Below are 53,205 nucleotides of genomic sequence, written 5' to 3'. Positions count from 1 at the left end.
GTGTTACGGCGGTTATAGCGTCAGGGAAACGCCCGGAAACATTCCGAACCCGGAAGCTAAGGCTGACTGCGCCGATGGTACTGCAGGGGGGACCCTGTGGGAGAGTAGGACACCGCCGGACTTCTTTCTGTAAAAGGGGCCTCATCGAAAGATGAGGCCCCTTTTTTTATGCCCGAAAGCCGGCTCCGGGTGTGTGTTTCGGCGCCCCAGATGTCTGATAAGCTAAACGTGTTACGGCGGTTATAGCGTCAGGGAAACGCCCGGAAACATTCCGAACCCGGAAGCTAAGGCTGACTGCGCCGATGGTACTGCAGGGGGGACCCTGTGGGAGAGTAGGACACCGCCGGACACATACTTCGAAAGAGCCCCATCCATTGGATGGGGCTCTTTTTGTTTCCCCACCGGGTACGCTGGTACCTATGGCTGATTCATCATTTGACGTAGTGAGCAAGTTCGACCCGATGGAGGTCGAGAACGCGGTCAACCAGGCGCGCAAGGAACTCGAGCAGCGCTATGACTTTAAGGGCGTTGGTGCCTCGGTCGAGCTCTCGGGCGAATCGATCATGATGAAGGCGAGCACCGAAGAGCGTCTCGCCGCAGTGCTCGATGTCCTGCAGTCGAAGTTCATTCGCCGCGGGCTCTCGCTGAAGACCCTCGACACGGCCGACCCCTACCCGAGCGGCAAAGAGTACCGTCAGGAGGCGAAGCTCAAGGAAGGCATCGACCAGGCCACCGCGAAGAAGCTGAACAAGCTCATCCGCGACGAGGGTCCCAAGTCGGTCAAGAGCCAGATCCAAGGCGACGAGCTTCGCGTGAGCTCGAAGGATCGCGACGACCTCCAGGCCACCATCGCACTGCTGAAGGGCGCCGACATAGACGTCGACCTGCAGTTCGTGAACTACCGCTAGGCATCTGCGGCGGGAACGTGAGAGGGGGCTGGGCCCGAGTGAATGCTCGAGCCCAGCCCCCTCTCACGTTCCGGAATCGCTAGTCGGCTGCGCGAGGCAGCACGACGATGCCGCGAAACTCAGGATCCCCCCAACGCGCGATGCGCTCGATACCGGCGTGCGTGATCGGTTGCGCGCTCACGTCGAGCCACGTCTCGCCCTGCGCTGACTCGACCCAGGGGTCTGAAACCAGGAGGGCGTCGTCTCCGATGACGTCGTGTGCGAGCACCCAGTGCGGAGTCGGGTCGGCAATCAGCGGCTCGAGGTCGATCAGCATGAATACCGAGTTCCCCGCGGCGACGAGCTCGTGGATCTCGCTGACCTCCGGCCACCGGCGCTCGATCTGTAGCCCGAGCTCCTCAGCCTGCCGCAGGGACTCTGCCTGCAGTTCAACGCGGAGCTTGCTTTCGAAGCTGTCCGCAGCCCCGAAGTCCTCGATGAGCACTGGCCCCTCGGCGCTGAGGACCACCCTTGGCTCGCCGAGGGGAAGGTCAGCATCGCTGATGGCCCCGGCGGTGGCGACCGCAAGCCCGATCGGTTCGCACGCGGGCATGTTCGTGGCTCGTCGCCAGAACTCGATTTCCCAGGCACGATTGCCGGCTTGGTCACTCAAGCTGAATCTTCCGAGTCCGACCGATTCGAGGGCCATAAGCGCGGTCACTGCCCCGCAAGTCACATCGGTCGTCTGCCCATAGTACGGAGCCAGTCGCCTGGGTCCGGTTCCGGGGCTCCACCGGGACCAGGAGCGCACGCCCTCGGCGGCGGCCGCGCGAGTGCTCGCGACCGACGGCACAGGGTCGGCATCGCGCTGAAACCCGAGGGCCACGAGCGTTGCCGCGTCGCGCGCGCTGAGCGGTGCAAGCATGGGATGCTCCTCGAACTTCACGAGCACCGGGGACGGACGCGCCTCGGATGGGGCGGGAGCATCGAGCGCGGCGGCCTCGACCGTTGCGCTGAAGGCGGCGCCGTCGGCATCAGCGCCGGGCGCGATGATGACGTCAATGATCTTTCGCGAGGGCGAGTACAGGCGTCCCGCTGTGAGCGCCGCCGCGACGGGGGCTCCCGCAGCGTCCCGCAGCACCGTTACCCGCGGCGCCCAGAGTGCACGGGGCAGCTCCCATCGGGTCCGGCGCGCCGCCGCAGCCTCAAAGCCGGCCGGCAGTGCAGTACCGTCGGTAGACTCCGCGACAAACGCGCTGTGCTGGACGGGCGAGGGGGAATCGGCGGGGATCATTCGGTGGCTCCTTGCGCGTTTGGGGTACCCGGTGTATCAGTTGTCGCTGGAGCAGCCGCAAGGCCCGTTGGGGCGGCTGCCGTGGGGCGGTGCACGCTGTCCTCGCGGGCGGCCTCGACCAGCATGCGCGTGTAGGGGTGAGCGGGTTCTCGCATAACCTGTTCAGCGGTGCCCCGCTCGACGATCTCGCCCCCGCGGAGCACCACCATACGGTTCGCGATCCGCGCGACCACTGCCAGGTCATGCGTAATGAAGAGCATGGCCAGCCCGAGCTCATCCCGCAGCCGGGCAAGCAGCTCCAACACCTGTGCCTGTACTGACACGTCAAGCGCTGAGACGCTCTCATCGCAGATCAAGACGCGCGGCTGGGGGGCCAGCGCTCGCGCGATCGCGACGCGTTGACGCTGTCCGCCAGACAGCTGCGACGGTCGGCGCGCGGCGAACGAAGGGTCGAGGTCGACGAGGCGCAGCAGCTCAGGCACCTCGTCGGCGCTGCGCCCGCTCGCGGCGAGGGCTTCGGTGAGCGCCTGCCCGACTGTGAAGACGGGGTTCAGGGTCGAGTAGGGATCCTGGAACACGATCTGCATCTGCTGCGGGGTACGCCCCCGGCGACCGGGCGGGAGAGTGAGACCGTCGAGGGTCACGGAGCCTGCGTCGGGGTGCTCGAGGCCGGCGATGCAGCGGGCGAGGGTCGACTTCCCGGAGCCGGACTCACCGACGATCGCGACAATCTCACCTGCACGCACGTCGACGCTGGCGTCGTGAAGCGCGGTCGCGCGTCCGAAACGTTTCGTCATTCCTGTGGCGCTGAGCAGTGCTGCGCCCGGGTGGGCGAGCGGGGGTGACGCGTCGTCGAGCGAGGGATTCGCCTCGATCAGCGCGCGCGTGTATGGATGACTGGGCGCGCCCAGCACGCGCTCGACAGTGCCCTGCTCGACAATCTGCCCCTTCCGCATGACGAGCACTTCGTCCGCGCGTCCGCCGATGATGCCGAGGTCGTGGCTGATGAGCAGCACGCTCATCTCATGTTTCTGCTGCAGCTCACGCAGGAGGTCGAGCACCCCGCCCTGCGTACTCGCATCGAGCGCGGTGGTGGGCTCGTCCGCGATGAGGAGCCGGGGCTCTGCCGCAAGGGCAGCCGCGATCGCGACGCGCTGACGCATCCCGCCCGAGAGCTCGGAGGGGAAACGGCGGGTGACGCTCGCCGGGAGGCGCACTTCGTCGAGCCGGCGAGCAATCTCGGCATCCACCTCGCCGCGCGAGAGTGGCGGCTCGCCGGTGGCGCGGTGCCGCGCGACGATCGTCGCGCCAATTTGGCGTCCGCAGCGGATGACGGGGCTGAGGCTGGTGAAGGGATCCTGCAAGAGGAGGACCGCGCGACGTCCGCGCACCCGAGACCAGACGGCGGGGTCCTGTTCGGCGAGGTCTGTGGACTCGCCGTCGATGACTGCCGTCCCGGCAGCGGTGACCCCTCGAGGGAGGAGCCCGGTGATCGCTCGAGCCGTCATCGATTTCCCCGATCCGGACTCGCCGATGATCGCGAGCGTTCGGCCGGGTGGGATGACGAGATCGAGCGGCTCGACGAGAGCACCTGCCGCGGAGGACACGGTGAGGCCGTGCACGACAACGCCGAGTGGTGTGGGGGAGAGGCGGCTCATTGGATGCCCTTCTCGCGCAGGCGCTCACCGAGGTGGTCGCCGAGCAGGTTAATCGACATGGAGACGAGGACGATGAGGATCGCGGGCGCGAGCAGCATAGCTGGGTTGTCTCCCATGACGCCGCGGCCGTCGGAGATCTGGCGACCCCAATCAGCCGTGCCCGGCTCGACGCCGATGCCGAGGAACGAGAGGGATGAGAGGGTGACGAGGGCGATCGCGAGGTTCAGCATCAGGTTCGTCAGGATGAGTGGCCACACGTTCGGCAGGATGTGCCGGAACATGATGCGGCTGGGGGGCAGCGACAGCATCTGCGCGGCCTCGACGTACGGCCGCGGGGTCTGCTCGGTCGCACCCGCGCGAACGATGCGAATGTCGGAGGGACAAAAGAGAATGACGAGCAAGGCGACCGTCACCCAGTATCCGGCACCGAAGATGCCGGCCACGACGATCGCGAGCAGCATCACGGGAAGGGAGAGCAACACGTCAACGATGCGACCGATCACTCCGTCGACGACGCCCCGGAGGTAGCCGGAAAGCGTGCCGAAGACGATGGCGAGCAGCATCGAGCCGGTCGCGATCACTACGGGGCCGGCGATCGCCGAACCCGTTCCCGCGAGGGTGAGCAGCAGCACATCGCGACCCAGCTCGTCGGTTCCGAGTAGGTGGCCAGGGCTGCCGGGCGGCAGCAGTGCGTCGAGGATGCTTTGGGCAGAGGCCGGCCCGACAAGCAAGGGCGAGACGAGCGCGGTGAGCGCGACGAGAGTGAGCAGGATCGCCGCGGCGATCACTGCCCAGTCCCGCTGGCGAGGGCCGGCTATACGATCGCGGGCGACGGTGGCGATGCGGGTGGTCTTCGTGCTCACTGTCCCAGCTCCCTGGCTCGTACACGCGGGTCGAACAGCAGATAGCTCAGATCTACCAGGATCGTGATGATGGCGATCGCCGCAGCGATGAGCAGGGTGACTGCCTGCACGACGGGGAGGTCCTTGAAGAGCACTGACTCCTGCAACAGCGAGCCGAGCCCGGGCAACGCGAAAACGGTTTCGACAATGATGGTGCCGCCAATGATGAAGGTCAAGATGAGTCCGGCGCCCGTGACGATCGGGATTGCCGCGCCCCGAAGTGCAACGCCCTGGACCTCCCGCTCCGAGAGCCCGCGAGCCCGTGCGAACGTGATGGCGTCGCTCTCGAGTTCGCGTAGCACAGCGGCCCGCGTCATTCGCATCAGGATGGCGCCGATGCCGGCCGCGAGCGACACCGCGGGAAGTACCAAGTGCCAGAGCGTGTCGAGCGGGCCTTTTCCGCCGCCAAAGGCGGGGAACAGCGGGAGGAGGTAGGCGAAGAGGAAGAGCAGGAGGATCGCGAGCGCGAAAGTGGGCGCAGAGAGGCCGAGCAACGCGAGCGCGCTTGCGAAACGATCAGTGCTCGTCCCCGCACGGGACGCGCTGAGGACGCCGAGAGGAATCGCGGTGATCGCGGCGATCAGGAACGCGAGCGTCGCGAGCGCAACGGTCAACCCCAGACGGGAAGCGATCACGGTCGATACGGGTTGCTGCAGGCGGATCGATTCGCCGAAGTCGCCGCGCAGTGCGCTCCCGAGCCAGTCAAAATAGCGTGTCAGGAAGGGGTCATCGAGCCGGTATTGGGCGCGCACCGCGGCGATCGTGTCTGGCGTCGCCGGGCGGTTGCCAATGAGATTCTTTACGAGATCCCCCGGCGCGAGGTACATCAGTGAGTAGGTCAGCAGCGAGATCGCCAGCAGGATGAGCAGGACGCTGCCCAGCCGGATCGCGATGATGCGTGTGAGCGCCTGAGCGGGGCTGCGCCCGATCCGGTTCCCCCCGGGATCGGGGGCACCCGGAGGAGACTCTGCGACGAGGCTCGAATCGGCTTGGGTCATCGGCGAACTCCTCAACTGAGATCGGGCGGGGGAGGGGCTGGGCGAGCATGTGCGGTGGGGCATGTGTACTCGCCCCACCGCGCATGTGCACTACTTCGCGGCGTACAACTCCGCACCCCACGAACCAATGAAGGTGTACGGGCTGAACGTCTTCACGCCGACCGCGTTACTGAAGTAGGTGAGCGACTGGCCCCACCACAGCGGCGCATTGATGACCTGATCGGCGTTCTCCTGCTCAACCTGGAGCAGGAGGTTTACCCGCTCCTCGGCGCTCGCCGCAGCGTTGGACTGCGCCAACAGGTCGAGGACCTTCGGGTCGTCGTACATGTTCGGGTTGGCCTCGCCAAGCAGGTACGAGCTGATCTCAGCCGGATCGCCCGTTGTGGAGAAGTACCACATGTAGCTCAGGCCGTGCTCGCCGTCGCCGATGGTGGCGAGCCACTCCTCGAGGGGCACCTCGCGTACCTTGACGTCGATGCCGAGCGGCCCCAGGTTCTCGGCGAGCGACTGTGCGGCCGTGCCCAGCTGCGGACCCGAGTTGGGGTAGGTGAGTTCGAGCGCGAACCCTTCGGGAACCGAGGACTCCGACAGGAACTGCTCGGCCTGCTTCAGGTCGAATTGGGGAGGCTGTACGTCCGCGAGCAGCTTGCGGGCGGCGTCGCCGTCGTGCACGGCGGCAAGCGATTCCGGCGTCATGATGGCGTTCGCCGGCTCGCCGTATCCGCGCAGCAGCTTCTCGACGATCGCGTCGCGGTCCACTGCGCTTGAGATCGCCTTTCGCACGTTCACATCGTCAAACGGAGCGACCGTCTGGTCGAAGAGCAATCCGACGTACGACAGATCGTTGACCGACTCGACGCGCCCGTCGGAGATCTTCTGCCACTGCTCGGCCTGCTTGAGCGGGACGCTGAAGGCGATATCGATGTCCCCCTTCTGGGTCGCGAGCAGGCGAGTGTTCTCGTCGGGAATGAACGAGATCTCGATCTGCTTCGCCTTTGGCACCCCACCCCACCAGGTATCGACTCGCTCGAGTGTGACGTGCGAGTCGGGCTGGAAGTCGGTGACCTTGTACGGGCCAGTGCCGAGGATCAGAGACTGGCTGGTGCCGATGCTGCCCTCGTGCTCTTCCCAGAATGCCTGCTGTGTGATGACTGCGGCCCCTGCGCTCGACATGGTCTTGAGGAAGGCGGGATCCGGCGCAAGCGTCGTCACCGTGACCTGGTGTTCGCCGGTCTTCGCCACGGTGTCGAGATTGCTCAGGTAGTAGTTGATGCCGGGCGACGCCTCGGCGCTGCGTGCCTGTTCGAGGCTGAACACGATGTCGTCCGCGGTGACGGGCTCACCGTTTTGGAACTTTGCGTCCTGGCGAACCTCGAAGACGTACGTGGTCGTGTCGGGAGTCTCCCAGCTTTCTGCGAGGGCCGGGACGACTTTGCCCTCGGGGTCGATGCCGACGAGTCCTTCTTGCACGGCGCTCGCGAGATAGTAATTCAGGATCCCGCTTTCCGTCCCGATGTACAGGTTGGCGAGCGAGCCAGGGAACGCGACGGTGACGTTTTCGATCTCAGCGCCGCTGTCAGCGGGTGGCTCGGTGGACGGGGCCGCGCCCGAGCCGCCGGCGCACGCTGACAGCGCCAGGGCGGCAGCGGCGGCGAGGGCGACGGCGAATCCGCGGCGGCGCGGTGTGCCGAGGGAAAAACTCATCGGTTGCTCCTTTGCAATTGGGCCGAGCAGTGAGTGCGTGGCCACTGGGCCTACGCTAGTGCGGAATCGCCCCACCCCGCCTCCACTGTTTACTCATGTTTCGGATAATGCCGAGTGATGCAATGCGCCCCGATCTGGCCCGAAAACCCCGGCGAGCGGTCCCGCCGGTAGGATGGTCGGGTACGTCCAGATCGAAGGAGGGGCTGAGATGCCCGCTGTACTCATTACTGGCGCCCAGTGGGGCGACGAGGGCAAGGGCCGGGCAACCGACCTGCTCGGAAGCCGCGTTGATTACGTGGTCAAGTTCAACGGCGGGAACAACGCCGGCCACACGGTGGTGGTTGGCGACGAAAAGTATGCCCTCCATCTGTTGCCGTCCGGCATTCTTACCCCCGGCGTCATCCCCGTCATCTCGAACGGTGTCGTCATCGACCCCGAGGTGCTGCAGGGTGAGCTGCAGGCGCTCAGCGCTCGCGGCGTCGACGTCTCGCGCCTGAAGGTGAGCGCCAACGCGCACGTCATCACTGCCTACCACCGCACCCTCGACAAGGTGACCGAGCGTTTCCTGGGCAAGCGTCAGATCGGCACCACCGGCCGCGGCATCGGCCCGGCGTACGCCGACAAGATCAACCGCGTGGGCATCCGCATCCAGGATCTCTTCGACGAGGGGATCCTGCGTCAGAAGGTGGAGGCGTCGCTGGAGTTCAAGAACCAGGTGCTCGTCAAGATTTACAACCGCCGCGCGATCAGCGTCGACGAGGTTGTGGAAGAACTGCTCTCGTACCGCGACATGCTCGAGCCGATGGTGTGCGACACCGGGCTGCTGCTGCACGAGGCGATGCAAGCGGACAAGACCATTCTGTTCGAGGCCGGTCAGGCGACCATGCTCGACATCGATCACGGCACCTACCCGTTCGTCACCTCCTCGAACGCGACTTCCGGCGGCGCGAGCACCGGATCCGGGCTGCCGCCCGCCGCGATCGACCGCGTGATTTCGGTCATCAAGGCGTACACGACACGTGTCGGTTCGGGCCCGTTCCCGACCGAGCTGTTTGACGCCTCGGGCGACTACCTGCGCAACCAGGGCTTCGAGTTCGGAACGACCACGGGGCGTCCGCGCCGGTGCGGTTGGTACGACGCACCCATCGCGCGCTACTCGGCGCGCATCAACGGCGTCACGGACTTTGTGCTGACGAAGCTCGACGTGCTTTCAGGACTCGAGACGATCCCGGTCTGCGTCGCGTACGACGTGAACGGCGTGCGTCACGATGAGATGCCCGTGAACCAGAGCGACTTCCACCACGCGAAGCCGATCTACGAAGAGTTCCCCGGCTGGTCCGAGGACATCTCGGGCTGCCGCGAGTTCTCGGACCTGCCGAAGAACGCTCAGGATTACATCCACGCCCTCGAGGCAATGAGCGGCTCGCGGATCTCCGCCATCGGCGTCGGTCCCGAGCGCGAGCAGGTTGTCGTCCTGCACGATCTCCTCGGATGAGCGATCAGCTGATCCCGGGGTCGGCCGCGGCCGGCCCCGCTCCGGAAGAGCAGCTTGCTCGCCTGCGTTCGAGCATCGACAACATCGATGCCGCCCTCATCCACATGCTCGCGGAGCGATTCCGCTGCACGCAGGACGTGGGCGTGCTGAAGGCAACGCACGACATGCCGGCGTCTGACCCGGGGCGCGAGGCGCGCCAGATCGAGCGCCTGCGCGAGCTGGCGCAGGGCGCGCACCTCGACCCCGAGTTCGCCGAGAAGTGGTTCAACTTCGTCGTCGCCGAGGTGATCCAGCACCACACCCGCATCGCGGGTGAGCGGGACGCCTAAGGGCTAGTCCTCGTCGAGGACTTCCTCTTCCAAGTTCCATACTGGGTCGCCGAATTCGCCCCCGGCGAGCACCTGTACGAGCTGGTGGGCCTCGAAGTCGTCCTCGTCGAGGATGACGCGGGCCGCTGAGATGAGCTCGTCGCGCGTCGTGTGCTCCTCCGAGCCCTCGCGCGCGTCCACGAGCGCTGATCGATAGCGATCGAGGGCGCCCTCGAGCTGATCCTGCGTAAAGTGGTGCTGATCCATCGAGGCCTCCGATCGTGTGCGTGTATCCGGTGCCATCAGGGTAACCCGGAAGCGTCGCGGGCGGGAGAAGTCGCGAATCCCTCGTGTTTCCTCCACCATGGGTGACATGCGCATCATTCTCCGTTCGGCTCGTTCGTATCCGTTCGTTGCCGCCACGCTGCTCGTGGCCTCGGCCGGGCTGATCCTGCTGGCCACTCCGGCTCGCGGGGCCGCCGAGTGGCTGGTTGGCGGGTACGCCCTCGTGATCGCCGGCTGGCAGGCGGTGGGCATGGTCCGGCAGCTCCTTCGCGGGCACGCCGGGCTCGACGTGCTCGCCGTGATCGCGATCGTCGCGGCGGTGCTGGTGGGGGAGTCCTGGGCGGCGCTCGTGGTCGTACTCATGCTCACCGGAGGTGAGGCGCTCGAGGACTACGCAGAGAATCGTTCGACCCGCGAGCTCACCGCGCTGCTGAACCGCGCCCCGCAGCGCGCGATTCGGCTGGAGGCGGGGGAGCGACGCGAAATCGGCGTCGACGAGATCGCGGTGGGCGACGAGATCCTGGTGCTCCCCGGTGCAGTCGTGCCGGTTGACGGGATCCTGCTGAGCGAGGCTGCCACCTTCGATGAATCGTCACTGACCGGCGAGAGCCTTCCCGTTGATCGCGCGGCCGGAGAGAAGCTGCTGAGTGGCATTGTGAGCGGGTCGAGTGCGGTCGAGATGCGTGCGATCGCTGTTGCGGCGGACAGTCAATATCAGCAGATCGTGAACCTCGTGCGGGAGGCGGCGGGGAGCAAAGCGCAGGTCGTGCGGCTCGCCGACCGATACGCGGTACCGTTCACCGCCGTGGCGCTGCTGATCGCGGGGGCCGCATGGGCCCTCAGCGGCGACCCGGTCCGCTTCGCGGAGGTGCTGGTCGTGGCGACGCCGTGTCCGCTGCTGATCGCGGCGCCTGTCGCCTTCCTGGGCGGGATGAGCAGGGCCGCCCGCGAGGGCATCATCGTGAAGGGCGGCGGGACGCTCGAACAGTTGGCGCGCGTGCGGGCCGTGGCCTTTGATAAGACCGGCACCATCACGACGGGCCGGCCGAGCCTGCGACGGATTGAACCCACCGACGGGTTCACCGAGAACGAGGTGCTCCAGCTCGCGGCATCGGCGGAGGTGTACTCGTCTCATGTGCTTGCGGCCTCGGTCATCGACGAGGCGAGGGCCCGCGGCCTCGCGCTCGCACCCGCGGGTGAGTCGGCTGAGATTGCGACGAATGGCGTGCGCGCCGTTCTCGGAGATCGCACCGTTCGTGTGGGGAAGCCTGGCTGGGTCGCCGAATCGGTGCAGGAATTCTCGCGCGCCGAGATCGCCTCGGGGGAGCTCGCGATCTACGTCGGCGTCGACGACCGGCTCGCCGGCGTCATCGTCATGCGCGATCGGGTCCGTCCTGAGGCTGCTGCAACGCTGGACGCGCTTCGGGGTGCGGGAGTCGAGCGCATCTTGATGGTGACGGGAGACGTTGAGGCCACCGCGCGGCCGATCGCCGACAGCCTTGGCATCGAGGAGTTGCATGCCGAGTGTCTTCCCGCCGACAAAGTGCGGATCATCGCGGGGGTGCCGGTGCGCCCGCTGCTGATGGTCGGGGATGGGCTGAACGACGCTCCCGTGCTGGCGGCAGCGGACATCGGCTATGCGATGGGCGCGCGCGGGGCGACGGCGGCGAGTGAGTCGGCCGATGTGGTCGGGCGGTTTGACACCCTCGCGGGGGTCGGCCGTGCGGTGCAGATCGGGCACGACACCGTGCGGATCGCGTTGCAGAGTATCTGGCTCGGCATCGTGATTAGCGGGGCGCTGATGTTCGTCGCCGCCACCGGCGTGCTGCCAGCGTTGCTGGGCGCCTGGATGCAGGAGGGCGTGGACCTCATCGCCATTCTCGGCGCGCTTCGCGCCCTGGGACCTCGCGCGGAGCGACGGAAATCGGCGGTGGAGAAGCCCCTAGCGGTCGCTGAGCCGAGCCGCGGCTGACCCGGCACGCGCGATCGCGTCGAGCACACGCACGCGTAGCGCGTTGCCGCGGTCGGCGAAGCCGCGCTGCAGCGCTGCATACGCTCGCTTCCCCTCCGGCGTCTCAACGGGGATCGCGGCCAGGCCGTACGAGCTCACATCGTAGGGAGAGGCCCGCATGTCGACCGAGCGGATGTCGCGTGCAAGCTCGAATGCGTCGAGGAGCAGCTCGCCGGGCACGATCGGGCCGAGCTTCACCGCCCACTTGTAGACGTCCATCCCCGCGTGCAGGCAGCCTGATTGCTCCATCTCGGCCTGGTTCTCGCGGGTGGGGCGCAGCTCATTGAGCGGCTCGGCCGCCGGCGTGAAGAAGCGGTACGCGTCGAAGTGGCTGCACGCGATCGGGTTCGACTCGACGACCACGTCGGTGTCGAGCGCCCCGAGGCGCAACGGGAGCGTCCGGTGCCGAATCTCCTCAGGTGTCATGCGATACACCATCGCCCACTCGTGCAGCCCGAAGCAGCCGAACGACGGCGTGCGCTCGAGGGTCTCGGTGAATAGCCGTTCGATGAAGCTGATGAGCTTCCCGCGCGCTTCCCACAGCGCGGCGAGGTCGACCGTCAGGTCCTCGGCAGCGGCCCCGGTGCGGGCGTAGTACTTCCAATCGGCGCGGACAGGATCCTGCGCCGGATCGAACAGGATCGCCGCGCCCTCGAGGGTGACGCCCGCGCCCGGATGCCAGCGATGAAGCTTCGCTGGCGAGACGGGGTAGTAGGTGAAGAGAAAATCCTCGATCGCGTGGGTCTCGCCGCGTTGCCTGCGCGCGCGGTGGGCGCTCGTCAACGCGTCCGCGCGTGCGTGATGTGCCGCCTCGCGGGCGCGCCACTGCGCCGGGATGAGGCGCACCGGGGTCGGCGCGAGCAGAGACGTGATCACTCCGCGAGTGTAGACCGCCTGGCCGGGAGCCGGGAGCCGGGAGCCCGGCTCGAATTGGCGTCGGCGGGCAACTCGATTCCTGGAATCGCTCGAGGATGGCTAGGCTATTCGAGGCTTGGGCGGGGGGCGTCCAGCAACTATGAATCATATTTGGGGTATTTCGGTGGCGTTCTCGAACCAGGCTTTTTCTCGTCGGGGGCGCCTGCGCTCCTGGATCTCGGGCGCGCTCGTCGTGCTGCTGGTGGGGGCGACATTTGGGGCCAGCGGGCTCACGCCGGCGGCAGCACAGCCCGGCTCGTTCCTCCAGATCGACAAAAAGGTGAACGGTCAGGACGCGCACCGCGAACTGCAGCCCGGCCAGAGCGTCAACTACCGGGTCGAGTTCAGTGCCGAGAACTACGACGCGGACGGCCCGGTGCTGCTCACCGACGTACTGCCGGCCGCATTCGCGGGCTGGGCGATCAGCGGAATCGGCGCCAAGCTTCCCGGGCAGCCCGATAGCGTGCTCACCCTCGAAGTTCCCGGCGTCTCGCCCGCGGGCGAGGGCGTCGTCGGCTCTTCCGAAGCAGACCGCACCATCACCCTCGACATCGCTGCCCCCATCGACGGCGGCGGCACAGGCCTGCCGACGGGTGCGCAGGGGTGGATCGAGTACACCCTGACCGTGCCGGCCGACCTCACGGTGGACTGGGCCTTCAACGATCAGGACCTCGTCAACCAGGCAACGATTTCCGGCTTTGGAGCCGACCCCGCCGACCCGCTCAGTGCGAAGGACGACGCCGTCATCTCGGTGCACGTACCGCTGAAGATCGACGTCACCCCGAACAAGACCTGGGAGCCGGGCAGCCAGGCATTCGAGCCCGGCGCCGCCTCGACGATCACGATCGGCGCGACCCAGTCCTCGAACGTCGCCGTCGACTCGCTCGTGCTCCAGGACACCCCCACCGCCCAGGACGGCGCGACCGAGCTCGAAGAGAGCAACCCCTTCCGCTACGTCGACTTCACCGGCTTCGCGGGTGACCCTGCGGCCCCTGCGAATTGGCCCGCGGGCGCGGCAAGCGCCCGAGTTGAGGTGTACGCGTTCGACGGCACCAGCTGGAACTGGACCGAGTACGGCAGCTCGATCGCCAACGCCGACGTTGGCGGCGTCCGCCTGAGCTACGCGGGCGCGATCGAGCCCGACGCGACGGTGACGCAGGCGTTCGGCGCCGCGCAGCGTGAAGAGGATCGGCTCGGCCTGACGGCCGACCTCTCGAAGGGCTACTCCGAGACGAACACCGTATCGGCCACGGTCGAGACCGCCGGGCAGCCGGCCGTGACGAAGGACGCGACCGCGCCATTCGCGGTTACCCCAACCGTCATCGAGGTGCGCGCCGGGAAGACGTTCGTCGACGCGGGTGGCGCTGAGGTTGAACCGTTGAAGACTGTCGCAGGCAACACGGTGCACGCAATCCTGACAGCCAAGAACCAGGACGCGCCGAACAGCGCCACCCTGGACGCGCTCACCATCCGCGAGCCCGCCGCCGGATCGGACGCGGCCTACTTCTCGGAGGAGCTCGCGTTCGCCGGTTTCGACCCGAGCTACAGCGCGCAGGTGTGGCCCGCCGGTGCCACCGGCGGCACGATCACTTGGCAGAGCGCGACGGGACCCGAAACCGTGGTCCTGGTTCCGGGAGCAGCGCTTCCCTCCCCGCCCGCCGGCCTCGACATCTCCGGGTTCGAGATCACCTTCACCGGCGCGATCGCCCCGAGCGCGACGAGCCAGGTGAAGTACGCGATCGACACCAGCGAGGACCTCGCTCTGGACGGCGCCGAAGCGGGCCCGTTCCTCAACAAGATCGAGGTCGAGGGCACTCGTCCGAACATCGACGAGCCCGCCACTGACGGCGCCGAGGCGAACCTCGTCGTCGTCTCGCCGGCCATCAACGTTGCGATCGAGAAGAAGCTCAGCCCGAGCACCGTCTTCCCGGGCGATGATGTCATCGTGCAGCTGCCCGCCAACGCGACTGCCGTGGGCGACAAGACGAAGCCGGTGGAGATCGTCGTTGCAGATCAGCTGCCGGCGGGTGCGGCGGGGACCGGTACCTTCTGGGACGCTTACAACCTCACCGAGGTTGTGGCCCCCATCGATGTCCCGGCTGGTGCGACCCTCACGATCGAGCGGTTCGACTCCGACACCGGCAGCTGGGTCGCGGTCACCACGCTGACCGACCGAAGCGACGTCAGTATCGACCTGTCGGGCGTTGCCGCGACCACCACCGGGATCCGCTTCAACTACACGAACCCGGCAGGCCTCGGTGTCTCCACCGACGTGAAACCGAACCTGCGGTTCGAGGCGCGCAGCGAGCTGCGCTCCGGGGGCACCACGACCCCGAACGGCGCACCGGACTTCACCCCCACGCCGTACCTCAACACGGCGACAGTCGACGCGACAGGCAAGCTGGAGAACCGAGCGGTCGCCGGCGACGCGAGCGACACCGAGACCGGCAGCATTCGTGATGACGAGGCGATGGGTGTCGGTCCAATGTGGGCGGACAAGAACTGGACCGACGACCTCCTGGTCTCGCAGTCCGGCACCTCGAGCTCGACGGTGCAACAGTGGGTGCTGAGCGAGCCCGGCTTCGCCGAGATCACGCTCACCGACCCGGCCCTGCCAAGCGTGAGCGGCGTGGGCACGGTGTATGAGGCGTTCAACCTCACCCGAGTGCAGCCCATCACCTTCTCGAGCAGCCCCCAATTGAAGTGGGACCTCGTTTCGCGGGTTGAGCTGTGGAACGGCTCGGTCTGGTCCGCCCCCACGGGCGCCCCGGCCGACGGCAACTGGATGAATGCCCAGGGCTTTGTCGGGTACACGCTGTCGGGCGCGGAACAGCTCTCGACGCTCGGGGTGCGGCTGACGCTGGCGTCAAACGAGCCTGCCCGAGCGGCCGCCGCAGCGGCGGGTGACGTAGGTGCTCCAGCAGTTGGCGCTGGCGTTTCTGCCTCTGCCGAGGTCCGCAGTTACCAGCTGGATTGGCAGCTTCGGGACCAGGCGCGCAGCGCTGCCCCGACTGACCCCGTGAAGTGGGTCACCTCTGAGACCACGTTCAACTGCCTCGTGCCGCCGGCCTTGGCCCCCGACGCGGGATGTATCGACAACACCTTCGAGATCGCCGGTGAGCGCGGCGGAACCACGCACCGCGGCACCGCGAGCGACACGATCAACGTGATCGATGGCGTCGCGAACGTGTCGCTTCAGAAGGAGGTCGCACCGGCCGCGCTGACCGTCCCCAAGGGCGGCGACCTGCTGCCCGAGGACTACCCGACGACCCGTTTCACGCTGACCACGGAGAACGTCTCTGGCCTCCCGACGCAGGGGGAAAAGGGTGCGATGAAACTGGGCAAGCTTCGCGTCACGGACGTCGCGACCGATATTCTCGGCGCGACCGGGATGGAGCTGAGCCCGTTCGCCGACCGCGACTTCGCGAGCGAGGCGGGCCAAAACCACTTCGATCAGTTCACGCTGACCGGCGTGAGCTTTAGCGCGCTGCCCGCGTACATCGACGTGGCGCAGAGCCAGGTCGAGCTGTGGATCTTCGAGAACGGCGTGCAGCGCAGCGAGGTCTTTTCGATTGCGCAGCTGCAGGGGACCGCTCCAGGCGGGCCCCTGCCGGAGCTGCTCGCGAACACCGTGGGTGTGGCCGTGACCTACCAGGGCACGAGCCCCGAAATTTATGGCAATCGGATCGTTGCCGGCGATGACCTCACCATGCAGCTCGACATGCAGCTCCGCCCGACCCACCGTGCGACGGGTGCCCCCGTCTTGGGGGGACCGGACGGCTCGGCCGTCCAGGTCAGCAACTTCGCGCGCGCCCTGGGCCAGGACCTGGTGGTCGACCCCAGCCGTGAACCAGCGGACACCGACGACGCGGTGGTCGGCCTGACCTCAGCGAAGATCGCGGTGCGCCTTGAGAAGTCGGTTTCCGTGGAAAACACGCTTCCCGGCACGCATGCCGACACCAAGAACCTCTACGAGGCCGACCCGCAGGCGCCCGTCACCGTCGGGTTGACGGCCACGCCAAACGGCTCGACCGCGCCGCTCGATTCACTCGTCATTGAGGACAGCACTGCGGGCTTCTGGGAGATCTTCGAGCTTGTGTCGCTCGGCACCCCGGTCGCGCCGATCGACGCCGATCGGCGCGCGCATGAAGCGTTGGTCGACGGGAACTGGATCGCGTTCGAGGCCGTGACCGACCTCGCCCAGGTGCGTGGCCTGCGCGTCACCTTTGACCGGGTCGACGGCGCGCTCTTCCCGCTGCGGGCCACCTCGTGGACCTCGAGTTGGGGCACTGCAACCCTGCCCTTCACCGTGCAACTGCGGGCCGGACTCGACTCGGACTGGACTGCGGGGATCGTCACTAACACGGCGAGCACCACGGCGACCGGATCCGGCACCGGCACCGCGACCGACGATGCCGAGCAGAGCATCGGCTTCGTGCCCGGCACGAACGCGATCTCGGTGCAAAAGCGCGCGCCGCTCGACTCGACGACGCACATCGTCAGCTCGATGGAGAGCGCCCCGTGGCAGCTCATCTTTAAGAACACTGGCTCAAGCTACCTGCCGATCGAGACCGTGACCGACCAGCTGCCCGCGACGCTGAAGTGGGACGGCGTCCAGCCGACCTTCTCGCAGACGGGCGGCGCCGACCTCAGTATCGATCCGGCGCAGATCGGGGTGGGCCTCGATGGTGGTGCGCTGACCTTCACCTGGCCCGCCGATTCGTTCATGGCGCCGGGCGAAGAGGTCACCATCGACCTCGGCGTCATCCTGCAGCCCGGGCTCAACGCGTCTGAGAAGGCCTCCAACGAGGTGATCGTCGAGACCGGCGTCGTGCTCGCGACCTGCACCCAGCCGACGAACAACGGCCAGGTCGGCACGACTCCGGGGAGCTCGTCCGAGTGCACCAACACCAACTACGTGCACCCACGCGGGGGCACGCTGGTCGGGGCGGTCAAGACCGTGAACGGCGAGCGCGTCGACACGCTTGGCGAGAACCTGATCGGTGAGATGGACGGCCTCGATATCAAGTCGGGCGCGGACTGTGCGGCCTCTCGCTGGTCGGCCGATGGCTACGTCGCGACTCCCTGCGCCGCCTATACGGCGGTCGGCGCCACCGACAGCTGGAAGTTGCAGCACGTCAACGCTGGCACGGCCGATCTTGCGCGGATGACCATCGTCGACATGCTGCCTCGCACGGGGGACAAGCTGCTCGCCGGCAATGCCCAGCGAGCCAGCACGTTCCGCCCGGTGCTCGCCGACCCCAGCTCGATCGCACTCGCAGAGATGCCGGCCGGGGCGACGTACACGGTCGAACTCACGACGAACCCCACGAACTGCATTGGGCAGGATCCTGTCTCGGCGTGGATCGCGGACCCGGAATGCTCGGGAGCAGGGAACACCTGGATCGATCGGGACAGCTACACGGGCGCGGTCGAGGACATCGCCGGGTTCCGTGTCATCGTGACGATGGCGACGGGCGCTCCGCTGAAGCCGGCCGAGTGGGTCAACGTCGAGTTTGAGACCGTGAACCGCGTCATCGAGCACACCGCTGACGGGCTGCAGCCGACCCTGGCCGAGTTCGCCGAGGCGCAGTTCGCCTGGAACCAGAACGGTGTGATCGCCTGGGACACGACCGGTGGCCGGGTGAACCTTCCGAAGGCTCCGCCGCCCGCGGGCGTCACGCTGAAGACCGGGGCGTTGCAGATCACGAAGCAGGTCGAGGCGAACGGTGTCACGCCGATTCCCGAGGCATTCCCGGTGACGCTCGCGTGTACCGTGCCGAGTGGCGTCGCCGACCCGGAGCGCGTCGCGCTCGACATGGGCGCGTTCGCTGAACTCATGGTCCCCGCAGACGGCACCCCGGTGCGTGTCGAAGGGCTGCCCATTGGCGCGGACTGCGTCGTCAGTGAGGACGGTACCGTGGGCGAGCACGGCGAGGTCGGTCGCTCGATCGCGACGACGCCCGGGGTGAACCCCGCGGACGACGGAATGTCAGCCGAGATCACCATCCGCAGCCCCCGCAGCGGCGCCGAGGCGACCCTGGTGAACCTCACGAACACCTACTCGCTCGGCGAGCTGATCGTAGAGAAGAGCTCGCGCAGTAGCAACGAGTTCCCGTTGAGTGGGGAGCAGCTGCGCCAGAGCTTCGACTTTGCTCTGGTCTGCCAGTGGGGTGGCACGAAGAACGAGCTCACGCGCGAGTTCACGCTGCAGGCCGGTGCTCAGCAGGTCATTTCTGATCTGCCCACCGGGGCGCGCTGTGAGCTGACCGAGACCGGCGCGGGTGGCGCAGCGTCGACCAACATTACGGTCGCGGGGCAGTCGACAGCGGGAGTGACGCTCGAGGGCCTCGTGCTGAGCGAGGACGGCGCGCACGTCCTCTTCACGAATAGCTTCGCGGGCGTTCCGCCGAAGGGGCTCCCGGGCACGGGCTCGAACTCCGCAGCGGCGCTGATCGCCGCGGCGCTCGCGCTGCTGGCGATCGGCGGGGCAGCGGTTGTCTTCGCTCGCCGCCGCCGGGAGTCGCCGCTGAACTAGCGCAGCAGACACCACACAGGGCAGGCGCCCGGCACGAAAACCTCGTGCCGGGCGCCTGCCCTTTCTGCAGTCCGCCTGCTCCTTAGGGCGGTGCTGACCCACCGAAGCGCGGCGGCGCGCCCGGGGTGAAGCCGAGGGTGAAGCGGGTCGGGTTGGCCGAATGGCGTTTGGCTCGCGCATAGGTTGGAAAGAGTATGGGCTCTTTCTGCCCGCAGATTTCAATGTCAATCGGGGGATTGCATTTTCATGTCGCGCAACAATTCGAATGACGTTCGCCGTGTCCGGGTTCGGTCCTGGGTGGCGGGAACGCTCGCCTTCGCTCTGGGAGCGGGCGCGCTCGTGGCCGGGGTCGGCGTGCAGATGGCGTCGGCCGCATCGCCCGCGTCTGAGGTGACGGTTACGCAGCAGAGTGCGCCCTACCTGGCTGGTGAAGACGTCACCGTCAACGTGACGATGACGAGCGGTGGCGCCTCGGCGGGCGAGCAGTACAACCTCAGCGCGGCGATCCTGCTGCCCACAAACGTGACCATTCGAAGCACGGGCGGGGCCTTCGGTCCCTACCTGACATTCGGCCCGGGGGAGACCCTGCCGAACCGGGGCCTCGCCTGCGCAGAGGTAGGCCTGCTGCCCGTCGGGGCATCCTGCAAGGTCCCCGACGACGCGCAGTATCTCGTCTTCCAGAATGTGTCGGACCTGCCCGAAGACGCGTCGAACGTTGGAACGCTGACGTTGCGCCCCCGCGCAACGAGCTTCCCCGTCGGGACCGACCAGCTGAACATTCAGGCCGCCGTGTTCTCAAGCAACGCCGAACGCTACGTCCCCAACTTCCCCGGCAGCACCGGCACGGGCACCGGCGCCCACACGTCGGCCACGGGCAGCGACACCCTGAACATCAGGGTCGAGGCGCTGCGCCTCGAGAAGAGCGAGCCGAGCCCGGAGAATGAGCTCCTGCGCGGCGTGCACCTGAACAGCACCACGTACACGCTGCGCGTGCATCACACGGGCGAGGGCAACATCTCGGGCACCGAGGTCGTTGACTTCCTCCCTGCCGGCCTTGAGTACCTGGGCATGGGGGGCATGGACAACACCCGGGGGCCAGCAAACGGCACCCAGCCCGACGACCAGGAATACCCCGGCTCGGGCGGGCTCGAGGGTACTCCGGCCCCGGCAGGATCCGCGCCGAACGCGGGCACCGTTGAGAAGTCGGTCGAGACCGTCGTCCCAACCCCCGAAGAGGTGGCGACGTACAAGCTCGATGCGGGCAAGGTCTACACGAAGGTCGTCTGGGACCTCCAGTCGCTGCTCGCCGCGGGCGACGCGCGCGACGTGAAGGCCCCCATCGCACAGGGATACTCCGCGACCGCCGGCGTTCCCGGCGTGCTCGAGATTCGCTACCGCGCGGGCGTTCCCCTGTTTGAGAACACGCTCGACTTCGGGTACGAGCCGAACGCCTCGGGCGAGCAAGCCGCGAATTTGGACAACAACCGCGGCGCTTCGACGCGTCACGGCTCAGTGCAGACCGACCCGGGGCTGGACGACAACGGCAACGCGCAGGCGCTGACGAACGTCGCGGGTGTCTCTGGCACCTACGCGGGTCCTCTGGCCGAGGGCACCGACCCGAGCTCGGGGGACATCGCCGCGCACACGGTCGATGCCGTCGACGTGCGCGTGCTGAAAAGCGTCAAAGAGGCGTCCTTTACCCAGGGCGAGCTCGCTGTCTACACGCTGAACATCGCGACGAGCGAGTACGCGAGCGCGGAACTCGGAACGGGAGGCAGTGCCCAGATTCTGCCCAACCGTGTCACCGACGACATGGGCGACGGCATTTGCCCGGTCTTCCCCGCAAACGTCCCGATCACCCCGGGCGCGAGCAGCATCGCCGGGGTACCCCGATTGGTCATTGGCGACCCGAACGCGACCCCACGGCCCGACGATATGACGCCGCAGGAGTGGAATGAAGCGCTCGGGCAAATCGCCGACGACTGCTGGTCTGCTGAGGGCCGCGCAGGGGCGGAACTCAGTGGCGCGACCCTGTCCGGCATCGCGTTCGACCCGGCGACGGGGCACTTCGCGCTTGATCTGAGCATCGCGCCGATCGCTGCGGCGAACGGCGCCGGCCACGTGGTCACCTACACGGCATCGCAGAACGCGCTCTACGCGCAGGATGACAGCCGTCCCGGGGCCACCTCGTCAGGCGACACCGTCAGGAACACGGTCGACCTCGAGATGACGACGACCTCGATCCCCGCGCTGAACGGTGTGACTTCCAGCGGCGGGGCCGAAGCCGACGGCACTTGGCGCGCCTGGGACGATTCCGGGGCCTCGCTGAAAGCGAGTCTGAGCAAACTGGACAAGCGGGTGCTGCCCCGGTCTGCGGGCGTGCCGAGCGCGGCCGAGATCGTGAACGTTCCGAATGCGCAGTGGGAGACCGATCAGCCCCTCGCGCCCTTCGCCGCGGGCGATGAGGTTTGGTGGAAGATTACGCTCACCCCGCCCGCCGGCGCCGACGTGCGCGACGCACGCTTGACTGATTTTCTGCCGGTGGGCACCGAGTTCGACCCCGCGCAGACCGGCGGTCGCTTCGACAACATCGCGTACCGGGTGAGCAACCAGTTCTCGGTCGGCGCCTGCCAACCTGTGGGCCGGGCGGCATGGCTGGACGAGTTCGTGCCGAACCCCACCATCACTGACGAGATCTTCACCTGGAACCTCGGCAGCACCGATTGCGTCGCGGGCAACACGACGGATCGATTCTTCCCGCGGAGCGCCACCCTCGACGTCTTCATCAAGACGAAGATCGTCGATGTGGCGGCCTTCGGCCAGGTCGATCTGCCCGAGAACCTCGCGAAGTACCAGCAGCGCAATGACGCAGGGGAGGTCTTTTTCCTCCGCGACCAGGCCGCCGTGCAGCTCGACACCGGCGTTCGCCTGATGAAGGGCATTGACTCGATCAATGCCCCGGCCGCAAGCGCAGGCTTCAACAGCAACAACGATGTCGGTCAGGTGGTTCAGGGCGACGAGGTGCGCTTCCGTCTCGACGTCACGGCGCCGTCGGTGCAGACCGAGAACTACGCGCTATATGACGCGCTGCCCAAGGGTATTCGCGCCCGTGACCTCGCGGGCTTCGTGCCCGCGACGCACGCGATCGATGCGCAGGCGGAAATCTGGGACGGGGTGACGGCGACGTCCACCAGCGCGTTCACCGCGCGCGCGTACGACTGGGCTGACCTGCCCGCCGAGATCAAGAACGGCATCAACGCCGCCTACACGAACCGGACCATCGTGGTGTGGACGCTCGCCGCGGCCGTCCCGGGATCGACGCTGCCCATCGCAGAGAAGCTGCCCGCACCGGCTGTGCCTGGCGTCGAGCGCGGCTTTACGCTGAAATACACGGTCGTGATCCCTGACGGATCACAGACGGCAGACGGCGGCGGCGCAGCGGCACTGCTTGACCAGCGGTACCTGAACACCGCGTCGGTGGCGCAGTTTGACGTCCGCGGCAATGCGGTCGGCGCGAACTCCACGATCGTCGTGCAGCCGGGTGCCGGACAAGGCACCGTCGCGAATGGCGGCGGGTCCGGGTCGTCCGCGCCGGTCTTCTCCCGCGACCTGGTCGCTGGCGAGTTCTCCTCCGGCGCCGACCTGGCCACCGATCCGTCGAGTGTGCGAGTTCCGAACGCGACCATGGACAAGAGCCTGGTCTCGACCGAGATTGCCCCGAGCGGCACCGCGGTCACCGACCCGAACAACGGCGCGACGCGGATCGTGCAGGGCGAATACGCCACGTACGACGTCTCGGTCACGCTGCCGGCGCTCACGACCGTGCGCTCGGGGGTGCTCGCCGACACCGGCAAGCTCCTCGGCACAGGGTCGGGCACCATTACCGGTGCGACCCCCGCAAACACAGTGGCCTATCACGTGGCCTCGGCGACGCTGCACGCGGCCCCGGGGGTTGCCTCGGGCACCGTACCTGCGAATTTTGCCTTCGACAGCAGCACCGGCAGTCTCGCCTTCCCCGAGTTCTACACCGTCGGGGCGACGCCTGAGACGTTCACGGTGCGACTCAAGGTCTGGGTCGACGACATCGACGCGAGTCACGCGACGGGACGACCGAACATTCCCCACAACAAGGGTCTGCAAAACACGGCGAACTTCGACTCGAAAGACGTCGACAACCTCCCGAACCCGCGGCTTAGTGATACGGCCGACGTGGTCTATATCGAGCCGGGCCTCGCCATCGCGAAGACCGCGAACAAGACCTCGGGCCTCCACGCGGGCGATGCGGTGACGTACACGTTGGCAGTTACCAATTCCGGCAGCCGCCCGGTCAGCTACGACAACACCGTCGTAGACACCGTCCCTGCAGGACTCGTGGTGGACACCGATCAGCCGGCGCTCGTGGGAGCAACCTTCAGCAGCGCCGCGGACCTGCAAGCGGGTCTCGGCGGCACCATCACCTGGAGCCACACCGCCTTCACACAGCTGAAGCGGGTGCCCGCCACCGTGAACCTCAGCTACGTCGCGACGATTGAGCCCACCACGGGCGGCGGCTCGGCGTATCTGAACTCCGCGAAGGTGACCGGATACACGCTGCCCGACACCCTCACCGACGCGGCTACGCGCCGCGGTGACCGCGTTGCGAGCGACACGGAGACGGTCCGTGCCGATACCGCCGCCATCGCCAAGGGCGTGCGGGTCGCCGGCGACACGAACTACAACTCGACTTCCGTGTCTGCGCCGATCGGACAGACGGTCCAGTACAAGGTTGATGTGACGCTGCGCCCGGGCATCACCTACTACAACGCGAAGCTCGAGGACACGCTCCCAGCGGGCGTCGAACTGGTCGAAGCGACGATCAGTGGCCCGTCGGGCAGTAGTTCGCCCGCGGGTGACCCGTCGAGCTGGACCCATGCGAAGAGCGGGCAGGTGCACTCGTGGACCTACCAGCCAAACAACGGGGACATCGCGTCGAGCCCGGTCGAGCGCACGCTCACGCTGACGTACGACGTGCTGCTCAAGAACACGGTGGCCGCGGGAGTGAACGCGCTCACCAACACCGCGAAGTTCGGCTGGACCGAGACGACCAACCCGAGCTCTCAGGCGGGAAGCGTTTCCGACAACGCACGCGTCGACATCCTGAACCCCGTCCTCGCGATCGTCAAGAAGGTCGACGGCCAGGACGCGGTGCAGAAGAGCCCGCAGGACGGGTTTGAGTACACGGTGGCCGTAACCAACACGGGGAATACTCCCGCGCACAACGTCACCGTGACCGACACGGTGCCGGTGGGGGTGATCGTCACCGAGTCCTCGCTGACTGCGAGCGGCGGCGTGCTCAGCGGCGCTGGAGCGAACGGTGGCGGCACGATCACCTGGACGCTCGCAGGTCCGCTGCATCAGCAGAGCGGCACGGGCACGCCGAAGTCGCTGAACTTCACCTACTCGGCGACGTTTGCCGAGTCGGAGGCGCTCACCGCTGCCGGCCTCACCAACACCGCGCGCGTGACTCGATTCGAGTCGTTCGGCACGGGCGGCCGCGTGTACACGCCGGCCGGCATCAGCGACACCGCCCAGGTGACGCCGCTGTTCCCGAAGGTCGACCTGACAAAGACCGTCTCCGACGGCTCGCTCGCCTACGTCAATGAGTCCTTCGGCTGGACGCTGAAGCTCGTGAACTCGGGCCAGGGTGCCGCGCAGACGCTCGACGTGACCGACGTGCTGCCGAAGAACTGGTCGTTCGACGCGGACTCTGCCCGGATCAGCGTCGGCGGCGCCGCCGCGGTAGCGCTCGTGAACCCCGTCGTTGGCGCCGAGAGCGGCAAGGCCACGCTGACCTGGAACCTCGGCTCGGCCAGTCCTGCGACCCCGATCCTGCCGGGTGCCGCGGGAGGCGCGACCCTCGCCCAGCGCACCGTCGTGATCACGTTCACCGCGACGCCGTCCGACGCCGCCGCCAGCGACGCGGGCACCGGGATTGACGTGAACGCGCACACCAACACGCTGCGCGCAGTGACCACCGACGGCACTGGGGCGACGAGCAACGCGACTGGGGGCTTCACCGGTGCGAACAGCTCGGCGGACGCCTTCCTGGGCGAGGCGGATCTCACGATCGAAAAGACGGGTGCCGCCGATCCCCTCGTCGCGGGAGAGACGGCCATCGGTTGGTCGATCCTCGTGTCGAACGCTGGACCAGACACGGCGGCGGGGCCCATCACGGTGACCGACACCACGGGGGCGCTGCCCGCGGGCATCACCGTGACCGAGGCGGCCGGCGAAGGCTGGACATGCGAGCTGCCGGTGCGCGGCACCGACGGAGTGACCACCTTCGAGTGTGCGCGTACCGACGCCGCAGAGTCGCTCGCGAGCACGGACTCATTCCCCGTGATCGAGGTCGAGGTAGAGGTGGCCGACAACCAGGCTGCGGTGACCGACATCGTGAACTCGGCGACGGTGGTTCCCGGTCGGACGGTCGACCCGAACCCGAATAACAACACCGACGAGGCCCGGATTTCGACGACTACCTCGGCGGATCTGGAAATCGACAAGACCGTCACCACGCAGGATCCGACCGCGGGCGCGGCCATCACGTGGCAGCTCGCGCCGGTGAATCACGGCCCCTCGGTCTCGGTGCACACGGACGCCGCGCCGATCACGATCACCGACACGATTCCCGCGGGAATCAGCGGTGTGGCCGACCCGTCAACGACCCACTGGGCCGCGACGACCTCGGCAGCTGGAGGGTTCCCGGTCACGGCAGGCGACACTGTGACCTGGACTTACACGGGCACGCAGCTCGCCGTTGGTGCGGCGCCGAATGTGACGCTCTCGGGCACAATTGACGCTGGCTGGACCGGCGGCAACATCGTGAACTCCGCGGAGATCACCCCCGGGGAGACGCCTGATCCCGAACCCGACAACAACACCGACGACGTCACCGTCACCCCGGGCGACAGCACGACGCTCGCGATCGACAAGACGCGCGTGGTGTTCGAGGGCGGCTCCTGGGTGGCTGCCGCCAGCCTTGATCCGGTACCGAGCTTCGAGCCGGGTGCGGACATCAGCTATCGCATCACCGTGGTCAACAACGGCCCGGCCGACGCGCGTGTAGTGAGGGTGGTCGACGAGGTCCCCGCCGGGCTCACGTACAAGACCCACGCGAGCGGGACGGGTACCTGGACCCGTGCTGCGGGCCCCGGCGCCTGGGAGACCTTTGCGCTCGGCGGCACCCAGCAGGTGGGCGCGGTGCACGCGACCTCCTTCGTCGTGACGTTCGCGACGGATCCTGCGATGGACCCGGCCGTGGCGCTCGTGAACTGGGCGGAGGCCTCGGCCGAGAACTCGACCAACACTCCGCGCGACGACGACAGCACGAGCGCGACGCGCGATGCGGATCTGTCGATCGAAAAGTCGCACACCGCCCCAGCTTTGGGGGTGGCGGCGATCGCCGGCGAGTCCGTGAGTTACCAGCTCGTCGTCACGAACCATGGACCGAGTATCTCGGACGCGCCTATCTCGGTCGATGACGTGTTGCCCGCCGGATTCAGCTACGCGGCAGGATCCGCCATGGTGTCAGTCGCGGGCGGCACCGCCGCGGCGGTTGACCCGGCGGTCGAGGGCCAGACCCTCACCTGGGCGAACCTCACCAGCGACGTCGCGCTCGCGCCGAGCGAGACCATCGTGATCTCGTTCACCGCGAACATTGCGGCGACCGTCGGTGAGCAAGCCGGCGTGCTGAACACCGCGACCGTCGACGGACCGAACGACACCGACCCCGGCAACAACTCGGACACGGATCCGGTCGACATTGTGACGCAGGCCGACATGGTCATCACGAAGGACGTTGCCGCGGGCCCCTGGGTTGCCGGCACCGATGTCAGCTACACGATTGCTGTGCAGAACGACGGCCCCTCGGTCGCCGACGCGTCGGTGACGGACCTGCTGCCCGCCGGAGTGAGCTTCGTGTCGATCAGCGGCAGCGCCGGCTGGACCTGCACGGACGCGTCGGACACGGCCCCCGCCAGCTGTGCGTACCCGGCACACCCGGTCGGTGTCGATAGCGCAAGCACCATCACGGTCGTCGGGCACATCGCTTCGAACGTGGTGACCGGCACCGAGCTGACGAACCTCGCCGAGCTCGAGTGGGTCGATAGCCGCGGCGACCACGAGGGATCGGACGACGCCGACATCACGGTAACGACGCTCGCCGACCTCGTGCTGCTCAAGACCGCGATCGACGCCGAGGGAGATGAGACGGGCGCCGCAGTGGCGGGCGAGCAGTCGCGCTACCGCCTGACGGTGACCAACGACGGCCCGAGCGACGCGATCGCGCCCCTCACCGTCACTGACACCCTGCCGGCGGGTATCAGCTTCGTCGGGCTCACGAGCGGGTCCTCCGAATCGTGGAGCGCGGTGGTGGACGAAATCGACGAGGTCACTGGCACGCAGCAAGTCGTGTTCACGCGGGTTCCCGCGGGGACGGGCATTGCTGACGGTGTCACCGCCCCCGCGATCGACTTCGACGTGCTCGTGGACCAGGCCGTCGCCGACGGCAGCGTGCTGACGAACACCGCGACGGTCGCCTCAGGTACTCCCGAGGCGAACGTGGACAACGACACCGACACGGCCGACCTAACGGTGGGCCGCGAGGTTGACGTGTCGATCGCGAAGTCGCACGACTCCGATGCGGTGCGCATCGGCGATGCCCTGCCCTTTGCCCTGCAGGTGACGAATGGCGGCCCCTCGGTTGCGAGCGGCGTGATGGTCACCGACCTGGTGCCCTTCGGGCTTGAGGTCGCGAGTGCCCCCGGCGACGACGTGGGCGAGGACTGGACGTTGGTATCGGTCGACCCGGTCGACCCGGACAATGCCGCCGCCGGCACCCGGGTGGTTGCCAGCTACAGCGGGGTGCTCGTCGCCGGAGAGGCAGCGCCCGCGCTGACGCTCACGACGACGGTGCTCACCGAGGCGTACTCGACCGTGGTCAACACGGCCGATGTCACGGTCGTGGAGCAGGATCGCGACCCCGCGAACAACCACGCCGAAGACCCGGTAACGGTGCCGCCGCTGGCGACGCTCGTTGTTGAGAAGACCGCGGTGGGAACGTTCCAGGTCGGGAAGACCGGCGCGTACCGAATCACGGTCTCGAACGAGGGGCCGACGGAGGATCCGGGGCCGATCACGGTGACCGACGTGCTGCCTGCCGGGCTGACGTTCCAGTCGTCGCCGGACGCCGGGGTGCAGGTGAACGGCAAGACCGTGACCTGGACGATCGGCGGGCTGGCGGTCGGCGAAAGCGTCGACCTGACGCTCATCGTCAACGTGCAGCAGGCAGCCTTCCCGTCGGTGACGAACGTGGTCGAGGTCGCCTCGCCTACGGAGCTGACCCCGGAGAGCGTGACCGTCGACGACGCCACGATCGATGTGGCCGCCGCCGACCCGATGCCCGCCACGGGCTCGGATCAGCTGCTCGTGCTCGGCGGTATCGCGCTGCTCTTGCTCGTCGCCGGCGGCGCCGTGCTCGTCGCGCGGCGGCGCCGTGCACTGAGCGAGTAGTCGCTCGCTGAGGGCCCGGTTCGCTTTGGCGGCCGGGCCCTTTGGCGCCCGTGGCTGTGTTGCCCGCCCCGCCCCAGCCCGCCCGCTGCCATCTCGTGAACGCAAAACGCTGCTTCACCTCACGCGAAGCGACATATTGCGTTCACGAGATGGCAGGCGGGGTGCATCAGGCGGGGTGCAGCAGGGGGAGCGTACGCGGGGCAGGGAGCCTCCCTGCGAGGCGCGCGACGAGGGGCAGGATCCTGCCTGCAATACCTCGTCAGAAGCGGGCGCTACGCCTCGGAGGAGTCGTGCCCGCGCAGCTTGTCGAGGTCGCGGCGTTCGCGCTTCGAGGGCCGCCCGGCCCCGCGGTCGCGGATCGGCAGGATCGCCCGCTCTTCCTTCGGAAGCGGCGGCGGGGTGTGGTCCGCAAAATGCTTCGCGGCCTCGACGGCGCTGCCGCGGCGGGTGGCGAGGCCAGTGACCTCGTAGATCTTGTCGAAGCCGTGCAGGCGGACCTTCACGATGTCTCCGACCGCGACGTGCTGGGCAGCCTTCGCGGTCATGTCGTTTACGCGCACGTGGCCCGCGCGGCAGGCCGTGGTCGCGGCGCTGCGCGTCTTGGTGAGCCGCACCGCCCACACCCAACTGTCTACTCGTACACCGGCCATGCTCGAATGCTATCGCCTGCGCGTGGATGCTTCGGCCGCGAGACCGGGCAGAATGGGCGCATGCCCTCCCCGTACGAGACGATCGGCCAGCCCGTCGAGACGGAGCTCGAGATTTCCAGGTCCCGCTTCCTGACGCGCCTCGTTCGCGTCGGCGACGAGGCGGAGGCGCGCGCCGAGATCGCCGCCGTCCGAGCCGCCCACCCGCGGGCGCGGCACCACTGCAGCGCCTTCGTCCTCGAGCCCGACCAGCGCACGAAGCGCTCGAACGACGACGGCGAGCCGAGCGGAACCGCTGGCGCCCCCATGCTCGACGCGCTCGTCTCAGCGGGGCTGAGCGATGTCGTCGCGGTGGTCACGCGGTACTTCGGCGGGATCCTGCTGGGAGCAGGCGGGCTGACCCGTGCGTACCGCGGAGCCGTTGCCGAGGCCACCGCGCAGGCCGAGCGTGTGGTGCGCGCGCCACGTCGCGAGGTGTGGGTGCGCGCGGGATATGAGGTCGCGCCGCAGTTCGAGGCGGAGGCGCGTCGCCGCGGCTATGCGCTTGCCAGCGCGGAATACGACGATGCCGTCACGCTGCGGCTGCTCGTTCCCGACACGCGGGTGCCCGAGGTGGCCGCGCTCGCCGCCGAGCTCAGCGCGGGGGCGGCCGAGCTGCGGTGCGGCGGCCTCGATTTTGTCGACCTCCCAGCAGGATCCGGGCTGGACGAGTAGCGTCCGGACGCCGTGCCCGCTCACACCCGCCGTGTCGGCTGTGCCCGGTAGTCTGGCCCCATGGAATTCTGGGCCGAAATCGTGGGGCAGGCGGATGCAGTTCGCGCGCTCGAACACGCCTCTTCAGTCGGCGGCGCGAGTGACCTTTCGCACGCCTGGCTGATCACGGGCCCGCCGGGGTCGGGGCGCTCGAACCTCGCGTTCCGCTTCGCGGCGGCGCTCATCGCCCAGCGCCCGGATCTGCGGGAACAGGTGTATGGCCAGGTGGTTGCGCGCACCCATCCCGACCTCGGCGTTGTCACCAGCCAGAAGGTGCAGATCGGCATCGACGAGGTGCGCGGCATCGTGCAATCGGCGCACTACTCGCCCTCGCAGGGGCGGCACCGCGTGATCGTCATCGAGGACGCGGATCGCATGCCCGAGCGCACCTCGAACGTCTTGCTTAAGGCCCTCGAAGAGCCGCCCGAGCGCACGATCTGGATCTTGTGCGCCCCCAGCGAGGCCGACCTGTTGCCGACCATTCGGTCGCGCGTGCGCTCGGTGCGGCTGGTCACGCCCGCTCCCGAGCAGATCGCCGGTCTCTTGCACGAGCGCGACGGGGTGCCCGTTGAGCTTGCGGAGCGCGCCGCGCGCCTTGCGCAGAGCCACATCGGGATGGCGCGCAGGCTCGCGACCGACACCGAGGCGATGGCGCGGCGCGAGCGCACCATCGAGATCGCGCTCGACATTGTCACACTCTCGGACGCCATGCGCGCTGCGGCCACGCTCGCGAAGGTTGCCGCGGACGACGCAGCGGCCCTCGCCGAACAGGTCGACACCCGCGAGCGCGAGGAAGTGTTGCGCGGACTCGGGGTGGCCCCGGGAGCTGCGGTCCCTGCCGCCCTGCGCTCGCAGGTGCGCCAACTCGAGGAACTACAGAAGCGTCGAGCAACGCGCCAGCTCCGCGACGGCATCGACCGGATCCTGACCGATCTGCTCTCGCTGCATCGGGACGTGTTGCTGACCAGCCTGGACGCGGGTCAGCCCCTCGTGAACGCCGAGGTTGCGGGCCGCGTCGCCGAGCGTGCCGAGCGGGTGCCCGTCGCGCTCACACTCGACGTGATCTCCGCCATCGAGCACGCGCGCGAGCGGATAGCGCGCAACGTGACGCCACAGTTTGTGCTGGAGGCGCTCTTCGCCACCCAGATCTCGGGCGCCGTGCGCAGTGCGCGGGAGGGCATCGCATGAGCCGGCACAGGGTCAACGCGGGCACGCGCGTTGCCGCGGTGCTGGGCGCCGTGCTGTTCGCGGCGACGGGCTGCTCGCTGCTGCTTCCGCCGGGAGGCGCGGGCCTGCCGGGGGCCTACCCGGAGACCGAGGCGCCCAGCGTTGACGGCACCCTCGAGAGCTTTCGCTCGCAAACGCTGGACTGGACCGCCTGCGCCGACGGCATGCAGTGCGCGATCGCCACGGCTCCGCTCGATTGGGACAACCTGTCGGGCCCGACCATTGAACTGCAGTTGGTGAAGCACCCGGCAACCGGGGGCACCCCGATCGGCACGCTGTTCACGAACCCCGGGGGCCCCGGCGCCTCCGGCGCGGACTTCGTGGCCGACAGCATCGACTATGTCATCGGCGAGCCGCTGCAAGAGCAGTTCGACGTGATCGGCTGGGACCCGCGGGGTGTCGGCCGTTCCAGCCCCGTGAACTGCCTCGATGACGCCGAAATGGACGAGCTGCTGTTCGGGCTCGGCGACACCACGCTTGAGGTCGGCTCCGACCCGTGGCTGAATGAGGCGATCCAGAGCGGCGCCGCCCTCGGTCTCGCCTGCCTGGCGAACACGGGGCCACTGCTCGGCAACGTCGATACGGGCTCGACCGTGCAGGACCTCGACCTGCTCCGCGCGATCGTGGGAGACGACCAGCTGAACTACCTCGGCTTCTCGTACGGTACCGCGATCGGTGCGCGATATGCCGAGGAGTTCCCCGACCGCGTGGGCCGGCTCGTGTTGGACGGCGCCCTCGACCCCACCGCCTCCGAGTTCGAGGTGGTGCGCGAGCAGACGCTCGGGTTCGAAGCCGCGGCGCGCGCCTACCTCGCCGACTGTCTGACCCGAAGCGAGTGCCCCTTCACCGGAACGGTGGACGACGCGATGGCGAAGATCGGGGCGCAGCTCGACGCGCTGGAGCTTGCCCCGATCGCCGGCGACGACGGGCGCATGGTCGACGCGAGCACCATGCTCACCGCGATCATTACGCCGCTCTACTCGCAACAGGCCTGGCCGGCGCTGGACCGGCTCTTCGAGAGCGTGCGGGCGGGCGACGCGAACGTCGCATTGACGCTCGCCGACAGCTATTACGGGCGCAACCCGGACGGCACCTACGCCGACAACTCGACCGAGGCGTTCATCGCAATCAACTGCAGCGATTACCCCCGAAACGGGGACATCGACCTCATGCACCGGCAAGCGGCGGAACTCAAGGAGGTCGCGCCCACCTTCGGCCGCTTCCAGGGGTACGGCGACACGTCGTGCCTGCTCTGGCCGTCGTCTGCGCCCACGGAGCGAACGCCCATTCACGCGGTCGGCGCCGCCCCCATCATGGTGGTCGGCACCACGGGTGACCCCGCCACGCCGTACCGCTGGGCGGTCGCGCTGGCCGAGCAGCTCGAGAGCGGCGTGCTGGTGACGTTCGAGGGCGAGGGCCACACTGCGTACGCCGGCGGGAACGCCTGCGTTGACGGGGCCGTCGAGACGTATCTGCTGCAGGGCACGGTGCCGGCCGAGGGCTTGCGCTGTCGCTAGTCGGATCCCGGCTGCTGGCGGCCACTCCGCAGCCGCACGATTCGAATCGGCAACCCCTCTCGTGCTAACATTGCTTCTTGTGCACTGAGCCCCGGCCCGGTCCACGCCGCCTTAGCTCAGTCGGTAGAGCGTCTCACTCGTAATGAGAAGGTCACCAGTTCGATTCTGGTAGGCGGCTCCACTTCCACCCCGCGCCTCATGGCGCGGGGTGTTTCTTTTTTCTGCCCCGTTTCGTGCGGCATGGACCGGCCTCGCGGCGCCATTCTGTCGAGCGAGCACAGCCGAAAGCCCGGCGAGGCGCACCGATACGGTCAGGTGCCTCGCCGGGCTTGGGCTCGCTCCGCGAGGCTAAGTGACCGGCGCAGTCACATCCTCGGAAAGGGCGGGCACCGGTCGGCGGAACCCGCGGGTCGACCAGGCGAGCATGATCACGCCGAGCCCGAGCCAGCACAGTCCCACGACGTAGGCCTCGGGGTGCAGCTTGGAGAACAGGTACAGCGTGACGAAGAACCCTGCCGCCGGTACGAGGCTGAGTAACGCGCGGCGGGCGATCGGGGCGCCGGCCCTGCGCGTCTTCCAGATCCAGGTGAAGAACGCGGCGTTCACGAGCGCGAATGCCAGGAACGCACCGAAGTTGATGAGCGCGGTCGCGCGCTGGATATCGAGCAGGGAGCCGATCAGGCCGATGCCGGCGATGATCAGGATGTTGACCCACGGCACCCGGAAGGTATCGCTCAGTCGCCCGAAGATCGAGCGAGGCAGCACGCCGTCCCGGCCCATGACAAAGAGCAGCCGGCTCGACGTCGCCTGGATTGCGAGGCCCGAACCGAAACCGGCGATCAACGCAATGAGGTTGTTGATGTTGGTGAAGGTCTCGCCGCCGGCGAGCACCGAGATGGCGAAGCCTGCCGTGTCGGCGTTCTCGAAGTCGCTGCCAGGGTGCACCATCTGCATGAGGAACGAGACCGCCACAAAGATCGCGCCGCCGATGAGCACGGCGAGGATGATGCCGCGCGGGATGTTCCGGCGGGCGTTCTTGGTCTCCTCGCTCAGCGTGCTGATCGCGTCGAAGCCGAGGAACGAGTAGGCGGCGACGGCCGCGGCCGAGCTCACCGCGACGAGGGAGGTTTGCTCGTTCCAGAAAGCCGAGCTCGGCGTCCCGCCGCCCTCGCGGCCCAGGAACAGGATCATGGCGATGGCTACTGCGGCCACCGAGGCCATCGCCACGATGGTGAGCCAGGTGTTGACCCGGTCGGCGAGCGCGATGCCGAGCAGATTGACAGCGGTGGTGGCGCCGATGTTGATGAGCAGCCAGACCCAGATGGGGATGTTTGGAAACTGGGCGTTCAGGTAGATGGACTGGATGAGCCACGCGACCATCGGCAGGAAGAGGTAGTCCAACAGGATCACCCAGCCGGCAAAGAATCCGGCGGTGCGGCCGAGCAGCTTGCCGACGTAAGTGTAGGCCGAGCCGGCGGTCGGGTACTCGCGGGCCAGGACGGCATAAGAGATTGCTGTGAGCAGCATGGCGACGGTCGCGATCAGGTACGCGGTGGGGGCGGCGCCGTGGCTGGCCTCCGAGACAACGCCGAAGGTGGAGGTCACGATTCCCGGCGCCATATAGGCGAGGCCGAAGAATACGACCCCAAGAAGGCCGAGGCGGGGGAGCAGGGTGGTGGGCCGGGCGGCTGCCGCGGTGAGGGTTGAGGTCATGCTCGGGTCTCCGTTGACTCGGGTGTGGAAGCTTGGGGGAATCCAGGCTCCCAAGTGGATGGGGTGATGCTCCCGCCGTAGAGCGGCAGGGGAATGGTGGGGTCGCCCTCGCGGAACTGGGACCATGGGCGCGAGACGCCGGCCGTGCCGAACTCCCGCACCTCGGCTACTTGACCGAGATCGACGACCGCGGTGAGCACCTCCGCGCTGGCGTCGGGGGAGGACGCGCGCACGGCACCGTTCGGGTCGACCACGAGCGAGCGCCCGCGCCCGGTAGGTGCAGCGGCGTTCAGTGAGGCGATCCAGACCTGGTTCATGACGGCATTGCCGCGCACAATCGCCAGCTCCTGCTCGCGATCGCTCGTGGCCGTCTGGACGAGGTTGAGCACGAGTTCGGCGCCGCCCCAGGCGAGGTGCCGGGTGTGCTCGGGGAACCAAATGTCGTAGCAGATGGAGAGCCCGATCTTGCCGATGCCCGGCAGATCGACGACCTCGAAGCTCGTCCCCACGGACGAGGTCTCATCGGGGCGCCACGGGAAGATCTTGCGGTAGCTCGCGACGCGCTCGCCGTCGGGAGAATACACGAGCGCGGTGTTGTACACGCGGCCGTCCGCGGCGCGTTCGTAGACGGTCCCGGGCACTAGCCAGATTCCGAGCTCTTGCGCGAGGGCGCCCAGGGCGAGAAGCGCCGGGTCCTCGTCGAGATCGCGCGCCAGGTTCTCGATCGGCGGGTGCGGCTTCGGTGAGTCGAGATGCAGCTCGGGGTAGACCCAGAGTGTGGTGGCGGGGTGAGCCACTGTGAGCTCGCGCAGCTGTGCGGCGAGCTCCTCGTGACCACGGGTGGAAGAAGCGGGGTGTTGCACCAGCGCAACACCGACAGATCGGCGCATGGCCTTCCCTTCGTTGGTTAGCTAAATAATGATTAATTAATTAATAAAAGTCAAATGAACGGGGTGTGACCTGCCGCGCCCCGGCCCGCGCATGCCAGAATTGAGGGATGGCCCGTCCGAAGAATCAGGAAGCGCGGCGACAGGAGTTGGTGCGTGTCGCGTCGCGGCTGCTTGTCGAGAACGGCGCAGCCGGGGCCCGGCTGACCGACATTGCTGAGGCCGCCGGGGTCACCCCCGCAGCGGTCACCTACTACTACCCCAGCTTGATCGAGCTCTACGGAGAGACCTACGCGACGGCCACGCAGGAGTACATTGTGAAGCGGCGCCAGCTGGTCGAGCAGGCCCATGGCCCCATCGAGCGACTCGTCGCGTGCCTGCGACTCGGCGTCCCCGAGGCGGGCACAAGCTCGTACGCGGCGACCGTCCTGCTTGAGGAGCTCTCCGCGCTCGAGAGCCGCGAGCCCGACATCTCACGTTCGGGTGCGGTCTTCGAACGCGAGCAACTTGAGCTCTTCGCCGAGCTGCTCGAGGACGGGATCGCGGCGGGTGTGTTCCGGCCGCTCCTCTCGGTCGCGGATACCGCGCGCGCGATCCTGTCGATCGAAGACGGGCTGGCATCGCCCGTGGTCGGAGATCGGATGGAATCGGCGGAGTCTATGCGGGTGCTGCTTGCGACTACGGGCGCGCTGATAGGTGCCGACCTCCTCGGCGGCGCATAGCCGAGGCGTCCGCCGTCTAGGCTGGGCGGGTGACTGAAGCCGCCTCCGCCCCCACCACGGCCAAGCCGCGTGCCCCCCGCGTTGCGCTCTGGGACCACGCCCGCCTGGTGCTGATCCTGCTCGTCGTCGTCGGCCATTCGATCTCGACCATCCGCACCGACAGCGGCTTCGCGTACGGCCTCTACGCCTGGATCTACCTGTTCCACATGCCCGGCATGATCGTGCTCTCGGGCGTCTTCTCGAAGCCGGACACGTCCCCCAAAGTCGTCGCCGGCACGGTGCGGCTCGTAGGCACCTGGTTGCTATTCGAGCTCATCTGGGTCGGCATTCGCGCGCTCGCCGGCGCGACCGCGATCTCCCAGAACTTCCTCGTGGTGCCCGCCTGGACGCTCTGGTTCTTGGTCACCCTCGTCACCATGCGGATCCTGCTGCCCTATATTGCCCGCCTGCGGCACCCGCTCATCTTCTCGATCGTGCTCGCTCTGCTCGCCGGGTTCACCCCCGAGATCGGTACGGCGTTCTCCGTCTCTCGAACCCTCGTCTTCCTCCCGTTCTTCGTCGCTGGGTGGCTCGCCAAGGATCGGGGCTGGCTCGACGGCGAGTGGTTCCACCGCCCGACCGCGGCGCTCAAGGCCGGCGCCTGGGCCGCCCTCGCGGCGGCGGCCGCCGTGTTCGTGGCGTTCCCCAACATGCGCAACGTGTGGCGCATCGACCACTGGATCGTCTGGCGTGACTCGTACGCCCAGCTGCTCGACGGCCCGGTCTGGCGGGTGCTGCTTGAGGGGTCAGCGATCCGATTCGGCCTGCTCGCGGTCGCGGCGATCCTGACCTTCGCCGTGTTGATCGTCGTCCCGCGCCGCGAGGGCAAGCTGACCGTCTGGGGCGCGCGTACGCTCTACGTCTACCTGCTGCACGCGCCGATCATCTACTTCGCGCGCGAGAGCGGGCTGATCGACTGGTTCGGCTCGTTCGGCGTACCCGGAGTGCTCGCGCTCATCGTATGCGCGCTCGCGCTGACCGCGGCGCTGTCGAGCGGACTCGTCGCGAAGGTGTTCCGCCCGGTGATCGAGCCGTCCTTCGGCTGGACGATGGCCCGGGGCTGACTGCCCGCTCGCGCGTGATCTACTGAACACAATGTGCGGCTTGGACGCGCGGGAAGCTGCACATTGCGTTCAGTAGATGGGTGGGCTTATTCGGAGGGCGGAGCCTCGTCCGCGGCGACCAGCAGCTGGTGCTGGGCGAGTTCGCGGTAGAGCGGCACTGTCTCGACGAGCTCGTCGTGCGTGCCCTGGCCGATGACGCGGCCCTCTTCGAGCACGATGATGCGGTCGGAGTCGACGACCGTCGACAGCCGGTGCGCGATTACGAGCAGCGTGCGCCCCGTCGCGACCGAGTCGAGCGCGTCGCGCATCAGGCGCTCGTTCACGCCGTCGAGGCTGGCGGTCGACTCGTCGAGCAGCAGGATCGGCGGGGCCGTCAACAGCGCGCGGGCGATCGCGAGGCGCTGCTTTTCCCCGCCCGACAGCATGATGCCGTGCTCGCCGACCTGGGTATCGAGGCCGGTCGACCCGGCGCGATCGAGGACCGCGTCGAGGTTGACGGCGCGCAGCACCCGCTCGCACTCGGCGTCGGAGGCGTTCGGCGATGCCAGCCGGAGGTTGTCGCGCAGCGTCCCGGCGAGCACCGGGGCGTCCTGCTCGACATACCCGAACTGGGCGCGGAGCTCGCCGCGGTCGAGCGCGCGCAGGTCGACGCCGTGCAACTCGATGGCGCCGGAATCGGGGTCGTAGAAGCGCTCGACGAGCCCCAGGATGGTCGACTTCCCGGCGCCCGATGGCCCGACGAGAGCGACGCGCTGGCCGCGCGGCACCTCGAAGCTGACCCCGTGCAGCACCTGGGTCTCGACGATCGGGACGGGCGCCGCCTCGGCGTCGCGCTGGGCGGCGCGCGAGTTTCGGCCGGTCAGCGGCGTGACCACGCGGGTGGGCGCGGCCGAGCGGTAGGTGAAGTGCACGTCGCGGAACGCGACGGCGGGCGGGGCCGCTTCGGCCGAGCCGGTCGCATGCTCCGAAGCGTCCGCCAGCGGCACGATGCGGCCCTGGGGCGTCGCGGCCGCCAGCGCCTCGTCGGCTGCCGACTCGTCCGGGAGCTCGGTGATTTCGCGGATCCTGCCGAGCGCGCCGAGCGCCTGGTTGACCGCGGAGATAGCGCCGAACGCCTGGCCGAGCGGGACGACCATCATGAACAGGAAGATGATGAAGGTGACGAGCTGCGCGATCGTGATCGCTCCCGTGGCGACGCGGAAGCCGCCGAGGCCGAGCACCGAGAGGAACGACGCCTGCATCGCGATGAACGAGATCGGCACGATCAGGGCCGAGATGCGGGCGACGACCAGGCCGAAACCGTAGGCCTCTTCGACCTCGCGCGAGATCGAGGCGGTCTCGCGCTCGGTGGCGCCCGCCGCGCGGATGGTGCGGATCGACGAGATCGCCCGGTCCACCGAGGCGGCGAGGTCGCCCACCTTCTCCTGGGACTGAGCGACGGCCGGGCGGATCCTGCTGGAGAGGCCGACGACCGCGAGCAGCGCGACCAGCAGCACGCCGAACGTGATGGCGAACAGGATCGGGTCGATCACGAGCATGCCGATGAGTGCGCCCACGAACAGCAGCGCGCCGCCGAGCGCCTCGACGAGCCCCTGGGTGAGTACCGCGCGCAGCATCGTGGTGTCGCTCCCGACGCGCGAGACGAGGTCGCCCGTGCGGCGGCGGTCGAACTCGGGGATGGGCAGGCGCAGGATCCGCGCGACGAGCTGGCGCCGCGAGTTGCGGACGACTCCCTCGCCCATCCGCTGCAGCAGGTAGTGCTGGAATCCGTTGAGTACGCCGCTGACGAGCACGAGGGCGAGCAGGATCCAGACGAGCGCGCCGAGCGGGACCGACTCCTGGACGCGCCCGATGACGGCGCCCACCAAGAGTGGCTGGCCGAGCGAGGCGAGCGCGCCCGCGAGGCTCAACGCAATGATCACCCCGAGGAGGCGCCGCTGCTCAAACAGGTAGGGGAGCAGTTCGCGGAAGCTCGCGCGGGGGCCCTGCGACGGGGTCCGCCCGCGCGACTTCCGAGTCTTCCGGGGCGGTTTGGTGTGCTGGCTCAAACGGTGTCCCGACTCAAGAAGCGCGGATAGTGCGTGCGAGCACCGCGACCTGCAGGGCGGCCTCGGCGGCCTCCTGGCCCTTCGACTCCTTCGAGCCGGGCAGGCCCGAGCGATCGAATGCTTGCTGCTCGGTGTCGACGGTCAAGATGCCGAACCCCACCGGCTTGCTCTCGTCGAGCGCGACCCTGGTGAGGCCCTCGGTGACCGCGGACGACACGTACTCGAAGTGGGGGGTCCCGCCGCGCACGATGACGCCGAGGCAGACCGCCGCGTCATATCCGGCGCGAAGCGCCGCCTGTGCCGCGAGGGGCAGCTCGAAGGCGCCGCCCACGCGGAACAGCACCTGTTCGGCGCCGGAATCGAGCAGCGTCTGCTCGGCGCCAGCGATCATGCCGTCGATGATCTCCTGGTGCCAGCTGCCGGCGATGATTGCGACCCGCAGGCCGCTGCCATCGACCGAGAGGTCCGGGGCGCCCGCGCCGCTCATTCCTGCTCCTCCAGTGTCGCGACCTGCACATCGGTGGGGAGTACGTGGCCCATTCGGTCGCGCTTGGTCTCGAGATACCCGGTGTTCTGGTCGGTGACGCCGACGTACAGCTGCACCCGCTCGGTCACGGTCACGCCGTGCGACTCGAGCTGGCTCACCTTGTCCGGGTTGTTCGTGAGCAGCCGGATGTGGTCGGCCCCCAGGTCTCCGAGGATCTCGGCCGCCGCAGTGTAGTCGCGCGCGTCCGCCGGGAGGCCGAGCTGCAGGTTGGCGTCCAGGGTGTCGACGCCCTGCTCCTGCAGCTGGTAGGCGCGCAGCTTGTTGGCCAGGCCGATGCCGCGACCCTCGTGCCCGCGCAGGTAGATCACGACGCCGCCCTCGGCTGCGATGCGGTCGAGCGACGCGTCGAGCTGGGGGCCGCACTCGCACTTGAGTGATCCGAAGGCCTCGCCCGTGATGCACTCGGAGTGCACGCGGACGAGCGCGCCCTCGCGGGGGACCTCGCCCGAGATGAGCGCGAGGTGGTCGACGCCGGCGCGGCGGTCGCGGTACGCGCGCATGCGCAGCTCGCCGTGAGTGGTCGGCACGAGCGTGTCGGCACGCATGCTGATGCGGCGGTGGCCCGTGATGGCAGGCGCGCCGTCGGGGTCGTATTCGTTCAGGTAGCGCACGAGCTGCTCGATCGTGATGACCGGCACGTTGTCGCGCTCGCCGAGCTCGATGAGCCCGGGCAGGCGCATCATCTCGCCGTCGTCAGCGACGATCTCGGCGATGGCCGCGACGGGGCGGAGGCCTGCGAGCCGCATCAGCTCGACCGCGGCCTCGGTGTGCCCGTCGCGCACGCGCACGCCGCCGTCAACGGCGCGGAGCGGAAGCACGTGGCCCGGGCGACGCAGGTCGCTGGGAACGCCGTCGGCGTTCGCGAGCGCCCGCAGCGTCATTGTGCGGTCGGCCGCGCTGATGCCCGTCGTGATGCCGTGGGCGGCGTCGACGGTCACCGTGTATGCGGTACCGCGAACGTCCTCGTTGCGCTCGACCATCATGGGGAGCTCGAGCTGGTCGGCGACCTCATTCGTCATGGGCGCGCAGAGCAGGCCCGACGAGTACTTCACCGTCCAGGCGATCCACTCGGGGGTGGCGAGCTCGGCCGAGATGATGACGTCACCCTCGTTCTCGCGGCTCTCGTCGTCGGCGACGATGACGGGTCGGCCCTCGCGGATCGCCGCGACTGCGGTCTCAATGCTGGCGATGCTCATGCTCGCCCTCCTTCGGTGGTAGACGGTGAATCGGGAGTAGCGGAAGCTTCGGGGGCCGGCGAGGCGGGTGCCTGGGCGCTGGGGACGCCGGCGAAGGCCAGCATGCGGGCGACCTGGCGGGCGAGGATGTCGGTCTCGACGTTGACGCGGTCGCCTGGGACGAGTCCGCCGAGGGTCGTCGCCTCGAGCGTCTCGGGAATGAGCGACACCTCGAACCAGTGCTCGGCGGCGCTCGGCTCAGAAATCGTCGACACCGTGAGCGAGACGCCCGAGAGCGTCACGGAACCCTTGTCGACAAGCAGCGGGGCAAGCTCGGCGGGCAGCGCGAAGCGGAGCACGCGCCAGGCGTCGCCGGGCCGCGTCTCGATCAGGGTCGCGGTGCCGTCAACGTGCCCCTGCACGATATGCCCGCCGAGGCGGGTGTCGATGCGCGCCGCGCGCTCGAGGTTGACCCGGGAACCGGGAACGAGCTCGCCCAGGGTCGACATGTCGAGCGACTGCGCCATCACGTCGGCGGCGAAGGTGCCCGCGCCATGCTCGATTACCGTCAGGCAGACACCCGACACCGAGATGGAATCGCCGTGCCCCGCGTCGGAGGTAACGAGCGGGCCGCGGACGGTGAGGCGGAGCGAGTCGCCCACCGGTGTCAGCGCGACGATCTCACCGACCTCTTCAATGAGTCCCGTGAACATCGGATTCCTCTCGGTTAAAGCGTGCGTGGAAGAGTGTGTCGGCGCCGAGCCGGGTGATCCGTTCGATCACGAGTCGCGGGGCGCCTGCGATGCTCGGTACGCCGATGTCGCCCAGGGCCGTGCGCGGCCCGCCGATCAGCACGGGGGCGACGTAGACCAGCAGCTCGTCCACGAGGCCCGCCGCGATCAGGGCACTCGTGACGGTCGGCCCGCCCTCGACGAAGACGCTCCTGATTCCGCGGCTCGCGAGCAGCGCGAGGTCGGCATGCAGGTCGTCGCCCGCCAGCAGGATCGGCGGGCCGGCGGGGTGCGCGCCAATGCGCGCTCCGGCCGGAATGGCGCGGTGCCCCAGGACGACCGGGATCGGCTGCGCGCCCGGCAGCAGCTCGCCGTCCGCGCCGCGCGCGGTGAGGCTCGGGTCGTCGGCAAGCAGGGTGCCCGTTCCCACCAGGATCGCGTCGGCGGATTGCCTGCGCTGGTGCACATCGGCGCGCGCCTCGGGGCCGGTGATCCACTGGCTCGAGCCGTCCGCCGCCGCGGCGCGGCCGTCGAGCGACTGCGCCCACTTCGCAATGACTCGGGGGCGTGGGACCGGCTGCTGGGGGGCGCGTGCGGCAAGCCAATCGGAGAGGAACGCGCGGGCCTCGTCCTCGAGCAGCCCGCCGACGACCTCGACTCCGGCAGCGCGGAGGCGTTCGGCGCCGCCACCCTCGGCGTGGCCCGGGTCGGCGAGCGCGAACACGACGCGGCCGATGCCCGCCTCGATCAGCGCAAGCGCGCAGGGGCCGGTGCGGCCGGTGTGGTTGCACGGTTCGAGGGTCACGACGGCGGTGAGTTCGGCGCCGTGGTCCTGCGCGGCCCGCGGCAGTTTCGCGAGGGCGGCGACCTCTGCATGGGGCGTGCCGGCGCCCTCGTGCCAGCCCTCGGCGACGATCTCGCCGTCGGGGCCCAAGATGACGCACCCCACGCGAGGGTTCGTGTCAGCGGCCGGCCCACGGGCGGCAAGCTCGAGCCCGCGCCGCATGGCGCTCTCGAGAATCTGCTGCTCGTGCATGTGCGGTTCGCCCCTTCATCGACTCTGGAATGTGAGCCGGGGTGCGAAAATCCGCGGGGTCGACAGACCACGCCGTGCTTCCTCTCATCCGGACTCGGGCGCCAAGGCACCCATCACCGTCGGTGCTGGAATTTCACCAGCTCAACCCTGCAGGCAGGGCTCGCGGACTTTCACCGCCGGTTCGGATTCTCACCGACCCCGGGAACACACACCTACCCTAACGTGGCGCAGCGGGGAACATTCCCGGAGCGTCACAAACCCTGAAATCCGCCCGCGATCGTGTTCATCGTGAGCACGATGATGAGGGCGTTGAAGAAGAAGCTGAGGGTCGTGTGCCAGACGACGGTCCACCGCATCTTCGAATCGTTCACCATCGAATCGGAGACGCCGAACGTCGTGCCGTTCGTGAACGAGAAGTACACGAAGTCGGTGAGCCGGGGGTTGTCGGTGCCGGGGAACCGGATGGGCTGCGCGGGGGCGGCGCGCAGGCACCGCGAGTGGTAGAGCCGGGCGTACCCCCAGTGGAACATCGCCCACGACAACAGCATTGCCCAGAGCGGGATGACCTCGGCGATCGCCAGGTGGTCGGGCTCCTGGCGCATGACCAGCAGAGCCACTGCGGCGACGAGGCCCACCGCGCTCGAGAGGAAGGCGGAGGCCGTGGCGAGCAGCGCCATGAGGCGCGCCGAGCTCGCGCGCGCGATAAAGACGTGATCGACCTCGCGCGTGCGCAGGTCGATGTTGAGCCACAGCACCGTGCCCGCCAGGTATATCGTGGCAAGCACGCACCACAGGATCAGGGCGCCGAACTGAGTGTCGTCGTCGAACGCGAAGATGAACTCGAGTCCGATGGCGATGAGGGTGACCTGCATCAGAACGCCGACGCTCTCGACGACCACCGTCATCGTCGACGTGGCAGCGGTGCCGAGGCGAGCGAGCTTCGAAGACATGCTGATCAGACTACGGGTTTCCTGGCCACAGTCCACGGAGTAGCCTCGAACCGCAATCGTTTCGTCGGCGAATCAGGAGGCCTCATGAGCGGGACAGACGAACAGGGACGCGTCGCACTGGTGACCGGGGCTGCTCGCGGCATCGGCCGGGCGGTCGCCCTTCGCCTGGCGGCCGAGGGGCGCACCGTCGGGGTGCTCGACCGGAACGGTGACGAGGCCGAGTCGCTCGCCGCCGAGATCCGGGCCGCGGATGGGCGGGCCTACGCGCTCGCCGCTGACGTAGCGAACGCCAACGAGGTTGAGGCGGCAGTGGCCGAGCTCGCCGAGCGCGTCGGCCCGCCGACCATTCTGGTCAACAACGCCGGGATCCTGCGAGACAACCTACTTTTTCGGATGACCGAGGACGACTGGGACCAGATCATGGACGTGCACCTCAAGGGGCACTTCCTGGTCACTCGCGCCGTGCAGGCGCATATGGTGCAGGCGGGCTGGGGGCGCATCGTGAACCTGTCGTCGACCTCGGCGACGGGCAACCGCGGGCAGGCGAACTACTCGGCGGCGAAGGCCGGGATCCAGGGGTTCACGAAGACGCTCGCGCTCGAGCTCGGACGCTTCGGCATCACCGCAAACTGCGTCGCACCTGGCTACATCGACACCGACCTCACCCGGCAGACCGCAGAACGGATCGGCGTTTCGTTCGAGGCCTTCATGGAACAGATGGCGGCGCAGACCGCGGTCGGGCGCACCGGGACTCCAGACGACATCGCCGAGGCGGTCGCGTTCTTCGCGGGGGAGCGAAGTGGGTTCACGACGGGGCAAGTGCTGTACGTGGCGGGCACGCCGCACGTGTAGCTAGTCCTTACCGGCGCTCGTCACCGAGGACGCGAGGTCGCGCAGCGTGGCATCGGGCAGATAGGCGCGGGTCAGCGCTATCGCGATGCGCGGCAGGTCGCCCTCGTCACGGTACAAGAGGGACATCGGCTCGGCGCGCGGGTTGAACTTCTGCTTGAAGCGGTGCAGCGACTTGAAGCCGTAGAGGGGCTCGATCATCTCGCCCAGGCGATCGAGCACAGTGTCGACCGCGCCAGCCTCGAGCTCGGCGGGGCGCACGAGCGGCGCCCCAGACAGCGACAGGAACGCGTAGCCCTCGTCGGCAAAGTGCAGCGCGGAGGCGGCGATCAGGAACTCCATCACGGGGCCGAACCCGCCGTCGCGGCGGCGCATGAGGTCGAGGGTCCACCCCCGGACCGTGCCGTCGGGACCATAGACGGGAAGCCACGAGGTGACGCCGTGGAGGTTGCCCTGCGCGTCGACCGCGATGCCCACGCGCGTCTCACGATCGAGGGCCTCCTCCACGGTGCCCAGCGTGAAGCGCATCTCGGGCAGGCCCTTGTCGCCGGCCCACTGCTCGGAGATGGCGCGCACCTGCGCGAGCACGCCCCAAGGCTCGTCGGCGAGTACGCACATGCGGAACGAGATGCCCTCGCGCTCGGCGCGGTTCACCGAGGTGCGCACCGGCTGCCAGCGCTTGCCGGTGAGCGAGAAGTCCTCGAGGTCGACGATGGTGTCCTCCGCGATCACCACCGCCCGCCATCCCTCGGGCCGCGCGGCGGTGGCCGCAGGTCCTGCCGAGAACACGCACGGGATGAGCCCGGCACGCTCGGCCGTGCGCGCGAACACCGCGAGCGCCTCGGCCTCCTCACCGTTCGGCGCGACCGGATCACCCAGTCCGATCGCGACCCCGGCGTGCGTCTGGAACCCGACGTACCCCTTGTCTACCGGAAGGTAGCGGTTCGGTGCCCAGCCGGTCATCCACGAAATGGTGCCGCCGCCGAGCTGTCGAAGTCGCGCCAGAGCCTCGTCGCGGTCGATGCCGTGCACCGTGAGAGTGCGCCGCCTTCGGCGCAGCGGCACGCGGAACGCGCCGCGACCGACGATGAGCACCACGAGCAGGGCGAGCCAGAGGAGGCCGGGGGCCAGGATCAAGCCGAGCGTATCGGCGGGGTTCTCGATCAGTCCAGACCCGCCAAAGATTGCGATGAGCGTGACACCGAGCGAGGCCGGCAGAATGTTGAACCCGGCGAGAATGAGCGTGACCACCCAGGCGGCGCGGATGCCCTGGCGCACACCGTTGGCGACGAGCGCGATGATGATGACGTCGATCGCGACGTCAATAAACGAGGCGGTCGGCTGATTGTGCCCGAGGGGGCCGTCGTAGGGGACGATGAGGTCGATGAGCTGTACCGCGCCAATGACCAGGAGGCCGCCGAACGCGAGGAGCCGCCACTCTCGAGTGCTGGGGCGCCCCGCCGGGTGGCGAAAGGCCGGCAGCGTACCGCTTACGATGAGCCCAGCCGCGATGGCGATGGCGTGCTCGAGGTTGGCCAGCTGGCCAATGTAGAGCACCTCGATCGCGGCCCAGACGCCGAGCGCGAAGCGGGCGCGCAGGCGCCACGGCGAGGGCAACGTCGCAAGCGCGAACGCGAGGCAGGCGAAGGCGCCGCAGGACGGGCCGACGTCGAGTCCCTCGGCGACGCGCTGCGCCCAACTCCACCCGGACGGGGCGATGAGGGCGAGGAGACCGGCGGCCCCGACGACCCCGACCACGTGGCCGCCGACGAAGATGCCGATCGTGCGGGCCGTGCCGAAACGCCACTCTGCCCAGCCGACGCCGCCGATCAGGACGGGGGAGACGAGCAGCAGCGTGAATGGTGGGGTGATGAAGAACGGCGAGGTCGCGATCGTCCACCAGCGCCCCTCGACGAACGCGGGAAGGCCCGTGGCAATGCGCTCGAACCAGGAGGCATCGGCCGCGGGGTGAATCAGCGTGCCGGTCGCCGCCGCGATCACGACGATCGCCGCGACGAGAGCGAGCGTGAACGGGAAGCGGGCCGCGGTGCGCAGCCACCGGAAGAACCGGTCGGGTGTCCTCGCGGACAAGGGCCCGCCTCGTGCCTCGGAGGTGGCGGGGTCGACCTGGCTCGGGGCAGCATCGGCGCTCATGGGTTCATTCTAAGGATCCGCGCGGCGGCGAGCCCGAAATCTATCGACAGTGGAACGCCAAACGGGATGCGCCCCAGTTGCCAGGCCCTTCACTGGGGGTGGCGCTCTGAGCGGTTCGATAAGAAATGCGCCTGTCCTCGTCAGAATGAGCTTTTAGCGGGCTATATTTTTGCCATGCCTCAGGCCGATCCAGCGATGCAGCTGACACACTCTCAATTGAACCGTCGCACCGTTCTCTCGCTACTGACCGTTGCCGGCGCAGGCGTTTTGGCGGCATGCGGCTCCGTGCCGGAGCCAGTGCCGGTTCAGGAGCGCCCTGTCGTGCCGAAACCGCCAGTGCCAGTGCCGGCGCCAGCGCCGACGCCGGCGCCGACGCCGACACCGCCGCCTGCCCCGCTTGTCGCTAAGGTACCGTTGCCGGGCGGCCCGATCTTCGATATCCCAGGCGAGGGCAGCCTCCTGGCGTGGACGGTCGATGACGGAAGTAACGCCGAGGTGATTGCTCGCTACGCGCGATTCGCAGCTGAGTCTGGAACGCGGCTGACGTTCTTCCTCAATGGGAGCTACCCAGGTTGGTCAGAGAACGCGGCCCTCCTCGCGCCGCTGGTGGCGTCCGGGCAAGTTCAGCTCGCCAACCACACGTGGAGTCACGCCGGCCTCACCTCGCTGAGCGACGCCCAGATCGTGCAGGAACTGCAGCAGAATCACGACTTCATCCAGGCAACCTACGGAGTCGACGCGCGACCGTTCTATCGGCCCCCGTACGGGTACCGAGACGAGCGCACTGACGCGGCGGCCGCGTCCATCGGGTACACGTCACCCATCATGTGGTACGGCTCGCTTGCCGATTCCGGGCTGATCTCCCCGGAGCAGTTGCTCGGCTTCGCCAACGAGTGGTTTCTCCCGCAACACATCGTCATTGGGCATCTCAACTTCACGCCAGTCACCGAGGTGTTCCCGCAGCTGTCGGCACTCATCGCCGAGCGCGGACTAACGACCGTCACGCTGAACGACATTTTCGAGTACTAGCGGCTGAGCAGCCCCATGCGCTCGTACACGGTGGCGAGCGTGCGGCTCGCGACCTCGTTCGCGCGGTCGGCGGCGCCCGCGAGCAGGCGGTCGAGCTCGGCCGGGTCGGCGAGCAGCTCGTTCGTGCGGGCCCGGATCGGCTCGAACGTCTCGTTCACGACCTCGACGAGGCCCTTCTTCAGGTCGCCGTAGCCGCGGCCCTCGAACTCGCGCTCGATCGACTCGACCGTGCGCCCTGTGAGCACCGCGAAGGTCGTGAGCAGGTTCGAGACGCCGGGCTTGGTCTCGCGGTCGAAGCGAATCTCGCCGTCCGCGTCGGTGACTGCGCGCATGATCTTCTTCTTGTTCACCGAGGGGTCGTCGAGCACCTTCAGCAGACCCGCCTCGCTGTCGGCCGACTTTGACATCTTCGACTCGGGGTGCTGCAGGTCGTAGATCTTCGCCGTGCCCTTCTGGATCTGGGCGTTCGGCACCACGAAGGTCTCGCCGAAGCGGCTGTTGAACCGCGCCGCGAGGTCGCGCGTGAGCTCGACGTGCTGGCGCTGGTCCTCGCCCACCGGCACGACGTCGGCCTGGTAGAGCAGGATGTCGGCGGCCATGAGCACCGGGTAGGTAAAGAGTCCGACCGAGGTTGTGTCGGCGCCGAAGCGCTGCGACTTGTCCTTGAACTGCGTCATGCGGCTCGCCTCGCCAAAACCGGTGAGGGTGTTCAGTACCCACGCCAGCTCGGCGTGCGCCGGCACGTGCGACTGGACGAAGAGGGTGGACTTCTCCGGGTCGATGCCCGCCGCGATGTACTGGGCGGCCGTTGAGCGCGTGCGTGCCGCGAGGTCGGCCGGATCCTGCGCGACGGTGATCGCGTGCAGGTTCACGACGCAGAAGTACGCGTCATACGAGTCTTGCAGCTGCGTCCACTGCGTGAGCGCGCCGATGTAGTTGCCGAGGTGGAGCGAGTCGCTCGACGGCTGCATGCCGGAGAAGATGACGGGTTTGCGGGTGTCGTTCATGAGTCCTCAGTGGGATCGCCGGGCGAGCCCGGAAGTACAAGAAAGGTGGAAGGCTAAGCCGCGCGCTACAGCGAGTAGTCGACGACGACGGGCGCGTGATCCGACCATCGCTCGTCATAGGACGCCGCGCGGTCGATCGTGTAGTGCGTGACCGTCTCAGCGAGCTTCGGCGTGACCACGTGGTAGTCGATGCGCCAGCCCGAGTCGTTGTCGAACGCCTGGCCGCGGTTCGACCACCACGAGTAGGGGCCGTCGACCTCGCCGTGGAACTGGCGCCCCACGTCGACCCAGCCGTGGCCGGTGCCCTCGGTACCGTCGACGCCGATGACGGTTTCGCCGCGCGGGCCAAAGAAGCGGTCGAAGTACGAGCGCTCGCGGGGCAGGAAGCCGCTGCGCTTCACGTTGCCCTTCCAGTTCTTGATGTCGAGCTCGCGGTGGCCGACGTTCAAGTCGCCGACGAGGGCCACGTAGTCGCGGGTGTCGGCGAGTTCGTCGAGACGGGCGCCCATCGCGTCGAGGAAGGCCCACTTCGCTTCCTGACGCGGGGTGTCGACCTCGCCGGAGTGCACGTAGACGCAGACGACCGTGACCAACTTGCCGTCGATGTCGTAGTCGGCCTCGATCCAGCGGCCGCTCGACTGGATAGCCTCCTGCGCGTCGTCAGCGCCCAGGCCGACGCGGGTGGCCACGGGGGCTACGCGGCTCGCAAGCGCGACACCCGCGCGACCCTTCGCAAGCGCGGCGTCGTGCAAAATATGCCAGCCCTCACCAAGCAGCTCCTCGATGTGGCTCGTCTCGGCGCGCACCTCTTGGATCGCGAGGACGTCGACGTCGCGCGCGGCGAGCCAGTCGCCCATGCCTTTGCGGTAGGCCGCGCGGATGCCGTTCACGTTGACCGATGCCAGTCGGAAGTTAGTCGCCATGCGCTCCAGTCTACGGTCGCGCACCCACGCGTCGAACGAGGCAGAATTCTTGGCCGGCAAAGTGCACGCACGGCTACGCTTGCCCCATGAACGCAGCGGCTCGCGACCACGTGATGGCGATCGACCAGGGGACGACGTCGACCCGGGTGATCGTGTTCGACTCCCAGGGCCAGATCGCGGGGGCCGCGCAACGCGAGCACCGCCAGATCTTCCCGCACCCCGGCTGGGTCGGTCACGACGCCGCCGAGATCTGGCGGGTGACGCGTTCCCTCCTGGTCGAGGCGCTCGCGCTCTCGCACGTGCCCGCACACCGCATCGCCGGCATAGGCATCACGAACCAGCGCGAGACGACTGTGGTGTGGGACGCGGCGACGGGGCGGCCCATCACCGATGCGATCGTCTGGCAGGACACCCGCACCCAGGCCATCGTCGACGAGTTCGCGAGTCATCCCGAGGGCCTCGACCGGCTGCGCGGCATCACCGGGCTGCCGCTGAACACCTACTTCTCCGCCACCAAGCTGCGCTGGATCCTGGACAGCGTCCCGGGCGCCCCGGAGCGCGCAGCGCGGGGCGAGCTGCGCTTCGGCACGATGGACAGCTGGCTGGTCTGGAACCTGACGGGCGGGGCCAAGGGCGGACGCCACGTCACCGATGTCACGAACGCGAGCCGCACCTTGCTCATGGACATCGCGCGACTCGAATGGAGCGACGAGGCCTGCGCACTCTTCGGCATCGACCCATCGCTCCTGCCCGAGATCGTCCCCTCCGTCGGCGTGATCGCCGAGGTGAGGGCCGTACCCGAGCTCGTGGGCGTGCCCGTCGCCGGGATCCTGGGTGACCAGCAGGCCGCGACCTTCGGCCAGTGCGCCTTCAGCGAGGGCGACGCGAAGAACACGTATGGCACCGGCGGCTTCCTGATGGTCAACACGGGCGAGCGGCCCGTCGCGTCCACGAGCGGCCTGCTCACGACCGTGGCCTACCGGATCGGCGAGGCCGCCCCCGTCTACGCGCTCGAGGGCTCGGTCGCGGTGGCGGGTTCGCTGCAACACTGGCTGCGCGACAACCTGGGCCTGTTCCGCGACTCAAGTGAAATCGAGGGACTCGCGACGAGCGTGCCCGACACCGGTGGCGCGATGATCGTCCCCGCATTCTCGGGCCTCTACGCGCCGCGTTGGAAGGCGGACGCCCGCGGCGTGATCGTCGGCCTCACCCGGTTTGTCACGAAGGCGCACCTGGTGCGCGCCGCGTCCGAGGCGATCGCGTTCCAGTCCGTCGAGGTGATCGACGCCGCACGCACCGACACCGGCCACGCGCTTGCCGAGCTGCGGGTCGACGGCGGAGCCTCGGCAAGCGACTTTCTCATGCAGTTCCAGGCCGATCTGCTCGGCATCGATGTGGTGCGCCCGCAGATGCTCGAGACCACCGCGCTCGGCGCCGCCTACGCCGCGGGCCTGGCCACCGGGGTCTGGCCCGACCTCGCCGCGCTCGCCGCAAACTGGCGCGAAGGACGCAGATTTACCCCCGCGATGGGCGCCGAGGAGCGGGCCCGGCGGCTGCGACTGTGGGAGAAGGCGGTCGCCCGCTCGCTCGACTGGATGGACGACGACGTGAGCGATTCGATCGGGCTCCAGGCGCAATAACCCGCCACAGGCAGAGACCCACTCGGTAACGTTTGCTGTTCGATTTGGACAGATGTCTCGGCTGTACCACGCTCGCGCCGGTACCCTCAGCTTGTTCCCGTGGTCGCCGACCTCGGGTCACCGTCTGAGAGAGGAAACCCCACGTGAACGCATCGATTCGTCGACGCGCCGTCGCGGCGCTCGCCACCGCCGGCATTGCCGGCATGATTCTTGCCGGTTGTTCGGCCCCGCCCGAGACCGGCGGCGGCGATGCCGGCGCAGAGGGCTCCGACTTCCTTGCCTGCGCCGTCTCGGACGAGGGCAGCTGGAACGACAAGTCCTTCAATGAGGCCGCATACGGCGGCATGCTCAAGGCCGAGAAGGACCTCGGCATCAAGATTTCCGATGCAGAGTCGCACACCCCCGAGGACTTCGAGCCGAACCTGACCGCCATGGTTGACGCCGGCTGCGACGTCATCTTCGGTGTCGGCTTCAACCTCGTCGACCCGCTGCACGCGGCGGCGAAGGCGAACCCCGAGTCGAACTTCGTCACGATCGACGGCTTCCTCGCCGACGACACGATCACGAACCTCAAGCCCGTCATGTACGACACGGTGCAGTCGAGCTACCTCGCGGGCTACGTCTCGGCCGCGTACAGCACCACCAAGATCGTTGGCACCTACGGCGGCATGAACATCCCCGCCGTGACCGACTTCATGGTCGGCTTCTACAACGGCGCAAAGGCGTACGAGGCAGACACCGGCGAGCTGGTGACGGTCGTCGGCTTCGACCCGGCGAACCCCGACGCGGGTGACTATGTCGGCGACTTCCAGAACAAGGAGACGGCCAAGAGCATCAGCGTGGGTCAGATCGAGCAGGGCGCTGACGTGATCCTGCCCGTCGCGGGTGGCCTGTTCTCGGCGACCAGCGAGGCAATCAACGAGTCGGGCAAGCCCGTCGTCATGCTCGGTGTCGACAAGAACGTCGCTGAGACGAGCCCCGAGTACGCCGATCAGATCTTGACCTCGATCGAGAAGCTGATGACGCAGGCGGTCTACGACGTGATCGAAGAGACGATGCAGGACGGCTTCAACGCCGAGGCCTACATCGGCACCCTCGAGAACGATGGCACCCGCATCAGCCCGTTCGGCGTCTTCGACGACAAGATCTCCGCGGAGATCAAGACGAAGCTCGACGAGCTGAAGGCCGGCATCATCGACGGGTCGATCGACCCCAAGGTGACTCCGTAACCACGGCAACACCCCTCGGCGGTCGCTGGCTTCGGCTAGCGGCCGCCGAGTATTTTCCGCCCGCCTGCGCGTAGGCATCGGCCCGCCGATTCGCTACAGTTGCACTCAACTACGGAGGGATCCATGAAACTCGAGCTCCGCGGCATCACCAAGCGCTTCGGCACGTTCACCGCGAACGATGCGGTCAGCCTCACCGTCCTGCCCGGCGAGATCCATTCGCTGCTCGGGGAGAACGGCGCGGGTAAATCGACTCTGATGAACGTGCTCTTCGGCCTGTACTCCGCAGACGGCGGCGAGATCCTGCTCGATGACGAGCCGGTCGTTTTCGCAGGCCCCGGCGACGCGATGGCCGCCGGCATCGGCATGGTCCACCAGCACTTCATGCTGATCCCCGTGTTTACCGTCGCGGAGAACGTGATTCTCGGCCACGAGCCGACGAAGGGTCCCGGCTTCATCGACCTCGACGCTGCGCGCGAGAAGGTGCGCGAGATCTCGGCACGCTTCGGCTTCGATCTCGACCCCGACGCGAAGATTGAGGATCTGCCCGTCGGCGCTCAGCAGCGCGTTGAGATCATCAAGGCGCTCGTACGCGACGTGAAGGTGCTCGTGCTCGACGAGCCGACCGCGGTGCTCACGCCCCAGGAGACCGACGAGCTGATGGAAATCATGCGCCAGCTCGCCGCGTCCGGCACCTCCATCATCTTCATTACCCACAAGCTGCGTGAGGTGAAGGCCGTCGCCGACCGCATCACCGTGATGCGCCTCGGCAAGGTC

The 53,205-nt window shown here is 68.1% G+C and carries 35 protein-coding genes, 1 tRNA gene, 2 rRNA genes and 1 riboswitch (1 of these 39 running past the window's edge); of the genes, 19 read left to right on the top strand and 19 right to left on the bottom strand.

Annotation, left to right across the window (positions count from 1 at the left end; all coding sequences use genetic code 11):
- The first annotated feature begins 4 nt into the window (after positions 1-4).
- The 3 genes from rrf (KOE53_RS13400) (at position 5) to KOE53_RS13390 (ending at position 908) form a co-directional block, all read left to right on the top strand.
- Positions 5-121 (top strand): 5S ribosomal RNA (rrf, locus tag KOE53_RS13400).
- Between the two features lie 111 nt (positions 122-232).
- Positions 233-349: ribosomal RNA gene (rrf, locus tag KOE53_RS13395) — 5S ribosomal RNA — on the top strand.
- A gap of 70 nt (positions 350-419) precedes the next feature.
- Positions 420-908 (top strand): YajQ family cyclic di-GMP-binding protein, encoded by a 489-nt coding sequence (locus tag KOE53_RS13390; protein WP_188046074.1) that lies wholly within the window; start codon positions 420-422, stop codon positions 906-908.
- A gap of 79 nt (positions 909-987) precedes the next feature.
- Here the strand turns inward: KOE53_RS13390 and KOE53_RS13385 are convergent, their stop codons facing one another.
- The 5 genes from KOE53_RS13385 to KOE53_RS13365 all read right to left on the bottom strand — a co-directional run bounded on the left by KOE53_RS13385 (position 988) and on the right by KOE53_RS13365 (position 7,443).
- Complete coding sequence (locus tag KOE53_RS13385) at positions 988-2,181, bottom strand: peptidase C39 family protein (RefSeq protein WP_188058828.1); 1,194 nt, start codon at positions 2,179-2,181, stop codon at positions 988-990.
- A complete protein-coding gene (locus tag KOE53_RS13380; protein WP_188058827.1) occupies positions 2,178-3,839 on the bottom strand; it encodes an ATP-binding cassette domain-containing protein in 1,662 nt (553 codons plus the stop codon). Before KOE53_RS13380 ends, KOE53_RS13385 begins: the two co-directional genes overlap by 4 nt.
- Complete coding sequence (locus KOE53_RS13375) at positions 3,836-4,702, bottom strand: ABC transporter permease (RefSeq protein WP_353055659.1); 867 nt, start codon at positions 4,700-4,702, stop codon at positions 3,836-3,838. Before KOE53_RS13375 ends, KOE53_RS13380 begins: the two co-directional genes overlap by 4 nt.
- A complete protein-coding gene (locus KOE53_RS13370) occupies positions 4,699-5,739 on the bottom strand; it encodes an ABC transporter permease (RefSeq protein ID WP_188058826.1) in 1,041 nt (346 codons plus the stop codon). Before KOE53_RS13370 ends, KOE53_RS13375 begins: the two co-directional genes overlap by 4 nt.
- A gap of 90 nt (positions 5,740-5,829) precedes the next feature.
- Positions 5,830-7,443 (bottom strand): ABC transporter substrate-binding protein, encoded by a 1,614-nt coding sequence (locus KOE53_RS13365; protein ID WP_188058825.1) that lies wholly within the window; start codon positions 7,441-7,443, stop codon positions 5,830-5,832.
- Positions 7,444-7,651: 208 nt separating this feature from the next.
- Here KOE53_RS13365 and KOE53_RS13360 point away from each other — a divergent pair, with 208 nt between their 5' ends.
- Complete coding sequence (locus KOE53_RS13360) at positions 7,652-8,938, top strand: adenylosuccinate synthase (protein ID WP_188046069.1); 1,287 nt, start codon at positions 7,652-7,654, stop codon at positions 8,936-8,938.
- Entirely contained in the window at positions 8,935-9,267 is a 333-nt protein-coding gene (locus tag KOE53_RS13355; protein ID WP_188046068.1) for a chorismate mutase, read from the top strand. The genes KOE53_RS13360 and KOE53_RS13355 overlap by 4 nt, the downstream gene beginning before the upstream one ends.
- Before the next feature lie 3 nt (positions 9,268-9,270).
- On the opposite strand, the gene KOE53_RS13350 is transcribed toward KOE53_RS13355, so the two are convergent.
- Entirely contained in the window at positions 9,271-9,513 is a 243-nt protein-coding gene (locus KOE53_RS13350; protein WP_188046067.1) for a hypothetical protein, read from the bottom strand.
- A 106-nt stretch (positions 9,514-9,619) separates the two neighbouring features.
- Between KOE53_RS13350 and KOE53_RS13345 the strand changes: the two genes are divergently transcribed.
- Positions 9,620-11,503 (top strand): heavy metal translocating P-type ATPase, encoded by a 1,884-nt coding sequence (locus KOE53_RS13345; protein WP_188046066.1) that lies wholly within the window; start codon positions 9,620-9,622, stop codon positions 11,501-11,503.
- Here KOE53_RS13345 and KOE53_RS13340 read toward each other — a convergent pair.
- Positions 11,474-12,418 (bottom strand): 3-methyladenine DNA glycosylase, encoded by a 945-nt coding sequence (locus KOE53_RS13340; RefSeq protein ID WP_370566983.1) that lies wholly within the window; start codon positions 12,416-12,418, stop codon positions 11,474-11,476. The genes KOE53_RS13345 and KOE53_RS13340 overlap by 30 nt on opposite strands.
- 139 nt (positions 12,419-12,557) lie before the next feature.
- Here KOE53_RS13340 and KOE53_RS13335 point away from each other — a divergent pair, with 139 nt between their 5' ends.
- Entirely contained in the window at positions 12,558-18,995 is a 6,438-nt protein-coding gene (locus KOE53_RS13335) for a DUF5979 domain-containing protein (RefSeq protein WP_188058824.1), read from the top strand.
- A gap of 246 nt (positions 18,996-19,241) precedes the next feature.
- Positions 19,242-28,544, top strand: coding sequence for a DUF11 domain-containing protein (locus tag KOE53_RS13330; protein WP_188058823.1), 9,303 nt, complete (start codon positions 19,242-19,244; stop codon positions 28,542-28,544).
- Positions 28,545-28,816: 272 nt separating this feature from the next.
- On the opposite strand, the gene KOE53_RS13325 is transcribed toward KOE53_RS13330, so the two are convergent.
- Positions 28,817-29,194 carry an RNA-binding S4 domain-containing protein gene (locus KOE53_RS13325; protein ID WP_188046064.1) on the bottom strand — a complete coding sequence of 126 codons (378 nt, stop codon included), beginning with the start codon at positions 29,192-29,194 and terminating at the stop codon, positions 28,817-28,819.
- A 60-nt stretch (positions 29,195-29,254) separates the two neighbouring features.
- Here KOE53_RS13325 and KOE53_RS13320 point away from each other — a divergent pair, with 60 nt between their 5' ends.
- The 4 genes from KOE53_RS13320 (at position 29,255) to KOE53_RS13305 (ending at position 32,869) form a co-directional block, all read left to right on the top strand.
- Positions 29,255-29,905, top strand: a complete 651-nt coding sequence (locus KOE53_RS13320) for an IMPACT family protein (RefSeq protein WP_188058822.1) — start codon at positions 29,255-29,257, stop codon at positions 29,903-29,905.
- A 60-nt stretch (positions 29,906-29,965) separates the two neighbouring features.
- Positions 29,966-31,132 carry a DNA polymerase III subunit delta' gene (locus tag KOE53_RS13315; RefSeq protein WP_188058821.1) on the top strand — a complete coding sequence of 389 codons (1,167 nt, stop codon included), beginning with the start codon at positions 29,966-29,968 and terminating at the stop codon, positions 31,130-31,132.
- Positions 31,129-32,688: an alpha/beta hydrolase gene (locus KOE53_RS13310; RefSeq protein WP_188058820.1), complete on the top strand. Its 1,560-nt coding sequence runs from the start codon at positions 31,129-31,131 to the stop codon at positions 32,686-32,688. The genes KOE53_RS13315 and KOE53_RS13310 overlap by 4 nt, the downstream gene beginning before the upstream one ends.
- Before the next feature lie 105 nt (positions 32,689-32,793).
- Positions 32,794-32,869: transfer RNA gene (locus KOE53_RS13305), tRNA-Thr, on the top strand.
- A 167-nt stretch (positions 32,870-33,036) separates the two neighbouring features.
- Here the strand turns inward: KOE53_RS13305 and KOE53_RS13300 are convergent.
- Together KOE53_RS13300 and KOE53_RS13295 are read right to left on the bottom strand one after the other, a co-directional pair.
- Positions 33,037-34,401: an APC family permease gene (locus KOE53_RS13300; protein ID WP_188058819.1), complete on the bottom strand. Its 1,365-nt coding sequence runs from the start codon at positions 34,399-34,401 to the stop codon at positions 33,037-33,039.
- Positions 34,398-35,291, bottom strand: a complete 894-nt coding sequence (locus KOE53_RS13295; RefSeq protein WP_188058818.1) for a carbon-nitrogen hydrolase family protein — start codon at positions 35,289-35,291, stop codon at positions 34,398-34,400. Before KOE53_RS13295 ends, KOE53_RS13300 begins: the two co-directional genes overlap by 4 nt.
- 107 nt (positions 35,292-35,398) lie before the next feature.
- Between KOE53_RS13295 and KOE53_RS13290 the strand changes: the two genes are divergently transcribed.
- Positions 35,399-36,010, top strand: a complete 612-nt coding sequence (locus KOE53_RS13290) for a TetR/AcrR family transcriptional regulator (protein ID WP_188058817.1) — start codon at positions 35,399-35,401, stop codon at positions 36,008-36,010.
- 29 nt (positions 36,011-36,039) lie between these two features.
- Entirely contained in the window at positions 36,040-37,113 is a 1,074-nt protein-coding gene (locus KOE53_RS13285) for an acyltransferase family protein (RefSeq protein ID WP_188058816.1), read from the top strand.
- 86 nt (positions 37,114-37,199) lie between these two features.
- On the opposite strand, the gene KOE53_RS13280 is transcribed toward KOE53_RS13285, so the two are convergent.
- From KOE53_RS13280 to KOE53_RS13255, 6 genes are all read right to left on the bottom strand, one after another.
- On the bottom strand, positions 37,200-39,161 hold the full coding sequence (locus tag KOE53_RS13280) for an ABC transporter ATP-binding protein (protein WP_188058815.1): 1,962 nt from the start codon (positions 39,159-39,161) through the stop codon (positions 37,200-37,202).
- Between the two features lie 13 nt (positions 39,162-39,174).
- Positions 39,175-39,648, bottom strand: a complete 474-nt coding sequence (ribH, locus tag KOE53_RS13275) for a 6,7-dimethyl-8-ribityllumazine synthase (RefSeq protein ID WP_188046056.1) — start codon at positions 39,646-39,648, stop codon at positions 39,175-39,177.
- Entirely contained in the window at positions 39,645-40,904 is a 1,260-nt protein-coding gene (gene ribA / locus KOE53_RS13270) for a GTP cyclohydrolase II (RefSeq protein ID WP_188058814.1), read from the bottom strand. Before ribA ends, ribH begins: the two co-directional genes overlap by 4 nt.
- Entirely contained in the window at positions 40,901-41,596 is a 696-nt protein-coding gene (locus tag KOE53_RS13265; protein WP_188058813.1) for a riboflavin synthase, read from the bottom strand. The genes ribA and KOE53_RS13265 overlap by 4 nt, the downstream gene beginning before the upstream one ends.
- Positions 41,577-42,650 carry a bifunctional diaminohydroxyphosphoribosylaminopyrimidine deaminase/5-amino-6-(5-phosphoribosylamino)uracil reductase RibD gene (gene ribD / locus KOE53_RS13260; RefSeq protein ID WP_188058812.1) on the bottom strand — a complete coding sequence of 358 codons (1,074 nt, stop codon included), beginning with the start codon at positions 42,648-42,650 and terminating at the stop codon, positions 41,577-41,579. The genes KOE53_RS13265 and ribD overlap by 20 nt, the downstream gene beginning before the upstream one ends.
- A 72-nt stretch (positions 42,651-42,722) precedes the next feature.
- Positions 42,723-42,860: riboswitch (FMN riboswitch) on the bottom strand.
- Positions 42,861-42,901: 41 nt separating this feature from the next.
- Positions 42,902-43,600, bottom strand: a complete 699-nt coding sequence (locus KOE53_RS13255; protein WP_188058811.1) for a DUF1345 domain-containing protein — start codon at positions 43,598-43,600, stop codon at positions 42,902-42,904.
- Between the two features lie 84 nt (positions 43,601-43,684).
- On the opposite strand from KOE53_RS13255, the gene fabG reads away from it, so the two are divergent.
- Positions 43,685-44,452: a 3-oxoacyl-ACP reductase FabG gene (gene fabG, locus KOE53_RS13250; RefSeq protein WP_188058810.1), complete on the top strand. Its 768-nt coding sequence runs from the start codon at positions 43,685-43,687 to the stop codon at positions 44,450-44,452.
- Here the strand turns inward: fabG and KOE53_RS13245 are convergent, their stop codons facing one another.
- Positions 44,453-46,603: a bifunctional lysylphosphatidylglycerol flippase/synthetase MprF gene (locus tag KOE53_RS13245; protein ID WP_188058809.1), complete on the bottom strand. Its 2,151-nt coding sequence runs from the start codon at positions 46,601-46,603 to the stop codon at positions 44,453-44,455.
- 321 nt (positions 46,604-46,924) lie between these two features.
- Here KOE53_RS13245 and KOE53_RS13240 point away from each other — a divergent pair, with 321 nt between their 5' ends.
- Positions 46,925-47,632: a polysaccharide deacetylase family protein gene (locus tag KOE53_RS13240; protein WP_188058808.1), complete on the top strand. Its 708-nt coding sequence runs from the start codon at positions 46,925-46,927 to the stop codon at positions 47,630-47,632.
- Here KOE53_RS13240 and trpS read toward each other — a convergent pair.
- Positions 47,629-48,639 (bottom strand): tryptophan--tRNA ligase, encoded by a 1,011-nt coding sequence (gene trpS, locus KOE53_RS13235; RefSeq protein WP_188046049.1) that lies wholly within the window; start codon positions 48,637-48,639, stop codon positions 47,629-47,631. The two genes, KOE53_RS13240 and trpS, sit on opposite strands and share 4 nt — an antisense overlap.
- A 65-nt stretch (positions 48,640-48,704) precedes the next feature.
- Positions 48,705-49,562, bottom strand: a complete 858-nt coding sequence (locus tag KOE53_RS13230) for an exodeoxyribonuclease III (RefSeq protein ID WP_188046048.1) — start codon at positions 49,560-49,562, stop codon at positions 48,705-48,707.
- Between the two features lie 86 nt (positions 49,563-49,648).
- Between KOE53_RS13230 and glpK the strand changes: the two genes are divergently transcribed.
- The 3 genes from glpK to KOE53_RS13215 form a co-directional block, all read left to right on the top strand.
- Positions 49,649-51,202 carry a glycerol kinase GlpK gene (glpK, locus tag KOE53_RS13225; RefSeq protein ID WP_188058807.1) on the top strand — a complete coding sequence of 518 codons (1,554 nt, stop codon included), beginning with the start codon at positions 49,649-49,651 and terminating at the stop codon, positions 51,200-51,202.
- A 143-nt stretch (positions 51,203-51,345) separates the two neighbouring features.
- Entirely contained in the window at positions 51,346-52,431 is a 1,086-nt protein-coding gene (locus tag KOE53_RS13220) for a BMP family lipoprotein (RefSeq protein ID WP_188058806.1), read from the top strand.
- A 123-nt stretch (positions 52,432-52,554) separates the two neighbouring features.
- Positions 52,555-53,205 carry the start of an ABC transporter ATP-binding protein gene (locus KOE53_RS13215; RefSeq protein WP_188046045.1) on the top strand. 849 nt of this gene lie beyond the right edge of the window, so only the first 651 of its 1,500 coding nucleotides appear in the window; it begins with the start codon at positions 52,555-52,557; its stop codon lies beyond the right edge, outside the window.

The organism is Leucobacter sp. CX87 (genome assembly GCF_018682295.1).
Taxonomy (GTDB): domain Bacteria; phylum Actinomycetota; class Actinomycetes; order Actinomycetales; family Microbacteriaceae; genus Cx-87.
Note: the sequence above shows the minus strand (reverse complement) of the source record. Positions and strands in the feature narration are given on the sequence as shown.

Coding starts and splice junctions, on each gene's coding strand:
- KOE53_RS13390 (WP_188046074.1), top strand. CDS start 420: ATGGCTGATTCATCATTTGACGTAGTGAGCAAGTTCGACCCGATGGAG.
- KOE53_RS13385 (WP_188058828.1), bottom strand. CDS start 2,181: ATGATCCCCGCCGATTCCCCCTCGCCCGTCCAGCACAGCGCGTTTGTC.
- KOE53_RS13380 (WP_188058827.1), bottom strand. CDS start 3,839: ATGAGCCGCCTCTCCCCCACACCACTCGGCGTTGTCGTGCACGGCCTC.
- KOE53_RS13370 (WP_188058826.1), bottom strand. CDS start 5,739: ATGACCCAAGCCGATTCGAGCCTCGTCGCAGAGTCTCCTCCGGGTGCC.
- KOE53_RS13365 (WP_188058825.1), bottom strand. CDS start 7,443: ATGAGTTTTTCCCTCGGCACACCGCGCCGCCGCGGATTCGCCGTCGCC.
- KOE53_RS13360 (WP_188046069.1), top strand. CDS start 7,652: ATGCCCGCTGTACTCATTACTGGCGCCCAGTGGGGCGACGAGGGCAAG.
- KOE53_RS13355 (WP_188046068.1), top strand. CDS start 8,935: ATGAGCGATCAGCTGATCCCGGGGTCGGCCGCGGCCGGCCCCGCTCCG.
- KOE53_RS13350 (WP_188046067.1), bottom strand. CDS start 9,513: ATGGATCAGCACCACTTTACGCAGGATCAGCTCGAGGGCGCCCTCGAT.
- KOE53_RS13345 (WP_188046066.1), top strand. CDS start 9,620: ATGCGCATCATTCTCCGTTCGGCTCGTTCGTATCCGTTCGTTGCCGCC.
- KOE53_RS13335 (WP_188058824.1), top strand. CDS start 12,558: ATGAATCATATTTGGGGTATTTCGGTGGCGTTCTCGAACCAGGCTTTT.
- KOE53_RS13330 (WP_188058823.1), top strand. CDS start 19,242: ATGTCGCGCAACAATTCGAATGACGTTCGCCGTGTCCGGGTTCGGTCC.
- KOE53_RS13325 (WP_188046064.1), bottom strand. CDS start 29,194: ATGGCCGGTGTACGAGTAGACAGTTGGGTGTGGGCGGTGCGGCTCACC.
- KOE53_RS13320 (WP_188058822.1), top strand. CDS start 29,255: ATGCCCTCCCCGTACGAGACGATCGGCCAGCCCGTCGAGACGGAGCTC.
- KOE53_RS13315 (WP_188058821.1), top strand. CDS start 29,966: ATGGAATTCTGGGCCGAAATCGTGGGGCAGGCGGATGCAGTTCGCGCG.
- KOE53_RS13310 (WP_188058820.1), top strand. CDS start 31,129: ATGAGCCGGCACAGGGTCAACGCGGGCACGCGCGTTGCCGCGGTGCTG.
- KOE53_RS13300 (WP_188058819.1), bottom strand. CDS start 34,401: ATGACCTCAACCCTCACCGCGGCAGCCGCCCGGCCCACCACCCTGCTC.
- KOE53_RS13295 (WP_188058818.1), bottom strand. CDS start 35,291: ATGCGCCGATCTGTCGGTGTTGCGCTGGTGCAACACCCCGCTTCTTCC.
- KOE53_RS13290 (WP_188058817.1), top strand. CDS start 35,399: ATGGCCCGTCCGAAGAATCAGGAAGCGCGGCGACAGGAGTTGGTGCGT.
- ribH (WP_188046056.1), bottom strand. CDS start 39,648: ATGAGCGGCGCGGGCGCCCCGGACCTCTCGGTCGATGGCAGCGGCCTG.
- ribA (WP_188058814.1), bottom strand. CDS start 40,904: ATGAGCATCGCCAGCATTGAGACCGCAGTCGCGGCGATCCGCGAGGGC.
- KOE53_RS13265 (WP_188058813.1), bottom strand. CDS start 41,596: ATGTTCACGGGACTCATTGAAGAGGTCGGTGAGATCGTCGCGCTGACA.
- ribD (WP_188058812.1), bottom strand. CDS start 42,650: ATGCACGAGCAGCAGATTCTCGAGAGCGCCATGCGGCGCGGGCTCGAG.
- KOE53_RS13255 (WP_188058811.1), bottom strand. CDS start 43,600: ATGTCTTCGAAGCTCGCTCGCCTCGGCACCGCTGCCACGTCGACGATG.
- fabG (WP_188058810.1), top strand. CDS start 43,685: ATGAGCGGGACAGACGAACAGGGACGCGTCGCACTGGTGACCGGGGCT.
- KOE53_RS13245 (WP_188058809.1), bottom strand. CDS start 46,603: ATGAGCGCCGATGCTGCCCCGAGCCAGGTCGACCCCGCCACCTCCGAG.
- trpS (WP_188046049.1), bottom strand. CDS start 48,639: ATGAACGACACCCGCAAACCCGTCATCTTCTCCGGCATGCAGCCGTCG.
- KOE53_RS13230 (WP_188046048.1), bottom strand. CDS start 49,562: ATGGCGACTAACTTCCGACTGGCATCGGTCAACGTGAACGGCATCCGC.
- glpK (WP_188058807.1), top strand. CDS start 49,649: ATGAACGCAGCGGCTCGCGACCACGTGATGGCGATCGACCAGGGGACG.